The organism is Burkholderia sp. AU31652 (assembly GCF_002223155.1).
In the GTDB taxonomy this organism is placed as follows: domain Bacteria; phylum Pseudomonadota; class Gammaproteobacteria; order Burkholderiales; family Burkholderiaceae; genus Burkholderia.
On sequence record NZ_NKFG01000005.1, the window covers coordinates 2,618,531 to 2,674,279 of the forward strand.

The following is a 55,749-nucleotide window of genomic DNA, read 5'->3' on the forward strand; positions in this document are numbered from 1 at the left end:
ATACATCCGGTCGCCGAGACGCACGCCGCCCCATTTGATGCGCTCGAAATTCAGTACGTTCAAGTCCACCGCTTCATACTCCCGGGATCCATCGCAGACGCCGCAGCGATAGGTGGTATGCGTGATGACACCGTTCGTGTAGCCGTGTCCGCTCACCTTCGGTACGTATTCATGCGGCGGCGACAATCGTTGCGCGCACACGAAAGAAGCCAACGCCGAACGCCATTCCAGCCGCCGCGTCGAGAGGCTGCTTAAAAATGCCCTGGCTACGGCATCCTGCGTAACCTTCGGCAGAATTTCCTTGATTGCCGTAATGCTCTGGTCGTGCGTCAGCGTGACGGGGGCAAACATCACGCCTTGTTCCTTTGCATAGGCAAGATCGGCGTCGCTGATGTTCCTGTCCTTTTTGTCGACCCATCCCTTGCTGCTCCAGTAGGTTCTGACCAGGATGTTTCTTGCTTTCTTGTCCATAAGGCATCGCATAAGTGGACTGCATGGATCAGCAACAGCTTCCCAGGTTCCGATATCGCCGATATCGGCGGACGATGACGTTCGACACTCTCGTTATCGGGCCGACAATCTACGCGCTGATGTCGAGCGACTGATTGCCGCCCAACGCCGCACACTCAGTCGACGCGATCGATACGTGTCACATGGCGCGACCATAGCGTTTCGAAATCTTCCAGCGTGATCTCTCTTCCATCGAATTCAGGATCGGCGTTGATCTCGACCAGCGACGGCACGGGAACCGTTCCAAGCTCCGTTCCATGCGACGACCTCGCATCGTCGGCAAATCCCACCTGGCCGTCGCGAAAGAATTCGAGCTTGCGCACCTCATAGCGATCCCGATCCAGCACCGAAACGAGCCGGACCGGCTCTGTCTCGAAAGCGCGCTTCCACGCGACGTCGATTGCAATCATTTCGTTTCTCGTTGCGCTGTTGTCGAACGATGAATCCGGCCGAATGCCGACAGTCTGCCCCATGTCCGCGGAAATCCTCCCAGCACAGAAGCGGTCGACGCAGTCACCCGGCGGCAACCCGGGCGACAGCCACGCAACGCCTACTGCTCCAACCCCACCGCCAGCGGCCGCTGATCGCTGCGCCCGTGATCGTCAACCACCCGCACCGTATAACTGCCGGCCGTCCGCGGCTGCCAGAACAGCGCATCGCCCGGCACACCGCGCCCGACGAACACATCGTTGACGAACCAGTACAGCGCGTGCGCACTCGCATCGGCGGTCGCGTTGAATGCGATGCGCGTCTCCTCCGTACTCTTCACACGCATCGCATACGTACTCCCGCGCAGCGGCGACGTGATGCGCGGCGGATCACCCTCGACCTGCCCCGCGTCGCGACAGTCCGCATTCTGGGGCGGCCGTCGGCGCGGAATGCCTGCCTGCACGAACACCTGCTGCAGATCCGACGGCCAGAACTCGAAGATCTCCGCATGCGTGCGCTTGCCATCGTACGGCGGGCACGCGGCCTTCCCCGTCGCCTCGTCGATCACGACCGGCCGATGCACGGTGCTCACGCGAATCGGCGACGTGCCCGGAATGAACCACGTCCAGCCCTGCTGCGGGCACCACTCGTTCGGCAAGTCGCCGCTCGCGAGGCAGATCCGCACGCGCTTCAGCTTCGGCGGCATCGCACGCGGCGGCTCGACGAGCGTGCGCTCGGCATTCAGCGCATCGACAACCTGAAAGAACAGCGGCGCGGCCGCGTCGACGCCGACGAACGCCGTATTGGTCGAGTTGTCGAAGTTGCCGACCCACACGACCAGCACGTACGGGCCGAACACGCCGGCCGTCCACGCATCGCGGAACGACCATGACGTGCCGGTCTTCCAGTAGACAGGCACGCTCGACGGCTGCGCGCCGCTCGTCTCGTCAGGGCGCAGATGCTGGCGCAGCATGTCCATCGTCATGTAGCTCGCCTCGGCGCTCAGCAGGCGCTTGCCAGGCAGCGCCGGCTCGTCCGCGCGCAGCCGCAGCGGCCGGAACTCGCCGCGATTCGCGAGCATCGCGTAGAGCGCCGCGAGATCCTGCATCGTCACTTCGCCGCCGCCGAGCACCAGCGCGAGCCCGTAGTGCTGCGCGCTTGCGAGCCGGCGCACGCCGGCTTCCTGCAGGAACCGGTACAGATCGGGCGACTTGAGCTGCGACGCGACCCACACGGCCGGCACGTTGCGGCTGCGGTTCAGTGCATCGGTCGCGGTGATCGGCCCGAGGAAATGACCGTCGAAATTCTCCGGCGCATACGGGCCGAATGCGGTCGGCACGTCGCGCAGCACGGTCTGCGGATGCAGCACGCCCTGGTCGAAACCGAGCGCATAGATGAACGGCTTGAGCGTCGATCCCGGCGAGCGCCGCGCAAGCGTGCCGTTCACCTGCCCGTCGATCGTGCGGTCGAAGAAGTTCGCGGAACCGACGAGCGCCTTCACGCCCATGTCGCGCGTATCGACGAGGATCGCCGCCGCGTTGCGCACGCCGCGCGTGTCGTTGCGCGCGACATAGCGTGCGATCTGCCGTTCGAGTGTGCGTTGAAGGTCGAGATCGAGCGTCGTCACGAGCCGCGCGTCGGCGTCGCTGTCGTTCGCCGTCGCACTCGAGGACGTTCGCCACGCGCTGCGGGCGGCGAGTGCCTGGTCGACCGCATGCGGCGCATCGAACGGCAGCGCGGACAGCGGCCGCATCGCAAGCGGCAACGCGAACAGCGGCTTGAACGACGCATCGCCCGGATGCTTCGTCAGCCAGCGCGCATACAGCCGGTTGCGCGACACGGCCAGCGCGCGATTGATTTCATCCTGCCCTCCCCGCACCCGTCGCGCCGGGTCCTGCGGAATCACCGCGAGCGCGAGCGCCTCGGGCAGCGTCAGCGCGTCGGGCATCCGGTCGAAATAGACGACGCTCGCGGTGCCCGCGCCTTCGACGTTGCGGCCGTACGGCGCATCGTTCAGATACGCTTCGAGGATCTGCCGTTTCGAATAGAACAGTTCGAGCTGCACCGCGCGCGCCACCTGCTCGAGCTTGCCGGTCGGTGTGCGCGTGTTCAGCCGCCACAGCGAGCGCGCGAGCTGCATCGTCAGCGTCGAGCCGCCCTGCGGATTGCCGCCGCGCACATACGTGATCCACGCGCCGCGTGCGAGCCCGTACGGATTGAAGCCGGGATGCCACCAGAACCAGCGGTCCTCGTGCAGCATCACGGCTTCGACGAGCTGCGGCGACATCCGGTCGAGCGGCACCCACAGCCGGTAGCGATCGTCCTTCGCGAGCGTGAGCCGCAGCAAGTGGCCCTGTGCGTCGGTTACCGCGACCGACGACGGCTTCCAGTCGCGCAGCGGCGGATGCGGCCACAGCCGGCACGCGGCCAGCGCGCCGAACACGAGCAGCACGCCGGCGATCCAGTTCTGCCAGCGATGCAGCCAGCGGCCGGCGCCGTGCAGCACGCGCCGGCGCACCGAAACGTCGTCAGCCACGCGCGGGCGCTCCTCGCACCCGGCGCGGCCGGCAACGACGTTGCAGCTTCATCGTCATCGCACGCGCTCCACCGTCAGTGTCGACCCGCCGGGCGCCTGGGCCTGCAAGCGGCGGTCGTACATCGACTCGCCGTAGGCCGGCGGCGCGATGAAGCGACCCGCGTTGCTCGCCTTGATCCGGTAGACGAACTCGCGCACGTCGGTCGTCGCGGTGCCGTAGATCACCACACGATCCTCGCGCACGTCCGCAAACTGCGGCTGCCACGTGGAACCCTTCACGCCGATCGGCGACCGCCATGGTGCATCGGCCACCGGCGCCGACGCGCCGCCGTCGCCGTTGCTGTCGCCCTCCTGCGTGTCGGTGACGGGCGGCGGCGCGATGACCGGATCGAAGCCGCCCGGCAACAGGTCGACGATTGCAATGTTGCCGACGCTCGCCGAACCCGTCGCACGGATCTTCAGGTGCACGTCGATCTCCTGGCCGACCGTGATCTTGTCGAGCGGCTTGCCGTCCGTGTCGGTGTAGTCGCGCACGATCTCCAGCCCGTTCTTGATCGCCTTCGTCGACGTGCCGCGGTCGTAGCCCGACTGGCTCGTGATCCACCACGCGGGCAGCGAGCTGCCGTTCACGAAGTCGACGCGCGACGCACCGGCCGACCACGTGCCCGAGCGCACGAGGTTCGCCTGGATCGACGACACGTCCTTCGGCGCGGCGCCCGCGCGCACCTCGTCAATCGCGAGCTGGTCGAGCTGGCCTGCATTCGACGCCGCATACGCATCGAGCGCGAGGATCGTCATCGCCGACGACAGCGTGTTGTAGCGGTTGTCGACGAGCGGCGCGGCGAGGTTGTCCATCGCGCGCGGCGACAGCTTGCGCACGCGGTCCGGGAAGTGCTTCGCGATCAGGTACAGCACGCTCGCGTCGCGCGTCAGCGGATCGAGGTAGTAGCCCGTCACGTAGCCGCCGTCGGATGCGCGCTTGCGCTCGAGCAGCGCCTGCGGGCCCGCGATCAGCGCCGCGGCCTCCTTGTCCTGCTTCAGCAGCTGGTACGACGCGGCAAGCCATGCGGCTGCGAGATCGTTCTTCCAGTCGTTCGGATACGCATCCTGCAGCCGCTTCTGCACGGCCGCGAGGCTGTTGGTCGTCACGTTGCCCTGGCGCGTCAGCAGATACACCGCGTACGCGCGCTGCCGCAGCAGGTCGAGCGAGCCGAGCGAATCGTTCGCCGCGAGCTTCTGCAGATACTGATTGCCCGCGTCGAGCATGTCCTTCGGCACCGCGATGCCGCGCTCGCGCGCGTCGAGCAGCACGTGCATCGCGTACGCGGACACGAACGGATCGGCGTCGGGTGTCGCGCTCCACAGCCCGAACCCGCCCTGTGCGTTCTGCCGGCTGCGCAGCACCCCGAGGAACTGCGTGATCGCCGCCGCGTTCGTCGCGTCGGCACCGGCGTCGGTTGCGTGCATCGCGCTCGTCAGCGCCCGCACCGACAGCCACTTCGCCGCGAACACGCGCGGCACGGCCGCACTCACCAGCTGCTCGCTGCAGGTGTGCTCGAAGTTGACGAGATACGACGACAACCCTTCGGACAGCACGAGCGGCGCGGTCGAGATGCTCGCGTCGCGCGATGCATACGCGTCGTACATCGACCGCAGGTTCGGCACGCTCGCCTTCTTGCCCGGATCGAGGCGCGCGATGTCGAGCTGCGTGCGGAACGCGGCGGCCGGCCGCACCGACACGTCGACGCGCTGCTGCGCGCCCTTCGCGCCATAACGCGCGCCGAACGACAGCGAGCCCGAGCCGAGCGTGTCGGTCGCCTTCACGCGGAACATCGCGACACCCTCGTGCTGCGGTGCGAGCGCGACGTTCTGCGTGGCCGGCCCGATCACCTGCAACTGCGGCCCCGTCTTCAGCGTGACCGCAACCGGCACCGGCTGGTTGCCGACACCCGTCAGGTTGTTCGCGACACCAACGCTGACGTCGGCCTCGTCACCCGGCGCGAGTGTCGTCGGCGCGTTCGGCGACAGCACGAAATCGCCGCGCACCGTCGTCGCGCCTTCGAACGTGCCGACCAGGTCCGGCGACACCGACACGGCCATCACGCGCAGCTTGCCGTTGAAGTAGTCGGGCACGGTGTAGCTCAAGCGTGTGTCGCCGTTCACGTCGACGATCCCCGACCAGTAGACGACCGGCTTGTCGCGCTTGCGCTTGAACGGGTTCAACTGGCGGCCGATTGCATCGTCGGCGTCGCCGCCCGGCGCGGCCATCGCCATCAGCTTCTCGAAGTCCGGCAGGATCAGGTCGAGGATCTGCGACGTGCCGACTTCGAGCATCCGCTTGCGGAAGAAGAACTTCAGCGGATCGCCGAGCTTGTAGCGCGCGACCTGCAGGATGCCCTCGTCGACTGCGAACACCACGACCTTCGCCGGCTTCGCCGAATGCACGGTGAAGTTCACCGTGTCGCCGGGCTTCACGAGCGCCGGCGCATCGACCGACACCGCGTTGCGGCGCGCATCGAGGTTCACCGAGAACGGCACGACGCCGTAGCTCAGCGGGCTCATGAAGATCTCGTCCGACGACGGATCGCGAATGTACTGCACGTTGATGTAGCCGTTGCCCTCGAAGCCGGCCGGCACCGTGATGTGCTGGATCGAGCTCGTCGTGTCCGCATGGAACCACGCATGCGCATACACCTTGTCGCGCTCGATCGTGATCAGGCCGCTGCCCGCGTAAGGCGCGCGGATCGCGATCTCGACCTGCTCGCCCGGCTTGTAGTCGTGCTTCGCGAGCGTCACCTGCAGCTCCGCGTTGCGGTCGAGCGAACGCGTGACGTTCGCGTCGCCCGTGACCGAATACTCGATCCGGTTCACCGCCGCGCCGGCCGCGTTGCGGATCACGAGCGCATAGCTGCCCGGCTTGTCGGTGCGCAGCGTGAAGTCGAGCCCGGCCGCCGGAATCGCCAGCGGCTTGTCGTCGACCGGCACTTCCTTCAGCCGCGAGTCGTATTTATATGCGCCGGAATCCTGCTTGGTCAGCACCGACACGTAGCGCTCCTCGACGAGCTGCGCACGCAGGTCCTTCACGTCGATCGCCTTCGCGGTCGGATCGATCGCGACGAGCCGCACCGTGCGCGGGCTGCCGCGCTTCACGTAGCCGAGATCGTCGACCGACTTGTAGCCGACGAGCCAGTCGTTGTTCGACACGAGCGTCTGCGCGTTCGCGGCGACGTTGCGCCCGCCTTCCGCTTCATAGGCCTTCGCCTGGAAGTAGAGCTGGTAGGTCGCGTCCGCGTACTTGTCGAGATCGAGGTCGAACTCCGCATGGCCCTTGTCGTCGGTCGTGCCGTCCTGCAGCGTCGTCGTATAGCCCTCCTTCGCGCGGCGGGCGTCGAAGAAGTGATAGCCCTGCCAGCTGCGGAACGACGGCCACACCGGGCGCAGCGTCAGCGTCGCCGCGACGCGGCGCTTCTCCGCCGGCGTACCGAACAGGTTCTGCGCATCGACCACGCCCTTCAGCCCCTTCGGCTTCACCCACCCTTCGACCACCTGCTGCGACAGCTTCGCGTCGACCTTCATCCGGTCGGGCAGGAACTCCTTCACCTGCACCGTCGTGCTGCCGATCGGCTCCGCGCCGGGCTGGCCGTCCTTGACGATGTACAGGTTGACCGTCCACGTACCGGTCGGCGCCGTTTCGGCCGTCGTATAGCCGAGCTCGGTGAAGCCGGTCGCATCGACCGTCACCGGCTTGCGCTCGACGGTGATCCCGCGCGGGTCGACGATCTCCGCCTGCAGCGGCACGCCGGCCGGGCTGCGCGCCCAGCTCGCCGCGCGCACGATCAGGCCGATGTGGAACGGATCGCCAGGGCGATACAACCCGCGATCCGAGAACAGGTACGCGGACAGTTGCCCCTGGCCCGTCGCATTGCGCTCGCCGTCGACGTCGAAACGCGAGAAGTCGAGCTGGCGATCGCGGCCGGCCACCGGCAGGAACGACAGGTCGGCGTCCTTCTTCACGACGTACAGCTGCGGCCGCTTCTCGCGGTCGAGCCCCTTGAACGCGGGAAAATGCACGATGCCGTCGGCGCTCGTGGTCTGCGTGAACAGCACCTGGCCGTTCACGGCGAGCACCGATACCGTTGCGCCCGCAACCGGCTTGCCCGTGCGGATCGACTGGATGAATACGTCCTGGCTGCCGTCCAGCGCCTTCTTGACCAGCATCCCGAGATCGGTCACGACGATCAGGCGGGTGTCGCCGAGCGCGTTGTCGCTGTCGTCGCCGTTGCTGCTGCTGTCGCCCGAATCGGCGTTGTCCGACTGATCCTGGCTGCCGTCGCCGGACGATGCATCGCTGTCCTTCGCATCGTCGGCTTTCTTCTTCTCGGCCGCCGGGTCGTACTTCGTCAGGTGCAGCAGGAACAAGCCGCGCTTGCCGCCCTTCAGGTACTGGCCGAGATCGATGCCTTCGTAATGCGCCTTGCCGGGGTCGCCGGCCGGGAACGCACGCTTCTGCACGAAGCGCTCGACGATGTGATCCTCGCTGAACGAATACGACAGCTCGGGCCGTGCGTACGTGCCGTTGTTGAAGCTCACGAGATGCTGGAGCTGGTCGGGCAGCACACGGCCGATCTCGACCTTCATCCCCGGCAGGTTGCGCGACACGACCGACAGCCGCTTGCTGCCGCTCATCGAGAGCAGCGAGCCGTCAGCCATGAAGCGCAGCAGCTTCGGATAGTCGGGCACCGTGAACGCGGTCGTCACCGGCTCGGCGAGCAGGTAGCCGCCCGCCGATTTCAGGTCGCCCGCGAAACGCACGACGATGCGATCGCCCGGCGTCGCGTGGTACTTGAAGCTTTGCAGCGTCGCGTAGTCGTTCTCGGTCGGCACCGCGTCGAGCGGCAGCGGCTTCGACTGCTTCAGCACCGCGTCGCTGATGTCGGCCACGTTCCATTCGTACGGCGGATCGTCGTCCGACTGATCGACGCCGGGTTTGCGCTTCGGCAGCACCCACGCCTTGGCGCGCGCGGCCAGGTCGGCGCTGCGCACGCCGTCTGACGCTTCCGCGACGAGCACCTGCTCGGGCTCGTAGCGCTCGTTGTCGACGAGCGTCGGCGCGATGTTGGCGATCGACAGGCTGTAGAGCCCCGGCACGGCGACCGACGCATGCAGCACGTCCAGCGTGCCGTTGCCGCCGCGCGCACTCTTTACGCCCTTGTCGACGTCGAGCCGTGCCACCAGCGGATCGCGCGGGATCTCGAGCGACTGCGAGCGGACCCATGCGCTCGTCTTCATCTTGTCGTAACTGACGGTGTAGCGCAGCGGCGTCGAATTCTTGCCGTCGCGGCCGACCAGCACGAGGCCGATGCGCTTCTCGAACTCGGCCGGATCGACCGGGTAGTTGAAGCGCAGTTGCAGCAGCGCCTGCTTCTCCGCCGGATTGTCGGGATTCTGGTAGAACTCATTGTTGCCGACTGTCGCGGCGAACGCCGGCACATCGAAAGCGAAGCGATCGTCGTGCATTGCCACCTGCGGCGCGAACACCCGGTGCACCGCGAAACGCACCTCGACGTGCGCGCCGACCGGCCAGTCGGCCGCCGGCGTGAAGCGCAGCGTCTTGTCGTCGACCCACGCCCACGCGCCCTTCAGCGCGGGCGTCATCTCGATGCCGTCGCCGGCCGGCTTGCCGACCTGTTCGATCGGCGCCGCCGATTGCGCGAACACGACTTCGAGCGGATGCACGGTGATCTTCGGCTTGTCGGTGTCGTCCACCTCGTAGGTGGTGATCGCCGGCGCCTTCACGGTGAAGCTGACGGTCGCGGGCTCGGGCGGCTTCGGGCGATGCTTGAACCAGTAGCCGCCGTAGCCGAGCGCGGCCGCGAGCAGCACGAGGCCGCCGGCATGCCACGGGCGGCGGCGCACGGCCGCGGCGGTCACGCCCATCCACGCGGGCGCCGTCCACGACACGTCGCCCACCAGCGGCCGCAGCGCGCAGCCGAGCAGCCACCAGACGAAGCCCGCCACGCGAATCGGCAGGAGCAGCAGGAAGCGCAGCAAATCCATTGTTATTTCCTTGTCAAGGACATGCTGCCGGATGCGGCAACCTTCCCCGAATTGTTATGGGTCTGTGACGGCGCGGCCCGGTTGCGCCGTAATTGCTTGGTATGTTCGACCGGATGCTGGGCGCCATTATCGATCAGACCCGAAACGATGGAAATATCGGTGTGCCGGCGCGCAACGCCGCCGGATGACCGGCCGGTCGGGCGGATCTCGGTCGTCCAGGGCGCAACCTCTGCACACGGCGGCGCCGCGTTCGCTAGAATGCGCGGCTCGGCATGATTCGCATCGAAATGAAAGGAAACCGCTTGAAACTCCCGTTCGAATGGCAGATCGGGCTGCGCTATGCGCGCGGCGGCCGGCGCTCGGCCGGCGACGGCTTCGTGTCGTTCATTGCCGGCGCCGCGATGGCCGGCATCGCGCTCGGCGTCGCCGCGCTGATCGTCGTGCTGTCGGTGATGAACGGTTTCCGGACCGAAGTGCGCGACCGGATGCTGTCGGTGCTCGCCCACGTGGAAATCTTCTCGCCGACGGGCGCGATGCCCGACTGGCGGCTCACCGCGCACGAATCGCTGCAGAATCCGGCGGTGCGCGCCGTCGCACCCTATGTCGACGCGCAGGCGCTGCTGACGAACGCGGGCAGCGTGACGGGCGTCGCGCTGCGCGGCATCGATCCCGTGCTGGAGCCGCGGGTGTCCGAGATCGCGCGCAAGCTGAAGACCGGGCGGCTCGACGCGCTCGTGCCGGGCGAGATGGGCATCGTGCTCGGCTCGGCGCTGGCCGACGCGCTGCACGTGAAGATCGGCGACCGCGTCACGTTCTTCGCGCCCGGCAACACCGCGCGCATCGGCGACGCGCTGCCGCGGTTCCGGCAGTTCAACGTGGTCGGCACGTTCGAGTCGGGCCACTACCAGTACGACAGCGCGCTCGCCTACATCCACCTCCGCGACGCACAGACGCTGTTCAACGTGCGTGCGCCGACCGGCATCCGGCTGCGCCTCGACGATCTGCAGCGCGCGCCGGACGTCGCACTGGAACTGTCGCGCACGCTGTCGGGCGACCTCTATATCCGCGACTGGACACGGCAGAACCGCACGTGGTTCGAGGCCGAGCGGCTGCAAAAGCGCATGCTGTCGCTGATCCTGATGCTGATCGTCGCGGTCGCCGCGTTCAACCTCGTGTCGTCGCTCGTGATGACCGTCACCCAGAAGCAGGGCGACATCGCGATCCTGCGCACGCTCGGCGCGCCGCCCGGGTCGATCATGAAGATCTTCGCGATCCAGGGGATGACGATCGGCCTCGCCGGCACGCTCGCGGGCGTCGCGCTCGGCTGCGCGATCGCGGTGAGCATCCCGTGGGTGCTGCCCGCCATCGAGCAGTTGCTCGGCATCCGCTTCCTGACGCCGTCCGTGTACTTCCTCAGCTCGCTGCCGTCGAAGCTCGCGGCGACCGACGTGATCGAGATCGCCGCGGCCGCGTTCCTGATGTCGTGCGTCGCGACGCTCTACCCGAGCTGGCGCGCCGCGCGGGTGCGGCCGGCGGAAGCGCTGCGCGACGAATAGGCGTGCGGCGTGCGGCTCCCTGAGGCGCGCGTGGCTACGCGATCTCGTGAAAGCCGATGCTGTTGCGGCCGTTCAGGATGTCCTCGAACGCGGCGCCGAAGCCGACGTCGATCAGGCCGGCGCGCCGGCCGTAGGTCTTCTGCCCGGAATCGTCGACGAAGATCGCCGCACCCGACGACAACTGGCGGTCGGTATCCAGCAGCGCCAGCGTGCCGCGCGCGGTGCCGGCCGACTGATCGAACGTCAGCCGCGTGCCGTCCTGCGTAGTGAAATGCCCGCCGACTTCCTCGAACCTCTGGTTGCGCGCGACGGACGCGTTGATCTCCTTCATGAAGAGGAAGTCCGCGTCGGCGCGCTGGCTGGCCACCTTGCGATCGTCGTCCGTGAACGTCTCGCCTACGGCGGCCGCGCCCTGCTCCGCGAAATCGACGGCCTGCTGGTGAAACGCGCGCGTCGCGAGCACGAGGCCCGCGTTCGCGTTCAGCGTCGACTCCACCCACGCGCGATCGCTTTCCGTCATCGTCTTCGATACGACCTTGATCTGCCCGTTGTCGGTCATGAAGTCGAACTGCGCGTCGGCCAGGCCCGGACGCTTCGCGATGATCTCGTGCAGGCTCGTCGCGAGCTGGCTGGTGACGTCGCGCAGCTTCGTCGACAGGTTGCCCAGGATCGACATCTGCTTCATGCGCGCCGCGTGCATCGCGTCCTGGTCCAGCGCCCGGATGGTAATCGGCGTGTCCTGCGGCTGCCCGGTCGCCGCGTCCGTCTGCTGGCGCCCGTCGAGCGCAGCCTGCTGCGCCATCTGCACGAGCGAAAGGCCGCTCGCTGCCGTGACTGAAGTCGTCATGCCCTCTCTCTCCTTTCAATCTGTTTTTTACCGTTTACGGACAGATTTCCCGGAAATTTAGACCGATCGCAGGTCCATCGCCCCGCACACTTAAAACTTTGTTTGACTCAAACTAAAAAAGTTTGACACCGAGATTTCACTGAGATAAGTTTTGCGCAAGCTTCCGGAAAGCATTCCGGCCAGCCCTGCCGACTCGCGTCGCGCTTTCCTGCCGTTGCAGCACCGCCGTTCGCACCATCCCCGCCTTATCGCATCGTGCCGTTCCGTTTCATCTGAAACCTGAAGGAAGATCGGGCATGCCCGCATTTGATTCGCACTCCTGCATTCACTTCGTGCCGCCGGCCTCGCTTCGACCGGGCGATCCGAATCAGCCGCCGCGCTGACGCTTTGCGGTCGAGGCGATGCAATCGCCCCGACGCTCACCGGGTCGCGCGATGGGTGACGCGCGTCGACACCGGCCGTGACACCCGGGCATCGCGCCCGGCGCTTTCGAAGGTGCAGTTCCGTTTCATCCGATGCAGCACCCGGCCGGGCCGCAGGGGGCATATCGCGGGCCGTCCGGTTCCAGACAATCACAACAAGAGGTCGACAATGGACATTCATCGAACCGGATTACGTCGCGCGTGGCTTCCCGCGCTCGTTGCGGCCGCAACGCTCGCCGCGTGCGGCGGCGACGACGGCGGCAGCGTGGCGGGCGCCTCCGCGCTCGCGCAGGGCCAACAGGAGGGGGCCGCCGCCTCGGCAGCCGACAAGCAGTCGCTCGCGTCACGCATTTCGCCGTCGGGCGTGCCGTACGCCAACCCGGCCAGCGGCGGCCGCTACCGGCCCGTGATCGCGAACGGCCAGGTGCAGCCGTCGCTGTCGGGCGGCACGATCGAGGAGAACGCGTGGGTCGACACGCCGGTCGACTCCGACGGCGACGGCACGCGCGACCGGATCCACGTGCGCATCGTGCGCCCGACCGAAACCGCGAACGGCGCGCGCACGCCCGTCATCGTGCTCGCGAGCCCGTACTACGCGGGCCTCGCCGACAGCCCCGACCACAACGTCGACGTCGAACTCGACGGCACGCCGCATCCGGCCGCCACGGCGGCCGCGGCAGCGACCGGCGCCTCGGCGCGCATCATGGCCGCCGCGCCGCAGGTGCGGATGCTGCAGCAGGCCGAGGCGGCCGCCGCCGGGCGCTCGTGGATCGAGGGCTACTTCATCCCGCGCGGCTTCACGATCGTCTACGCGGATTCGCTCGGCACCGCCGGCTCGGACGGCTGCCCGACGATCCTCACTCGCGACGAATCGGTCGCGATGGCCTCGGTGATCCGCTGGCTCGGCCGCGACGCGACCGCGAAGGACGCGAACGGCAAGACGGTCGTCGCGAACTGGTCGACAGGCCACGTCGGCATGTACGGCGTGTCGTACGACGGCACGCTGCCGAAGATGGTCGCGAGCCTGCGCACGCGCGGGCTCGACGCGATCGTGCCGGTCGCCGGGCTGACGAACATGTACGGCTACTACCGCTCGGGCGGGCTCGTGCGTGCGCCGGAAGGCTATCAGGGCGAGGACGTCGACGTGTACATCAAGGCGCTGCTGACGAACGCGCATCCGGAGCGCTGCACGCACCTGATCGACGAAGCGCTGCAGCAGGAAGACCGCAAGACCGGCGACTATTCGCCGTTCTGGGCCGCGCGCGATATTCCCACCGCGTACGCGGTCGCGCCGGCGCTCGTCGCGCAGGGGCTCACCGACGACAACGTGCGGGTCGACCAGTCGACGCTGTGGCATCTCGCGATGCGGCGCCAGGGCGTGCCGACGCAGCTGTGGCTGCATCGCCTGAAGCACACCGACCCGACCCGCGTGCCGGCGATGGCCGACGCGTGGACCGCGGAAGTGAACCGCTGGTTTACGCGCTACCTGATCGGTTTCGACAACGGCGTCGAACGCGATCCGCGCGCGGTGATCGAGCAGGCGGACGGCACGCTGCTGAAGGAAGCGGACTGGGCCGCGCGCCACGCCACGCCGGTCACGTACTTCGCGGGCGGCGACGGCGCGGGCACCGGCACGCTGCTGCGGCTGCCGACCGGCGGCCCGCTCGCGCGTTTCACCGACGATGCGCGCATCACCGCGCTCACGCTGGCGAACGCGCCGACGGGCGAGAACCGCAGCCGCTTCGAAACCGCGCCGCTCACGGCCGCGACACGCCTGTCCGGTTCGGCGACCGCGCGCGTCAGGCTGACCTTCACGGCCGTGGCCAACGTGACGGCCCTGCTGGTCGATCGCGCGCCGGACGGCACGGCGACGATCGTCACGCGGGCGTGGACCGACCCGCGTAACCGCGTGTCGGAGTGGGTCTCGCAGCCGGTTCTGCCCGGCATGCCGTACGACCTGAAGCTGACGTTCATGCCGCGTGACTACAAGCTGGAAGCCGGCCACCGGCTGGGGCTCGTCGTGCTGTCGAGCGACAACGAGGCGACGCTGCGGCCGACGCCGGGCACCGGGCTGACGCTGGACCCGGCCGGTACGTCGGTGACGGTGCCGCTGGCTTCGTCCTGAGCAGGCGTGCGCCGCGCGGAACGCACTTCCGCCCGCGCGCGTCGCTGACACGGCAGAACGTCCGGCCAGCCTTCGATCGTCGCGGAATGCAAGGCTGGCCGGGCGGCCTGCCCGGCCGGTCGCCGCCGGGCATGGGTCAGGCCCGCCGGCCGTTCGGATCGCCCTGGCGACTCAAATAATCGATCAGCCACTGCGCGGCCGGACCGCTCGCGCGATCGGCACGCCGGATCAGCGATAGTCCGTAGCGGAACGTGCGCCGGTCGGCCAGTTGCACCGGCACGAGACGGCCCGACTGCAGATCGTCCTCGATCAGATGCATCGGCATCGATCCCCAGCCCAGCCCGGCGAGCAGCAACCGATGTTTCGCGCCGAGGTCGGCCACCTTCCAGGTGCGGGTCGCATGGATTCCGAACGATTGCCCGTCAGTGACCTTGCTGCGGTCGGTGAGCACGATCTGCGTATGCTCGCGCGCCTCCGAGAGCGGAATCGGCGCGTCACGCAACGCGAGCGGATGCATGGGCGCCGCAACGGTCAGCAACTCGATCGCCCCCATCGAGGTCGCGTCGATCGCATCCGGCCAGTTCGGAATCGGGCCACTGATGCCGAGCGCACAGCCGCCGTCGAGCACCAGCTTCATGACGCCGCCGAGCGCTTCGATCGCCAGGTTGAGTGCGACGGTCGGGAACGCCTCCGCAAACGCCTGCATGCCTTCGACCAGCTTCGGCAACGGAAACATCACGTCGACGGCCAGCGACAGCTCGGCTTCCACGCCGCCCCGCAAACCGGCCGTCTTCGCCTGCAACTGCCCCATCAGCATGTCGAGCCGACGCGCATCGGCGAGCACGACCTCGCCGGCGGCCGTCAGTTGCGGACGGCGTCTGCCGCGCTCGAACAACGGCATGCCCAGCTGTGCCTCAAGGCTGGCGACCGCATAACTCACCACCGATTGCGCCCTGCCGAGCCGACGCGCCGCCCCTGAAAAGCTGCCTGCCTCGACGACGGCGACGAACGCACGGAGCTGATCCAGATTGGGGCTGCGATCCACGATCTATCCAGAAAATTGATTTTAACGATCCATTCTAGCCAATTGTTTGGATCGAAACGATCCCCTACATTCCTGTCACGCCATGTCGATCGCGGCTTCCCCCGCGTCGACAGTCCCCCGTCAATGTCACAGGAACATGGAACCATGACGACCGACCGCTTGCTTTCACCGCCCCGGGCACCTGCGCGTCCGACGCTGTTCGACCCGATCGAACTCGGGCGCATCACGCTCAGGAATCGCATCGTAATGGCGCCGATGACGCGCAGCCGTGCCGGTGCCGGCGACGCGCCCGGCCCGATGAACGCGACCTACTACGCACAACGGGCCTCGGCCGGCCTGATCGTCACCGAGGGCGCGCAGATCTCGCCACAGGGCAAGGGCTATCCGTTCACGCCGGGCATCTACAGCGACGCGCAGATCGCGGGCTGGAAACAGGTGACCGACGCGGTGCACCGTGAAGGCGGCCGCATTTTCGTGCAACTGGCCCATGTCGGCCGCATCGGTCACCCGGACCTGCAGCCGGACGGCGCACGACCGGTCGCGCCGTCGCCGATCCGGCCCGACGGCGACGCGTATACGCCGACCGGCCCGCAGCCGTACCCGGTGCCGCGCGCGCTCGAAACCGCCGAATTGCCCGCCGTCGTCGACCAATACGTGCTGGCCGCTCGCGCCGCATTGCAGGCCGGGTTCGACGGCGTGGAGATTCACGCCGGCAACGGCTATCTGCTTGACCAGTTCCTGCGTGACGGCACGAACCGCCGGACCGACGACTACGGCGGCACGATCGACAACCGGCTTCGGCTGCCACTCGAGGTCGTGCGCGCAGTCGGCCTCGTTTCAGGCCCCGATCGATTAGGTATCCGTATCTCTCCGGTCACGCCGCATTTCGGTGGAATCGCGGATAGCGATCCGCAAACGCTGTTCGAGCGATTCGCCAACCGGCTGAGCGGCCTCGCGGTCTATCTCCATGTCGTCGAAGGCGTCCCTCAGGCCGCACCGGACGCGGTGCCCGCATTCGACTACGGCGCGCTCAGGCACGCGTTCGGCGGGCATTACATCGCGAACAACGGCTACACGAAAGCACGCGCGGAAACGGCACTTTCCGACGGCCACGCCGATCTCGTGTCGTTCGGCTACCCGTTCATCGCGAACCCAGATCTTGCCGAACGCCTCCGGCACGACCGGCCGCTCGCGCATGCAGACATGTCCATGGCCTATGGCGGCGGCGAAGCCGGCTATACCGACTACCCGCCGTTTCGCGCATGAGCGCGGCCCCGAACCCCAACCGCTGAACACGACGGCGGATCGCCGATCCGCCGCCCCTCGAACAAGGACTCACCATGATTCGATCGATCAACCGCGCCCTGTACCGAACCGCTGCGCAGACGCCCACCGTCAACGCCATCCTGTCCGTCCTGGTGCGCACCCTCATCGCCGGCGTCTACGTCGGCGCGGGCATCAGCAAGATCTTCAACTACGCAGGCACCGAGCAATACATGGCGCACATGGGTGTGCCGGGGGCGCTGCTGCCGCTCGTGATCTTCGTCGAGGTCGCCGGCGGCCTCGCGTTGATCGCCGGCTTCATGACGCGACTCGCCGCGCTCGGGCTCGCGATCTTTTCGGTCATCGCCGCGGTGATCTTCCATAGCGGCGGCGACCAGACGCAGCAGACCTTTTTCATGATGAACCTGTCGATGACGGGCGGCCTGCTCGCGCTCGTGCTGAATGGCGCGGGCCGCGCCTCGTTCGATCGCGGCGATCGGGCATCCCTGCCGGAGTGATCCGGCCGACGCCGCGTCCTGCCCGACACCTCACACATCCCGGGGGCAACGCCCCCGCATCCAGCGAGATTTCCCCGTGAACACCATGAATGCCATTCAGATCGATCATTTCGGCGCTCCGTCCGTACTCCGTCCGGTCGTGATCGAGCGCCCGACACCGGCTCCCGACGAAGTCCTCGTGCGCGTGACGCGCATCGGACTGAATTTCGCGGAAACGCTGCAACGCGCCGGTACCTATCCGGGGCCGGCGCCGACGTTGCCGGCGATATTGGGATCGGAAACGGTCGGCACCGTCGAAGCCCTCGGCGCGAACGTGCGGGACTTCCAGGTCGGCGATCGCGTGGCCGCGGCGCTGTTCGGCGCAACGAGCGGAACCGGCGGCTATGCCGAATATGTGACGGTACGCGCTCCGCTGATCGTCGCGATTCCCGACGCCGTTTCGGACGACGACGCCGTCGCGGTCATGCTGCAGGGGCTGGTCGCCCGCATGCTGCTGCGCGAGACGCCGGTGGCCGCGCGATCCGTCGCCATCACCGCCGCAGCCGGCGGCGTCGGTTCGATGCTCATCCAGCTGGCGAGACTCGACGGCGCCAGGACGATCGTCGGCCTGGCCGGTTCCACGGAGAAGCTATCGACGGTGCGGGCGCTCGGTGCCGATCAGGCCGTGAGCTATCGCGACGACGCGTGGGTCGATCGACTCGGCGCCGCAACCGGCGGCACGGGCCCCGACGTCGTGTTCGATTCGATCGGTGGCGCCGTGGCCCGCACGCTGGCGTCCAGCCTTGCGCCGCACGGTCGCTTCGTCGCCTATGGCGCGGCAAGCGGCCAGTTGCTCGCGGTCGATGACAGCCTGATGAACGCGCTCATCTTCGGCTGCCGCTCGCTGTCGGGTTTCGCGTTGCATGCGTTCCTCGCCGATCACGTCGTGCAGCAAACGCTCGGCGAGCTGTTCGGCTTGCTGGCCACCGGTGCACTGAAGCCGCTGATCGGGGGCAGCTATGCGCTCGACGCGATCGTCGACGCGCATGCGGCGCTCGAGTCGGGCGGCACGACCGGCAAGCTCGTGCTGCGTATCGATCGATAGCGCTGCGCACCCGCCCTCGACCGTCGCGGGACGCCTCTCAACGCCGACATCGATCCCGGACGAAACGGTGGGCGGCGAATCATCGTCCCGGCGCCGCTCACACCGGCGTCAACACCGGCCGCCCTGAAAAGTGCCGCTCGGCATTGTCGATGAACTGCCGCACCGACCGATCGAGCGCCTCGGGCGACCAGCCGCCCATGTGCGGCGTCAGCACGACGCTGTCGAGATCCGTCAGCGCGCGCGGCGGCTCGGGTTCGCCTTCGTACACGTCGAGCCCCGCGCCCGCGATGCGTCCTTCACGCAACGCGTCCGCCAAAGCAGCGGTATCGACAACACTGCCGCGCGACACGTTGACGACGAACCCGCCGGGGCCGAGCGCGTCGAGCACCGCGCGATCGATCAGGTGCCGCGTGCCCGCGCCGCCCGGCGTCGCGACGATCAGTAAATCGGCCCACTGCGCGAGCGCGTCGACGCGATCGAAATAGCGGTAAGGGACGTTCTTCTCCGACCGGTTGTGATAACCGATCTCGATGTCGAAGCCGGCCGCGCGGCGTGCGCACTTCTCGCCGATCTTGCCGAGCCCGACGATGCCGAGCTTCTTGCCCGACACGTTCGGCGGCATCGCCAGGCCGTCGCGCCACACGCCCGCGCGGGTTTTCGCATCGAGCTGCACGACGTTGCGCACGGCCGCGAGCAGCAGCGCGAACGCATGATCGGCCACGCAATCGTCGTTGGTGCCGGCGCCCGTGACCACGGTCACGCCGCGCGTCTTCGCATGGGCGACATCGATGTGCTCGTAGCCGGCGCCGAGCGCGCTGACGAACGTGAGTTGCGGAAGACGATCGATTTCGGCGGCGGTGAGCCCCGTGCTGCCGTTGGTCAGCACCGCGCGTATCGTGCCGCCGTGTTCGGCGATCGCACGTTCGCGTTCGTCGGATGTCGGGGCGTAGCGCACGTCGAACGACGCGGCGATCTCGCGATGCGCGTCGCCGCGCAATGCGATGAGAACCAGCAACTCGGGCTTCATGTCAGGAAGTGTCGGCAAGGCGGGAACGGATTCAGTGTAACAAGCCTGCCACACGGATGCGGGTAATCCCCACACGGGCTGTGGGCACGCCGCCGCACGTGGTTTGCCAAAGCCGGCTCAGTCAAGTAACTTTCGGCGTACGCCCTCGTCCTGGAGATTGGCCCGTATGAAGCTCGCCCTGCCCGCCCGGATCCTGGGCCTCGCGCTCGCCGCCGCGATCGTCGCGCCCGGCGCGCATGCCGACACGCCCGTCGTGGTGTCGTCGAAGATCGACACCGAAGGCAACCTGCTCGGCAACCTCATCGCGCAGGTGCTGAAGGCCCACGGCATTCCCGTCACCGAAAAGATCGCGCTCGGCACCACGCCGATCGTGCGCAAGGCGCTCACGAGCGGCGAGATCGACGTCTACCCCGAATACACCGGCAACGCCGCGTTCTTCTTCAACAAGGCGGACGATCCGCTGTGGAAGAACGCGAGCCAGGGCTACGACACCGCGAAGCAACTCGACTACGCGGCGAACCATCTCGTCTGGCTCACCCCGGCGCCCGCGAACAACACGTGGGGCGTCGCCCTGCTCGCACCGGTGGCGCAGTCGCAGCACCTGAAGACCTTCTCCGATTTCGGCAAGTGGGTGGCCGGCGGCGGCAAGGTGAAGCTCGCGGCGTCGGCCGAATTCGTGAACAGCGCGTCGGCGCTGCCGTCGTTCGAGAAGGCGTACGGCTTCAAGCTGAAGCCCGACCAGCTCGTCGTGCTTTCCGGCGGCGACACGGCCGCGACCATCAAGGCCGCAGCGAACCAGACCGACGGCGTGAATGCCGCGATGGTCTACGGCACCGACGGCGGCATCTCGTCGAGCGGCCTCGCGGTGCTCGACGACGACAAGCACGTGCAGCCCGTCTACGCGCCTGCGCCGGTGATCCGCGAAGCCGTGCTGAAAGCGCACCCGCAGATCGCCGACTACCTGAAGCCCGTGTTCGCGAGCCTCGACCTGAAGACGCTGCAGACGCTGAACGCGCGCATCCAGATCAACGGCGAACCGGCCGCCGGCGTCGCGAAAAGCTACCTGAAAGCGAAGGGCTTCGTTAAATGACCGATCGCGCGGCAGCGTCCGCGCGGCGCATCACGGCGGACAAGGTCGGCATCCTGATCGGGGTCCTGACGATCGTCGCCGTGCTCGGCCTGCCGTTCGCGGTGCTGCGGCCGAACCGCATCGCGGCCGGCACCGACCTGTCGGTGTTCGCCGCGCTGCCGGCCCTGCAGGGCGCCGGGTTCGCCGCGCTGTGGATCGTCGGCGCGCTGTGGGCGATGACGGCCAGCCGCCCCGCGTGGCGCCTCATGGCCGGCTGCGCGTGGCTCGCCACGCTCGCGTACGCGGTCGGCGCGGCCGCGACGCACCTCGTCGCGCCTGACGACACGCTCGCCCGCGTATCGCCCTCCTCCGGCGTCTGGCTGCTGCTGTTCGCGTGGGCCGTGCTCGTCGCGGATGCGCTCGCGCGGCTCGCATTCGGCCCGTGGCGGCGCCTCGCCGCGCTCGTCGTCGCGATAGCAGCGATTTCGGTGCCGCTCGCGAGCGGCTGGTGGGACGGCCTTTCCGTGATGCGCGAATACGCGGTGCGCAGCGACGACTTCTGGATCGAGGCGATCCGGCACGTGTCGCTCACCGGCGGCTCGGTGGCGGCCGCGCTCGTCGCGGGCGTGCCGCTCGGCATCGCCTGCGCGCGCATCGCGGCGGTGCGTACCGTCGCGATGCCCGTGCTCAATATCGTGCAGACGATCCCCAGCATCGCGATGTACGGACTGATGATGGCGCCGCTCGGCTTGCTCGCCGCGCACGTGCCGCTCGCGGCCGCGCTCGGCATCCGCGGCATCGGCGTCGCTCCTGCCGTGCTTGCGCTGTTCCTGTATTCGCTGCTGCCGATCGCGTCGAGCGTCGTGGTCGGGCTCGGCCAGGTGCCGCCGCACGTGACCGAAGCGGCGCGCGCGATGGGGATGACGCGCGCGCAGCGGTTGCTGCGCGTCGATCTCGTGCTTGCGCTGCCGGTGATCCTGAGCGGCGTGCGCATCGTGCTCGTGCAGAACATCGGGCTGACCGCGGTCGCCGCGCTGATCGGCGGCGGCGGCTTCGGCACCTTCATCTTCCAGGGGATCGGGCAATCGGCCGCCGATCTCGTGCTGCTCGGCGCGATCCCGACGATCGCGCTCGCGCTGGTGGCGGCCGTCATATTCGAAGCCGCGACCACGCTCGCGAAGGGGCGTGCAGGATGATCGAGATCGAACGTGCGGGCAAACGCTTCGGCGATATCGTCGCCGTCGACGACGTCTCGCTGACGATCGAGCGCGGCACGATCACCGCGCTCGTCGGCGCATCGGGCAGCGGCAAGTCGACGCTGCTGCGCATGATCAACCGGCTGATCGCGCCCACCAGCGGCACGATCCGCATCGACGGCGTCGATACGGCCACCGTTGCGCCCGAGCAGCTTCGTCGCGGCATCGGCTATGCGATCCAGGGGCACGGGCTGTTTCCGCACTGGAGCGTCGCGCGCAACATCGCGACCGTGCCGCGCCTGCTCGGCTGGACGGCCGATCGCATCGACGCGCGCGTAAACGAATTGCTCGACCTGTTTCATCTCGCGCCGGCCGAGTTCGCGGACAAGCTGCCGCACGAACTGTCGGGCGGGCAGCAACAGCGCGTCGGCGTGGCGCGTGCGCTCGCGGCCGAGCCCGCGATGCTGCTGATGGACGAGCCGTTCGGCGCGCTCGATCCGATCATCCGCAACAAGGCGCAGGACGACCTGTTTGCCTTGCAGCGCCGCCTCGGCATCACCGTCGTGATCGTCACGCACGATATCGAGGAAGCGCTGAAGCTCGGCGACACGATCGCGGTGATGGACGGCGGCCGGCTGCTGCAGGTCGCTGCGCCGGCCGAGATTCTCGGCAAGCCGGCAGCCGGCGTCGTCGAACAGCTGGTCGCCGGCGTCGACCGGCCGCTGCGCCTGCTCGCGCTGACGCCGATCGACGCGGTGGCCGAACCCGGTCATGCCGACGGCGAACCGATCGCCGCGACGCGCACGCTGCGCGATGCGGTGTCGGAGCTGCTGTGGCGCGGTGTCGATGTGCTTCCGGTGGAAGATGGCGACGGCCGCAACACGCGCCGCATCACGCTCGATGCGATCCGTGCGCACGCAAGGAAGCCCGCATGACGACGCACGGCAGCACGCGGCCCGGGCGGTCGGCACTTCCCGCCTACCTCGCACGCGCGGCCGCGCTCGCGCTGCTGCTCGTGCTGCTGTTGCGACCCGCCTGGCTGCAAGGCTTGTTCGCGCCGTTCGCCGACAACGGCGCGCCGGTCATCTACGATCGCGCGAGCCTGCTCGACCTCACGCTGGCGCATCTCGGCACGGTCGCGTTGTCGAGCGTGATCGGCACGATCGTCGCGGTCGCGGCCGGCATCGCGGTCACTCGGCCGTGGGGCGCGGATTTCCTGCCGGTCGCGCGCAGCGTCGTCGACATCGGCCAGACCTTCCCGCCCGTCGCGGTGCTCGCGCTCGCGGTGCCGGCCGTCGGCTTCGGCCTGAAGCCCGTGCTGATCGCGCTCGTGCTGTATGGGCTGCTGCCCGTGTTCGAAAGCACGATCGCGGGGCTCGAGGACGTGCCGCGCGACGTCGTCGACGCCGCGCGCGGGATGGGGATGAGCGGCTGGCAGCAACTGGTGTCGGTCGAGCTGCCGCTCGCGTTTCCGGTGATCGTCAACGGCGTGCGGCTCGCGGTCGTGATCAATCTCGGCACCGCGACGATCGGCTCGACGGTCGCCGCGCGCGGGCTCGGCGACGTGATCATCGCGGGGCTGCAGACGTCGAACACCGCGTTCGTGCTGCAGGGCGGCGTGATCGTCGGGCTGCTCGCGGTGCTCGTCAGCGATGCGATCGGCGCGATTGCACGGGTGGCGGCCGCACGGCGCGCGTAGAAGCCGTTGCGCGACTTTTGGAAGGAGAAACCATGACCGTTTCGGACACCGGCCCGTTTTTTCATGGCACGAAAGCGGATTTGCGGATCGGCGATTTGCTGACGGCAGGCTTCCGATCGAATTATCGCGACGACGTCGTGATGAATCACATCTACTTCACGGCCCTGCCCAAAGGCGCTGGCCTCGCTGCGGAAATGGCCAAAGGCGACGGCCGACCGCGGGTCTACATCGTCGAACCCACCGGCGAATTCGAAAACGACCCGAACGTCACGGACAAGAAATTCCCGGGCAATCCGACGCGATCGTACCGGAGCACATCGCCTTTGAAGATCGTCGGCGAACTCGAAAGCTGGGAACCCTACGATCCGGCGTTCATCCAGCAGCTCAGAATCCGCATCGAAACCGGCATCGGCGAGATCATCAACTAGCGTTCGTCCGGACTCCGATGCGTGTCCGCGCAACGATCGGTTCCTCGATCGGCTCGCCGCGACACAAGCCTACATGCCGCTTTCATTCGAACCGGCACTCGACCACCGGCGGCAATTGGCCGATATACTAGGCGCCTTCCCATTCCCCGCACTCCACCATGCGACGGTTTCTCTGGCTGATCGTGCTTTCGCTCGGCATCGCGCAACAAGCGTCGGCGCAGCAAGCGCCCGCACTGCCTGCGTCCGCGCCCGAAGCAGCCGCATCGGCGCCGTCCGTCGCCTCCGCGCCGCTCGCCGACGCCAACGATCAGCCGAACGAAGCAAACCGCCGCATCACGTCCTACCTGACGAAGAAGTTCGGCGTCGCGAAGGAACGGGCCGCGAAGCTCGCCGATATCGTGAGCGTCACTGCGACGAAATATTCGCTGCCTCCCGCACTCGTTTACGCCATTATTTCGATCGAATCGCGCTTCCAGGAAAAGGCGCGCGGCCAGCATGGCGCGACCGGGCTGATGCAGGTCGTGCCGACCGCGCACCGCGGCCTGGTGCGCAACGTGAAGGACCTGACCGACCCGAACGCGAACGTCGAAGTCGGCTCCGCGATCCTGTCGGGCTACGTGAGGGCGGCCGGTGGCGACGTGCGGGCCGGACTGAGGAGCTACAGCGGCGGTTCGAACGCGTATGCGGCGAAGGTGATGCAGCGCGTCGATTCGTTCCGCTTCGTGCTTGAACCTGACGACGACGTGAAAGCCTCGAATCCCGTGAATCCCGCAAACAATGCGAAGGCCCGCATGGTGCCGGTCAGCGAAAGGACGAGCCCGACGTCGGCCCGCGCCAACTAGTCTCCCCCTTCGATCGACGCGCATGCGCCACGCCACCCGCTTCCTTGCCGTCGCCGCGCTGGCGATCGGCCACACCACCGCGTTTGCCGCCGTCGATTGCGAGAAACACGCGCTGACGATGAACGACGTGCGGACCTGCGTACTCGGTCAGAACGATCAGGCCGTCGAGCGCGCGTACCGGTCGCTCGAGCACAAGCTCAAGCAGCGCAACCCCGATGCCGCCAGCGCGCTCGCGAAGTCGCAGGCAAGCTGGACCCGCTTCGCCGACGACACCTGCGACTACGTGAAAGCCGCCAATCCGCAGCAGATGATCCCGGAAGACGCGCGGATGAACTGCTGGGTCGATTTCAGCCAGGCACGCGTGCGCATCCTGAAGAAATGGGAAGCGCAGCTGGACGCACCGCCGCCACCAGTCCAGAACTGAACGACGAACGGCTACCCGCCCGTCACGCCTGCGCGAAGCGCTCCCGCAAGAACTCGATGAAATGCTGCGTCTTCGCGGGCAGCAGCCGCGTTTCCGTCATCGCGTAGACCGGAATCGGCTCGCCCTCCCATGCGGGCATCACGCGGCGCAGCCGGCCGGCGGCCAGGTCGTCCGCGACGATCGCCTCGGACAGCACGATGATGCCCGCATCGAGCGTGGCCAGGCGCCGCAGCATGCCGACGCTGTTTCCCGCGAAACGACTGCTCACTGGCACCGCGACGGATTGCGTGCCGTCATGCAGCGTCCACGTGCCGGCCCTCGCCAGGCTGAGGCACGCGTGCCGTGCCAGGTCGTCCGGCGTGCGCGGCTCGCCCTCGCGCGCGAGATAGCCGGGCGACGCATACAGGTAGTTCCCGAGCGTGGCCAGCCGCCGCGCGATCAGTTGAGAATCGTCGGATTCGCCCAAGCGGATCGCCACGTCGAACGGTTCGCTCACCAGATCGACCCGCCGCGACGTCAGCTCGAAATCGAATGTCAGCTTCGGGTAATGCGTCGAGAACTCGACGATCAGCGGCGCCAGGTAGGTCACCGCGAAATCGACCGGAAACGACGCGCGCAATACGCCGGTCGGCTCCGCCAGCAACCCGCCGAGCTGCTCGTGCGCGAGCCGCGCCTCGTCGACGATGCGCTTGCAGCGCTCGAAGTAGAGCTGGCCGGCCTCGGTCAGCTCGATCCGGCGCGTCGTGCGATGCAGCAGCCGCAGCCCGATCGCCTTCTCCAGCGCGCTGATGCGCCGTGACAGCGTCGAGTTCGGCATCCCTAGCGTCTCGGCCGCACTGCGAAAACCCTTCGCCTTCACGACTTCGACGAACAACGCCATGTCGTTCAGCAGTTCCATGCCAACTGCTCCAGCAATGGATCAATATTATCCATATTACCGGGTTTATCCCGAAAAGGAAGCAATGGATGATGGGTGTGTGGAGGCGAGGTCGGCACACCCGTGCGCGGCCGGCGCCCGAGGCGGCACCGACCCGGCGCCGCTATCCCGAATCTCGAGGAGCTGACGCATCATGAGCCAACTGTTCACCCCGGTCCGCGTGGGCCGATATACGCTGGAAAACCGCCTGGTCATGGCGCCGATGACCCGCAGCCGCGCCGCCTTCGACGGCACGCCCGGCGAATGGGCCGCCGAGTATTACGCGCAGCGATCGAGCGTCGGCCTGATCGTCAGCGAAGGCACGCAGCCGTCGGACGACGGGCAAGGCTACCTGACGACGCCCGGCATCTATACCGACGCGCACGTCGCCGGCTGGAAGGCGATCAGCGACCGCGTGCATGCACATGGAGGCCGGTTGTTCATCCAGTTGATGCACGTCGGGCGCATGTCGCATCCCGACAATACGCCGCATCACCGGCAGGCCGTCGCGCCGTCGGCGATCGCGCCGAATGCGCAGATGTTCACGATGAAGGGGATGCTGGACATCCCCGCGCCGCGCGCGCTGACGCTCGACGAAGTGCGCGAGACCGTGAACGACTTCCGCATCGCCGCGCGCCGCGCGATCGAGGCGGGCGCGGACGGTGTCGAGATTCACGGTGCGAACGGCTACCTGATCCAGCAGTTCTTCGCGCCGAATGCCAACACGCGCTCCGACGCGTACGGCGGCTCGATCGAGAACCGCGCGCGCTTCGCGATCGAGGTCGCCACGGCGATCGCCGACGAGATCGGCGCGGATCGCACGGCCATCCGCGTATCGCCCGGCAATACGCTGGGCGGCCTCGACGAAGGGGCGGAAGGGCCGGACCTGTATCGCCACCTCGCGACGGAACTCGACCGGCTCGGCCTCGCCTACCTGCACGTGATGCATCAGGGCAACGAAGCGCTGCTGGCCGACCTGCGTGCGCGCTGGAACGGCACGCTGATCCTGAACCGTCCGGGCCGCACGCGCGACGCGATCGGCACCGACGTGACGTCGGGGCTGGCCGACCTCGAAGCGTACGGGCAGATGGTGCTGGCGAATCCGGATTTCGTGACGCGGGTGAAGACCGGCGCGCCGATGAACGACGCGCGGCGCGAGACGTTCTTCGGCGGCGATGCGCGCGGGTATGTCGACTATCCGGCGCTGGATGGGGCGGCTGCGGCTTGATGCTGTCGCACGGAGCGATAGCTGCGATACGCCTGAAACGTCTCGCAGCTATCGCAGGTGGTCCGCTCGATATCCGTCAAAAACCAAACGTTTCATTGCTCCCCACCTATCACTTTGAACGGGGCAGGAGAATGGTGAAGCGGAGGCAACTGGTCAATCGGCATTTCGCATGGCATCCGGTATCCGGTATGTGCCATCGCGATAGTCGAGTGTAATGTTGCGACGTTGAGCGGGTGACGTGTGACCCGAGCATTTATCGACCTCGAGCCGGTTCACGTGCTCGACGTACTTTTCGCTGACCCGCAAAACGGCATAGCCTTGCGTGTCTGGCGGGCCGAGTGCGAGTGTGCGTGACGTTTCTGAAATGCTGGTACAAGGACCATCGCGGTCGCCCGTCCAATCGCTCACGATCAGGCGGTCCAACACCGTGCGCAAATGCTGCCCATCGATCAAATAGAGACTCAGCGTAGCGATGCCCGACATATCCGCGGGCGGGCCGCCAGACGACTTCAGGCGCACGCCGAAGGCACGTTGAGTGGAGGTCAGCTGATAGCGCGCCGTGTCGAGGTCGATGCCCTCAAAATAGTGATCCTCGGCATAGCGAATCGCCGATCGCTGAAACCGATGCGCGATAATCGCACCCGTAGCCGTATCGGCAACCACTACTTCGATGTCGACGACGTTCGGCCCGTCGGCGCTGCCTTTCTGCATCAGCGGTAACGCCCCGATCGTCAGCGCCGCGTTCGCAGGCCAGACCTTGCAAACCGCGTGCGTAGCATCCAGTGTATGGTCGGGATGGAGTCGCGCCGACCAGTTCTGAAGGTTATCACTGCACCCGGCATGTGCGATGAGCGGCGCCAAAGCGGCAACAACGAAAATCACAGCGCGTTTCATTATCGCCATCCCGATGGACTTCATGAATATTTCCCAATAGCGAATAGTACGTGGGAAACATCGCACTGCGATCAGAGGAAGTTCGACGGTGATTGGAACAGGTCGTGCCGGGGCGGCACAACACAATCTTGAAAAGATCGCCGTTGACGGTTGCCGCGACGATCGACGCGCGCACGCAAAGCACGGCCGAACCCGCGATGGCATTGCCGCTGGCATGGCTCGTAAAGGACGGCACCGCGAACACTGGCCTGCAAGGCCAGCGCAAGCTGCTGGAGCGGGGCCGAAGCGGGTCGCCCAAGAGCGCTCGCGTTATACGTGACGGCGAGTGAACGTCTCATTGTTCCGATATTTCAGGAACAAAGAGAAACGCACGGCAAGCCAGATGCACCGGCTTGCCGTGTCATCACGCCTCAAAACTGCCCCGCCGCCCCCGTCCACCGCAAATAATCCCCGCGCGTCCAGTCGAGCGACACGCCGACCCGCTTCGTGCCGGGCCGGATCTTCGGCTTGTACACCGACAGCGTCAGCGACTCCAGCGCCGGCCATTCACGGAACGACAGCACCGCGATATCGGCGACGAGTGTCTCGAGCAACCGCGTATGCGGCTTGTGCGACAGGAACGCGGCAAGGCGCGCGCAATAGCCGTCGTAATCGATCCACTCGCCCTGCTCGCTCGGCTCGCACCGGTAGCCAAGCCGTGCATCGATCACGATCGGCTGCGGCGCTTCATGCTCGTGCGCATGAATGCCGATCCGCGCGGGCACCTTCAGTTCGTCGACGAACACGCTCCAGCCGCGCCCGCGCAGGCGCGGCGCGTCGATCGCCACGAACGGTTCGTCGAACGGCTTCATGATGCGAGCGGCGCGGCCGCGTCGAGCATGATGCGCACGAAGTAGTCGGCGAAGCTGCGGCGCACGACGATCTCGAACGCATCGTCACCGGTCGGGATCAGCACGATCGACGACTTGAAGTAATGCGACTGCGCGCACTGGCCCGGCTTGAACGCACGCGGATGGAGATCGAGCGGACAGCCGCGCGCGAGCACGTCGCGCACGCGTTCGCCGCTGATCTCGACGACCGTATAGCCGCTGCCGACGTCGACGGCCGCCGAATACGTGCCCTGCACGGCTTCCGCGAGCTTCGCTTCGAGCACGCCGGCCGGCACGGGCCCGTTCGAGCGCACGAGCCACTCGTCGGGGCCGAGCCACAGCACGTCGTACTCGGCGCCGCGCGCGACCGTGTTCGGCGCCGCCGGCGGCCGGCAGCCGACCACGCGCTCGAACGCGCTCACGAACGCCGGATCGCTCAATTCGCCGCGCACGTTGACGAGATCGAGGAACGGCCGCTCGCGCAGCGTGAACTTCTTCGAGGCGCGCGCCTGGTGCGGCTTCAGCACGTCGGCCGCGCCGACGAACGGCGATTCAAGCGTCACGCCGCCCGCGCCCGCCACCTGCGTCTGGTTTCTGGTTTCATTCCACATGCTGGCGCACCCCTTCGGTATCGTAGAAAACCGGGCTCGAGATCGTCGCGGTGATGCGGCGGCCGTTGGCCAGCGGAATCACGACGCTCTCGCCCATCTTGTTCAGGCCGCCCTTCACCACCGCGAGCGCGATCGAGCGCTTCAGGATCGGGCTGTAGTAACTCGACGTCACGTGGCCGAGCATCGGCGTCGGATCGACCGCCGACACCTGCGTGTCCTTCGCGATGATCTGCGCGCCTTCCGGCAGCACGAACTGTTCGTCCTCGGTCAGCAGGCCGACGAACTGCTTGCGGCCTTCCTTCGCGGTGTCCGAACGCGACAGCGAGCGCTTGCCGAGGAAGTCCTTCGACTTCGCGACGACGCCGCCCATCCCGAGGTCGTACGGCGTGATCGAGCCGTCGGTATCCTGGCCGACGATGATGTAGCCCTTCTCCGCGCGCAGCACGTGCATCGTCTCGGTGCCGTACGGCGTGATGTCGAACTCGGCACCGGCCGCCATCAGCGCTTCCCACACCGCGCGGCCCGCATTCGCCGGCACGTTCACTTCATAGGCGAGCTCGCCCGAGAAGCTGATCCGCATCACGCGCGCCTTCGCGCCCGCGACGGTGCCGTTCCGGTAGCTCATGAACGGGAACGCCTCGTTGCCGAAGTCGATGTCCTGGCACACCTTCTGCACGACCTTGCGGCTCTTCGGGCCGACCACCGCGAACGTCGCCCAGTGATCGGTGACCGACGACAGCCGCACCTTCATGTCGGGCCATTCGGTCTGCAGCCAGCGCTCGAGCCACGTGAGCACGCGCGCCGCGCCGCCCGTCGTGGTCGTCATCATGAAATGCTGGTCGGCGAGGCGCACCGTCACGCCGTCGTCGAACACCATCCCGTTCTCGTCGAGCATCAGCCCGTAGCGGCACTTGCCCACTTCGAGCTTGTTCCACGGGTTCGTGTACATCCAGTTCAGCAGCTTCACCGCGTCCGGACCCTGGATGTCGATCTTGCCGAGCGTCGACGCGTCGAGGATGCCGACGCTGTTGCGCACCGCGAGGCATTCGCGCTTCACGGCCGCATGGAGATCCTCGCCGTTCTTCGGGAAGTACCACGGCCGCTTCCAGTTGCCGACGTCCTCGAACAGCGCACCGTGCTCGACGTGCCATTCGTGCACGCAGGTCTTGCGGATCGGGTCGAGGAAATCGCCGAGCTCGCGGCCCGCGAACGTGCCGAACGACACCGGTGTGTAGTTCGGGCGGAACGTCGTCGTGCCCGTTTCCGGAATCGTCTTGCCGAGCGCCCCCGCGAGGATCGCCATCCCGTTGATGTTGCCGAGCTTGCCCTGATCGGTGCCGAAGCCCATCGCCGTGTAGCGCTTCACGTGCTCGACCGACTCGAAGCCTTCGCGGGCGGCCAGCAGGATGTCCGCGGCCGACACGTCGTTCTGGAAGTCGACGAACTGCTTCGGCCCGCGTGCCGCGGCTTCGCGGCTGCCGACCAGCCACAGCGGCTGCAGTGCGCCTTCGACGGTTTCCGCGACCTGCGGCGCGACCGCGCGCTGCGCAGCGGTGAAACCCGCTGCCTTCGCGGCTTCCACGCCTGCATCGACCGCGAGCCGCAGCGCGCGCGCCAGGCCGAATTCGCCGGCTGCTGCGCCGATGCTCGCTTCCGCCTGCACGGGCTTGCCCGGCAGGAAGCAGGCCTTCTCGTCGTTCCAGCAGGCCTTGCCGCCCGACTGCGCGAACAGGTGCAGCACCGGGCTGAAGCCACCCGACATCGCGACGAGGTCACACGGCAGCGTCTGCAGCTTGCCGCCGGTCTGGCCGTTCGAGTAGGACGCGACGTCGACCGACGATACGCGCCACTTGCCCGATGCACCCGTCACGACCGCGCCGCTCATCACCGTCACGCCCTGCCGCTTCGCGGCGGCCGGCAGCGCACCGTTCGACGACGCGCGCGAATCGACGACCGTCACCTTCGCGCCGCACGCCTTCAGGTCGAGCGCGGTCTGGTACGCGCGATCGTTGTTCGTGAACACGACCGCGTTGCGGCCCGGCAGCACGCCGAAGCGGTGCACGTAGGTGGACACGGCGCCTGCGAGCATCACGCCCGGCAGGTCGTTGTTGCCGAACACGATCGGACGCTCGTGCGCGCCGGTCGCGAGGATCACGCGCTTCGCGCGGACCTTCCACAGCAGCTCACGCGTGCCCTTGCGCATCGACACCGGCAGGTGATCGGTCAAACGCTGCGTGACCGTCACGAGGTTGTGGTCCTGGTAGCCGAACGCGGTGCTGCGCGACAGGATCGTCACGTCGGGCAGCTTGCGCAGCTCGGCCTCGATCTTCTCGACCCACTGCAGCGCGGGCTTCGCGTCGATCTCGGCGCGGCACGACAGCAGGCTGCCGCCGAGCTCGCGCTGGTCGTCGACGAGGATCACGCGCGCGCCGGCCGTGGCCGCCGCATGCGCGGCCGCGAGACCCGACGGGCCACCGCCGACCACGAGCACGTCGCAGTGCGCGTAGCACTTGTCGTAGCGATCGGCGTCGAGCGCTTCCGGCGCCTTGCCGAGGCCGGCGGCTTCACGGATCTTCTCTTCGTACTTCGGCCACATGTTGCGCGGCCACATGAAGGTCTTGTAATAGAAGCCGGCCGGCAGGAAGCGCGACAGCTTCTGGTTGATCGCGTACTTGTCGTTCTCGAGCGACGGCTCCGCGTTCACGCTCGTTGCGACGAGCCCCTGGTACAGCTCGATCTCGGTCGCGCGTGCGTTCGGCACCGTGTACGGGCCCGATTCGAGCTGCACGACGGCGTTCGGTTCCGCGACGTCGGCCGTCACGATCCCGCGCGGGCGGTGGTACTTGAAGCTGCGCGCGACGAAGTGCACGCCGTTCGCGAGCAGCGCGGACGCGAGCGTGTCTCCCTGGAAGCCCTGATACGTGCGGCCGTTGAACGTGAAGGTCAACGGAATCGCGCGATTGATGCGGCCACCGGTGCCGAGGCGGTCTTTCTGGCTCATTTGCTGGTGCCCTCTTCGTGTGCGTTTCCGGCAGCTTCGCCACCGAACTTTTCGTAGCCCTTGATATCGTAGGTCACCGTGTCGCGCGTGGCCTTGAACCAGCGGCGGCAGCCCTGCGTGTGCAGCCACTGCTCCTTGTGCAGCCCGCGCTTGTTCTCGCGCATGAACACGTACTCGCCCCATTCGCGGTCGGTCATGTTCTCGTTGTTCACGGGGCGCACGATGTCGGCTTCACCACCGCACGAGAACTCGGATTCGGCGCGCGGCCCGCACCACGGACATTCGATCAGCAACATGTTTCTTTCTCCTGTGTCTGTGCGGTAGCGGTCAGTGCGCGACGGCGGCAGCGCCGTGCTCGTCGATCAGGTGGCCCGTGTAGAAACGGTCGAGCGCGAACGGCGCGTTCAGCGGGTGCGGTTCGTCGCGGGCGATCGTGTGCGCGAACACCCAGCCCGAGCCGGGCGTCGCCTTGAAGCCGCCGGTACCCCAGCCGCAGTTGAAATAGAGGCCCTTCACGTCGGTCTTGGTGATGATCGGGCACGCGTCCGGCGACACGTCGACGATGCCGCCCCACTGGCGGTTCATCCGCACGCGCGAGAACACCGGGAACATCTCGACGATCGCCTGCAGCGTGCTTTCGATGATGTGGAAGCTGCCGCGCTGGCCGAAGCCCGTGTACTGGTCGATGCCGGCGCCGATCACGAGGTCGCCCTTGTCGGACTGGCTGATGTACGCGTGCACCGCGTTCGACATGATCACCGAGTTGACGACCGGCTTGATCGGCTCGGACACCAGCGCCTGCAGCGGGTGGCTCTCGATCGGCAGGCGCACGCCGGCCATGTCGGCGAGCGTCGTCGTGTTGCCGGCCGCGACCACCGCAACCTTCTTCGCCTTGATGAAGCCCTTCACCGTGTCGACGCCGACCACCGCGCCGCCTTCGCGGCGAATGCCCGTCACCTGGCAGTTCTGGATGATGTCGACACCCGCGCGATCCGCGCCGCGCGCGAAGCCCCAGGCCACCGCGTCGTGGCGCGCCACGCCCGCGCGGCGCTGGATCGACGCGCCGAGCACCGGGTAGCGGCTGTTCAGGTTGATGGTCGGCTCGATTTCCTTGATCTGCGCGGGCGTCAGGAATTCGGCGTCGACGCCGTTCAGCCGGTTCGCGTTCACGCGGCGCTCGGTGTCACGCACGTCCTGCAGCGTGTGGGCCAGATTCATCACGCCGCGCTGGCTGAACATCACGTTGTAGTTCAGGTCCTGCGACAGCCCTTCCCACAGCTTCATCGCCTTCTCGTACAGCGCGGCCGATTCGTCCCACAGATAATTCGAACGGACGATCGTCGTGTTGCGCGCGGTGTTGCCGCCGCCGATCCAGCCCTTCTCGAGGATCGCGACGTTCGTGATCCCGTGCTCCTTCGCGAGGTAATACGCGGTCGCGAGGCCGTGGCCGCCGCCGCCGACGATCACGACGTCGTATTCCTTCTTCGGTTCCGGGCTCTTCCACTGCTTTTCCCAGTTCTCGTGATACGAGAGGCCGTTGCGGAACAGGCTGAATATCGAGTAGCGGCTCATGTGAGTGATCCTTCGTTTAGCATTCGATGACGTTCACGGCCAGACCGCCGCGCGACGTTTCCTTGTATTTCGTCTTCATGTCGGCGCCCGTCTCGCGCATCGTCTTGATGACCGAATCGAGCGACACGTAGTGCTGGCCGTTACCCTTGAGCGCCATGCGCGACGCGTTCAGCGCCTTGATTGCGCCCATCGCGTTGCGCTCGATGCACGGGATCTGCACGAGCCCGCCGACCGGGTCGCAGGTCATCCCGAGGTTGTGCTCCATGCCGATCTCGGCCGCGTTCTCGACCTGGTCGGGCGTGCCGCCCATCACCGCGGCGAGCGCGGCCGCGGCCATCGAGCACGCGACGCCCACTTCGCCCTGGCAACCGACTTCCGCGCCGGAGATCGACGCGGTTTCCTTGTAGATGATCCCGATCGCCGCGGCCGTCATCAGGAATTCGACGATGCCGGCTTCGTTCGAGCCCGGCACGAACTTCACGTAGTAGTGCAGCACCGCGGGAATCACGCCGGCCGCGCCGTTGGTCGGCGCGGTGACGACCCGGCCGCCCGCCGCGTTCTCCTCGTTGACGGCCATCGCATACAGGTTGACCCAGTCGAGCATCGACAGCGGGTCGCGCAGCGACTCTTCCGAACGCGCGCGCAGGCGATTGTTCAGCTCGGCCGCGCGGCGCTTCACGCGCATCGGGCCGGGCAGGTCGCCCTCGACCTTGCAGCCGCGCTCGACGCAGGCGGCCATCGTGCGCCAGATCGCGAGCAGCCCGGCGCGCACTTCGTCGGCGGGACGCAGCGCGCATTCGTTGCGCATCATCAGCTCGGCGATCGACAGCCCGTGCTCGCGGCACTGGCGCATCAGGTCGTCGCCGGTGCGGAACGGATACGGCACCTCGACCGCCGCGCGCACGCCGTTCACGCGATCGCCGTCGCGGTTCACGACGAAGCCGCCGCCGACCGAGTAATACTCTTTCTCGACGAGCAGCTGGCCGTGCTCGTCGAAGGCCTGGAAGCGCATCCCGTTCGGGTGCACGATGCTCGTGCCGCTCATCAGCTTGCGATAGAAGCCGATGTGCTCCTTCTCCTCGAAGCGGACGGTCTGCTTGCCGAGCAGCGACAGCGATTTCTCCGCGCGGATCGCGGCGAGCCGCGGCTCGATCAGGTCCGGATCGATCGTGTCGGGCAGGTGGCCCTCGAGACCGAGCAGCACGGCCTTGTCGGTGCCGTGGCCCTTGCCGGTCGCGCCGAGCGAGCCGTATAGTTCGACCCGCACGCGGCGCACGAAACCGAGCAGGTTCGCGTCCTCCACGTGCGACGCGAAGCGGCACGCGGCGATCATCGGGCCGACCGTATGCGAACTGGACGGGCCGATGCCGATCTTGAACAGGTCGAAGACGCTGACGTTCATTGGCTTCCTCTGGGTGGCACACACGTGAAATGACGTTGGCGCCAGTACATCAAAGCGTAAAATCGGCCGATAGAACAAAAACGGCATCGGCGTGGGATACCGCCGCCAAGCGCCCTGCCGGCAGGCCCGAAAGTGCGTTTTGGCGATGGTTCGCGACGGAAAACCACAAGTCGTGCCGGAACCGATCAGCGACGCTGGCTACATCCGCCCCGCCCGGCCGCCGTACCCGCATGACCCGTATCAACAGACTGAGTGAGACCGCCCGCCCGGCGTGAAGAGACTGGCCGCGATGACAACCGACGTACCCGCTTCCCCCCTCGCAGAACCCACGCCGCGGCGTATCCGCTTCGGCATCGTGCTGCTGCCGAACTTCACGCTGACGGCCTTCTCCGGCTTCGTCGACATGCTGCGGCTGTCGGCGGACGACGGCGACTACAGCAAGCCCGTGCGCTGCGCGTGGAGCGTGATCGGCGAGACCCTCGCGCCGGTGCGCGCGAGCTGCGGGATCCAGATCACGCCGTGGGAAACGTTCGACGCGGCCGAGCCGTTCGACTATGTGGTGGTGGTCGGCGGGCTGCTGCATTCGGGGCCGCAGGCGGGCCCCGAGACACTCGACTTCATCCGCCGCGCGGCGGCGGGCGGCGCGACGGTCGTCGGCATCTGCACCGGCGTGTTCACGCTGATGCGCGCCGGCGTGCTCGACGGCTACCGCACCTGCGTGAGCTGGTTCCACTATTGGGATTTCATCGAGCGCTTTCCGGCTGCCGATCCCGACCTGCTGATCGCCGACCGGCTGTTCGTGATCGACCGGCGCCGCATCACCTGCTCGGGTGGCCGCGCGTCGATCGACGTCGCCGCCGCGATCCTGCTGCGCCACTTCGATCACGCGACCGTGCAGAAGGCGCTGCGCATCCTGCTGGTCGGCGAGATGCAGAAAGGCAACGCGCCGCAGCCGCATCCGCCGGGCCTCGAGCCGGCGACGCACCCGAAGGTCAAGCGCGCGATTCTCCTGATGGAACAGCATGTCGGGCGGGCGCTGTCGCTCGACGAACTCGCGAGCAAGCTCGATTTGTCGACGCGGCAGCTCGAGCGGCTGTTCAAGGCGGAGACGGGCAAGAGCCCGCAGGCGTTCGCGAAGCAGGTGCGGCTGCGCACGGCCGCGTGGCTGCTGACGAGCTCGGACCGCACGGTGGCCGATATCGCGTCGAGCTGCGGATTCGCGGATGCATCGCACCTCGGGCGCGAATTTCGCAAGCAGTTCGGCGTGCCGCCGGCGACGTATCGGGAGCGTGGCGGGGAAGTGGCGGAAGCCGGCGCGGTAATCGCGGCGGATCCCATCGAGGACATCGCCGACTGACGGCGACGGGCCCCCGCTCCTTTACCAACCGATTGCGACACGACACTCGAACGCAGCGGTTTCGACTCAATTGGAACCGGTTCCAGTTAATTTAACCGACGTTGCGCCCCGTTAACCGAGGGTTATCCCGGATGCTGCCATTCATTCAAATTTGTATGATGACCACATAACCTTACAAGCCAGAGCACCATGTTCGAGAAAATTCCCGCCCGTGCGATGAGCGACCATGTCGCGCAGCAACTGCTCAAGCAGATCGAAGTCGGCAGTTTCTCCGCCACCGGCAAGCTGCCCACGGAGGCCGTGCTCGCGCAGGAATTCGGCGTGAGCCGCACGGTGATTCGCGAGGCGATCTCGCGGCTGAAGAACGAAGGCGTGGTCGAGCCGCGCCAGGGCAGCGGCGTGTACGTGAACCAGCACGGCGCGATCCGGCCGCTGCGGATCGACTACGCGGAGGCCGTCGAAGCCACGTCGCTGCCGCACCTGCTCGCGGTGCGCCGCGCGATCGAGGCCGAGGTCGCCGCCGAAGCCGCGCTGAACCACACCGACGAAGACATGGCCGACATCGACGATGCGCTGCGCAAGATCGACGATGCGGTCGCCGAAGGGCGCGACGGCGTCGCGGAAGACGTCGCGTTCCACCGCACGATCGCGGCCGTCACCGGCAACCCGTATTTCCTGAAGACGCTGCAGTTCCTGAACCAGTACCTCGAAGCCGGCGTGAAGGTCACGCGGCGCAACGAAGCGACGCGCGAGGACTTCTCGCGCCAGGTGCGCGAGGAACACGCGGCGATCGCCGACGCGATCCGCGCGCGCGACCCGATGGCCGCCCGCAACGCGGCACGCACGCACATGTACAACGCCGCCCGCCGCCTCGCGGAAGCCGGTATCTGCTGAACCCGGCGGCCGCCGCGCCGCCCCTCTCCCGAATCGATCAAGGTTGACCATGTCACGAAATGTTGGAGTCATCGGCCTGGGCGCGATGGGCCTCGGCGTCGCCCGCTCGCTGCTGCGCGCCGGCCTGCGCGTGCACGCATGCGACGTGCGCGACACCGTGCTGCAGGCGTTCGCCGCCGAAGGCGGCATCGCCTGCGCGACGCCGGCCGAACTCGGCGCGCAGTGCGACGTCGTCGTCACGCTCGTCGTCAATGCCGCGCAGACCGAAACGGTGCTGTTCGGCGAGCACGGCGCGGTCGCGGCGATGAAGCCGGGCGGCGTCGTGATCGCCAGCGCGACCGTCGCGCCCGAATTCGCGGTCTCGCTCGGCGCGCGGATCGAGGCGGCCGGCCTGCAGATGCTCGATGCGCCGGTATCCGGCGGCGCCGCGCGCGCGGCCTCTGGCGAGATGACGATGATGACGTCGGGCCCGGCCGCCGCCTATGCGGGCTGCGAGGACGTGCTCGCGGCGATCGCCGGCAAGGTCTATCGCCTCGGCGACGCGCACGGCATCGGCTCGAAAGTGAAGATCATCAACCAGTTGCTGGCCGGCGTGCACATCGCGGCGGCGGCCGAGGCGATGGCGCTCGGCCTGCGCGAAGGCGTCGATGCCGACGCGCTGTACGACGTGATCACGCACAGCGCCGGCAACTCGTGGATGTTCGAGAACCGCGTGCCACACATCCTGAACGGCGACTACACACCGCTGTCGGCCGTCGACATCTTCGTGAAGGATCTCGGCCTCGTGCTCGATACGGCCCGCCGCAGCAAGTTCCCGCTGCCGCTGTCGGCCACCGCGCACCAGATGTTCATGAGCGCGTCGAGCGCCGGCCACGGCGGCGAGGACGATTCCGCCGTGATCAAGACTTTCCCCGGCATCACGCTGCCGCCCGCCCGCTGATTCGACCGACGCTTCTGCCATGACCGCTTCCGCTTCCCGTCCCCTGCTCGGCTGCATCGCCGACGATTTCACCGGCGCGACCGATCTCGCGAACATGCTCGTGAAGAGCGGCATGCGCACCGTGCAGACGATCGGCGTGCCCGCCGACGGCGCCGCAGACACCCCGCTCGACGCCGACGCGATCGTCGTCGCGCTGAAGTCACGCACGATCCCCGCCGCCGACGCCGTCGCGCAATCGCTCGCCGCGTACGAATGGCTGCGCGCGCAAGGCTGCCGGCAGTTCTTCTTCAAGTACTGCTCGACATTCGATTCGACCGACGCGGGCAACATCGGCCCCGTCGCCGATGCGCTGCTCGATGCGGCCGGCGGCGGCTTCACGATCGCCTGCCCGGCGTTCCCCGAGAACGGCCGCACGATCTATCGCGGCCACCTGTTCGTCGGCGACGTGCTGCTGAACGAATCGGGGATGGAGAATCACCCGCTCACGCCGATGAAGGACGCGAACCTCGTACGCGTGCTGCAACGGCAGACGAAGTCGCCGGTCGGCCTGATCCGCTACGACACGATCGCGCTCGGCGCGGCCGCCGTGCGCACGCGGATCGAGCAACTGCGCGCGGAAGGCGTGCGCTTCGCGATCGCCGACGCGCTGTCGGACCGCGACCTCTACGTGCTCGGCGAAGCGTGCGCGGGCCTGCCGCTCGTCACCGGCGGCTCCGGCATCGCGCTCGGCCTGCCCGCGAATTTCCGTCGCGCGGAGCAACTGCCCGAACGCGACAACGCGGCGTCGCTGCCGCGCATCGAAGGGCTCTCGACGGTGCTCGCCGGCAGCGCGTCGAAGGCCACCAACGCGCAGGTCGCCGCATGGCGCGCCACGCGGCCGAGCTTCCGCATCGATCCGCTCGCGGCATCGCGCGGCGAACCCGTCGTCGAGCAAGCACTCACCTTTGCGCGCTCGCACCTGCCGCAGCCCGTGCTGATCTATGCGACCGCGACGCCCGACGAAGTGAAGGCCGTGCAGCAGGCGCTCGGCGTCGACGCGGCCGGCCATCTCGTCGAAGCCACGCTCGCGGCGATCGCGCGCGGCCTGCGTGATCTCGGCGTGCGCAAGTTCGTGGTCGCCGGCGGCGAAACGTCCGGCGCGGTCGTGCAGGCGCTCGACGTGAAGTCGCTGCAGATCGGCGCGCAGATCGATCCGGGCGTGCCGGCGACGGCCACCATCGACGCGCAGCCGCTCGGCCTCGCGCTGAAGTCCGGCAACTTCGGCACCACGGACTTTTTCGACAAGGCGCTGCGCGCGCTGGATGGAGCCGCACGATGAGCGACGAAGCGAAACTGCGCGAAGAGATCTGCGTGGTCGGCGCGAGCCTGTATGCGCGCGGCCACGCGGTCGGCAGCGCGGGCAACATCAGCGCGCGCCTCGCCGACGGCTGGCTGATCACGCCGACCGACGCATGCCTGGGCCGGCTCGACCCGAACGACATCGCGAAGGTCGGCCTCGACGGCCAGCCCGTATCGGGCGGCAAGCCGTCGAAGACGCTCGCACTGCATCGCGGCATCTACGCGCGCAACGCCGAAGCGAATGGCATCGTCCACACGCATTCGACACACCTCGTCGCGCTGACGCTCGCGGGCGTGTGGCGCGACACCGACGTGCTGCCGCCGATCACGCCGTACTACGTGATGAAGGTCGGCCACATCCCGCTGATCCGTTACCGCCGCCCTGGCGACCCGGCCGTCGCGGCCGAAGTCGCGGCGCTCGCCGACCAGGTGCGCGGCGTGCTGCTCGATCGCCTCGGCCCCGTGATGTGGGGGCCGTCGGTGTCGCACGCGTCGTATGCGCTCGAGGAACTCGAGGAAACGGCGCGGCTGTGGCTGATGACGCACCCGAAACCCGAGCCGCTCGACGACGCCGCGCTCGACGAATTGCGCATCAGCTTCGGCGCGCGCTGGTAACAACGCACCACCCAACGATTCCCATGCCCGCCGTGTGCGCGGGCCCTTCCGTCAGCACACACACGACCGGCGACGTACGCGCCGCCGGCACACGACATCATTGGAGACGACGATGACTGCTCTCGACGCGGCCGCAGGCCGCTCGCCCGCCGCGCCCGCCCATGCCGCGGAACTCGACCGCACCTACAAGAAAGTGTTCTGGCGCATCGTGCCGTTCCTGATGCTCTGCTACGTGGTCGCGTATCTCGACCGCGTGAACGTCGGCTTCGCGAAGCTGCAGATGTCGCAGGATCTCGCGTTCAGCGAAACGGTGTTCGGGCTCGGCGCCGGCATTTTCTTTCTGGGCTATTTTCTGTTCGAACTGCCAAGCAACCTGCTGATGCATCGCATCGGTGCACGCATCTGGATCGCACGGATCATGATCACATGGGGCCTGCTTTCCGCGCTGTTCGCGTTCGTGAAGACGCCGACGCAGTTCTACGTGCTGCGCTTCCTGCTCGGCCTCGCGGAAGCCGGCTTCTATCCGGGCGTGATCCTGTACCTGACGTACTGGTTCCCGTCGCATCGCCGCGCGAAGATCATCGCGGTGTTCATGTCCGCGATTCCCGTGTCGGGCATCTTCGGCAACCCGCTGTCGGGCTGGATCATGGAGCGCTTCCACGGCGGCTCGGGCTTCCACGGCTGGCAATGGATGTTCATGATCGAAGCCGTGCCGGCCGTGCTGGTCGGCATCGCGACGATCCTGTATCTCGACAACAGCATCCGCAGCGCGAAGTGGCTCGACGAGCGCGAGAAGCAGCTGCTGGAGGACGAGATCGCCGCGCAGCCGCAGGAACAGCAGAAGCACGGCCATTCGCTGAAGGCCGTGTTCTCCGACCCGCGCATGTGGTGGATGTCGCTGATCTACTTCGCGTTCGTCACGGGCCAGTACGGCCTCACGTTCTGGATGCCGACGCTCGTCAAGTCGACCGGCATCACCGATACGCTGCAGATCGGCCTGCTGTCGGCCATTCCGTTCGTCGTCGCGATCGTCGTGATGAACCTGTTCGGCCACAGCGCGGACAAGCGCCGCGAACGCCGCTGGCACCTGATCGTACCGGCGCTGATGGGCGCAATCGGGTTTGCGGTCGCCGCGTCGTCCTCGCACAATACGGCGGTGTCGATCGTGTTCCTGTCGCTCGCGGCCGGCGGCGTGCTGACCTGCGCCCCGCTGTTCTGGTCGCTGCCGACCGCGTTCCTCGCGGGCTCCGCAGCCGCGGCCGGGATCGCGATCATCAACTCGGTCGGCAACCTCGCCGGGTTCGCGAGCCCGTACGTGATCGGCTACCTGAAGGACGTCACGCACAGCACCGCGTCCGGCATGTACGTGCTCGCCGCGATGCTCGTGATCGGTGCGATCGCGGTGTGGCTCACGCCCGCGAAACTCGTGAACCGCTGATTCGCCCCACGAACGATCCGGCCGCCATTCGACGCGGGGCGCCGTGCGCCCCGCCCCATTCATTCACAGGACCCGCTGCCATGCCACGCTTCGCCGCCAACCTCTCGATGATGTACACCGAGCACGCGTTCCTCGAACGCTTCGCCGCTGCCGCCTACGACGGCTTCAAGGCCGTCGAGTACCTGTTCCCGTACGACTTCGCCGCCGAGGACATCCGCGCGCGCCTCGACGCGCACCACCTCGAGCAGGCGCTGTTCAACGCGCCGCCCGGCGACTGGGCCGCGGGCGAACGCGGCACCGCGTCGCTGCCGGGCCGCGAGGACGAGTTCCGGCGCGGCATCGACCAGGCGCTCGACTATGCGCGCGTGCTCGGCAACAAGAAGCTGCACGTGATGGCCGGCATGGTGCCGCCGGGCGCCGATCGTGCCCGCCATCGCGACACCTACCTCGCGAACCTGCGGCATGCAACGCAGGCCGCCGCCGCGCACGGCATCACGATCCTGATCGAGCCGATCAACCAGCGCGACATGCCCGGCTATTTCCTGAGCCGCCAGGACGACGCGCAGGCGATCTGCGCGGAAGTCGGCGCGCCGAACCTGAAGGTGCAGTTCGACTGCTACCACTGCCAGATCGTCGAAGGCGATCTCGCGATGAAGCTCAAGCGCGATTTCGCGGGCATCGGCCATATCCAGATCGCGGGCGTGCCCGAACGCCACGAGCCGGATATCGGCGAACTCAACTACCCGTATCTGTTCGCGCTGATCGACGCGCTCGGCTACGACGGCTGGATCGGCTGCGAGTACCGCCCGAAGGCCGGCACGTCCGAAGGCCTCGGCTGGCTCAGGCCGTACCTGTAATTCCAGCATTCCTCTGAGGGTAAACAACATGAAAGTACTGATCACCGGCGGCGCCGGCTTTCTCGGCCAGCGTCTCGCACGCAAGCTGCTCGAGCGCGGCGAACTCACCGGCCCCGATGGCCGCAGCGAGAAGATCGACGAGCTGGTGCTGCTCGACGTCGTCGCAGGCAGCGATTTCGGCGACGCACGCGTGACGTCGATCGTCGGCGACATCGCCGAGCGCGCGGTGCTCGACCGCGCGATCGACACGCAAACCGGCGCGATCTTCCACCTCGCGGCAATCGTCAGCGGGCAGGCCGAAGCCGATTTCGATCTCGGCATGCGGATCAACCTCGACGCGTCGCGCACGCTGCTCGAAGTGTGCCGCGCGCGTGGCCATCGGCCGCGCGTCGTGTTCACGAGCTCCGTTGCGGTCTATGGCGGCACGCTGCCCGACGTCGTGCAGGACGACACCGCGCTGAACCCGCAATCGTCGTACGGCGCCGAGAAGGCGATCGCCGAGCTGCTGCTGTGCGACTACGCGCGGCGCGGCTTCGTCGACGGCCGCGTGCTGCGGCTGCCGACGATCAGCGTGCGGCCGGGCCGCCCGAACGCGGCTGCGTCGTCGTTCGCGAGCGGCATCATCCGCGAGCCGCTGAACGGCGAGGAAAGCGTGTGCCCGGTGCCGGGTTCGACGCGGCTGTGGCTGCTGTCGCCGCGCGGCGCGATCGAAGCGCTCGTCGCGGGCTGCGAGATCGACAGCGCGAAGCTCGGCAACAAACGGGTGATCAATCTGCCCGGCCTGTCGGTGTCGGTCGACGAAATGATCGCGGCGCTGCGCGAAGTCGCGGGCGACGACGTCGTGAAGCTGATCCGCCATGTGCCAGACGAGCGCGTCGAGAAGATCGTCGGCAGCTGGCCGGGCCGTTGGGATACGTCGCGCGCGGAAGCCCTCGGCTTGAAGGGCGATACGTCGTTCGCGGACGTGATCCGCAGCCATCTCGCCGACGAACGGCGCTGAGTCCCGCGCGGCCCGCCGCGCGGGCGTGGGCTCCCCGGTCGCATCAACGCGGCCGGGCCGATTCCCCGATGGGCAACGACGGGTTTTGCGTCGCGCCTGGCCGCTTCGCCGAACCGGCCGCCCACTGCCATGCCAGCAGGCCCGGCAGATAGAACAGCAGGTCGCGCACGCGGCGGGCGCCGGCCAGTGCGAGACAGGTCGGCGGGTCGAACCCGAGCAGCCCGCCGATCAGCACGAACCCGCCCTCCTGCACGCCGAGCCCGCCCGGCATCAGGAACGCGATGCTGCTCACGAGCTGGATCAGCGCCTCGATCGCGAGCGCCTGCGCGAACGTCGGCTCCGCGCCGAGAAAATACAGCGCGAGCCAGATTTCCAGCGCATAGCCGACGAACTGCAGCGTCTGCCAGATCACGAGATAACGCACGACGATGCCGGTCTTTCTCCAGATCATCCGGATCGACTGGTCGGTGCGCGCCGATTCGCCGACCAGCGCCACCACCTTGCCGCTCGTGACGCGGTTGAGCACGCGCATCGCGCGCTCGAACGGCCGCGCATGCTGCACCAGCGCGAACAGTAGCAGCACCGGCACCAGCGCGGCCATGCCGATCGCGAGGTTGCCGGCCACCCGCGCGGCGTCGGACGACACGTGCTCGAGCACGTAGCCGATCGCGACCAGCGCGAACACGAGCTGGCTGATCAGCGTCAGCTGCATGTCGGCGACGAGGCTGGCGACGGCGGTGGCCGGCCGCACGCCCGCCTGCCGCAGCAGGCCGAACGACACGATCTCGCCGCCGATCCGCGCGACCGGCAACAACCCGTTGATCGATTCACGGATCCACACGAGTTTCAGCATCGTCGCGAACGACGGCCGGCGCGGGCCGCGGATCAGCATCCGCCAGTCCCACGCATTCGCGAGCATCGGCAGGATGTGCGCCAGCGCCGCGAGCAACAGCCCGGCCCCGGCGATCTGCAGGCGATGCAGGATGTCCAGCGGATGCTCGCGCCAGATCAGCCACACGGCGAGCGCCAGCCCGCCCAGCGCCGCCACCCGCCCCACGTGGCGCAGCCGTGCGTCGCCCCGCGCGGCGTTGCGCTCCGTGGCATCGGCAGCGGGGTTCGTTGGGGTCGTCATGATTCGCTCGCGGGCGACAGCAGGCCTTCCCGGTCGACGCGAAAACGCGTGCCGCGCCACACGACATGCGACGAGAAGAAGCTCGACACGAACACGACGAACTGCAGGAGGTCGACGAACGGCAGCCACAGCGCGCCGCGCAGGCCGGCGCCGGTCGCCCGGCTCGTGTTCAGCATCAGCAGCGCCCGCGCGGCAAGCGCCGCGACCGCCAGCCCGCATGCGACGGCCGTACCGCCGGAGAACAGCAGCGCCAGCAGCGCGAGCGGCACCGGGTGCATCAGCACCGAGCCGGCGTGACCGAGCCGGTCCGCCGCGCGGATCGTGCAGCTCCAGCGCAATTCGTGTGCGTACAGCTTCGCGAAGGTCTCCTCGACGCACGCATGCCCGACGACGAACGGCGGAATGACGACCTGCGCGCCCACCTGCCGCACCGCCTCGCCCAGCGCATGATCCTCGGCCAGGTGATGCGCGAAACGCGTGAGGCCGCCGATGCGTTCGAGCGTCGCGCGCGTGATCGCAATCGTCTGGCCAAAGCATGGCCGTGCGCGCCCGAGGAAGAGCCCGGTGATCACGCCCGGCAGGAAATGGTAGTTCGTCATCGCGACGGCGACACCGGGCCAGAAGCCCGGCGATGCGATGCCGCGATACACGCTCGTCACGATGCCGACCTCCGGCTGCTGCAGCGCGCCGACGACGGCGCGCAGATAATCGCGCTCGACCCGCACGTCGCTGTCGGCGAGACAGAGCACCGAATACTCCGCGTGTTCGAGCATGTTCACGAGATTGGCGATCTTGCGGTTCGGCCCATAGAGCCGCGCATCGGCGACGACCTTGATGTTCGCGTCGGGGTAGCGCGCCCGCAGCGCCTCGACGGCCACGAGCGCCTTGTCGTTCGCGTCGTGCACGCCGAACAGGTGCTGGACCGGCCCCGGATAATTCTGCACGAAGAAGCTTTCGAGATGCTGTACGAGTTGCCACTCGTCGCCGTGCAGCGGCTTCGCGACGGTGACGCCCGGATAGTCGCGCGGCTCGGCCGCCGCCCGGGAAAAGAACCGGCCGACCAGCACGCTGGCCGTGATCGTGTAGGCAATGCCCAGTAACACGCCCAGCCCGCAGACGATCGACATTGCCCCGGCCAGCGCGCGCAGCACATGCAGCAAAACCATGCTTCTCCCCAGTGGTGACCCGTGCGACCACGACACCCGGGAGCCGCCGCGCGCACGCAGGGTCACCCGTGCACGCCGCCGTATCGATTCCCGTGGAGCCGGATATGAAGGACGACCAAGCGACGATACGCGCAATCAGATGACACAACTACCGTGCGACGATCGATTCCTGTCACGCGCACGTAGCCGCAGGCGAGCGCGGCGCGGAACGCGACGTCGGCAAGCTTGCGGGCCGAAAGGATCGCGGTGGCTAACGCGATGGCGACCCAGATACGAAACGTCATCGTGGTGAAAAATGCTTCGGGTACGTGCCATGCAAGCAACGACACCAGCATGAAACCCTGGATGAACATGCCGGCCAGCGCGGCGATCAGCAGGTGGGCACGCCATCGCTCGATCGTCGAAGGTGCCATGGTGAAAGAGTCTCCCTGTGCGGACGACCACTATCGATCTGAAAGATTCGAAAGGTCGCGTAGGTCAGGATGAAGAAAGGCGAAAGTCCAGCTGAGAACGATTGTGGCGACGCCTGCTTAACGTTTCGTTAAGAAAGCGAACGTAGAATCCGCTCGACCGATATCGTCCCCGTCGTCCGCAGGAGTCTCCATGTCCACGCCCGCCCGATATGACACCGTCGCGCGCTTGCTTCACTGGCTGATCGTCGCGCTGGTCATCGCGCAATATGCGATCGGCTGGACGATGCCCGACGTGCATCGCGACACGCAGCCCATCGGCCTGATCGCCGCGCACCTCCTCGTGGGCACCGCGCTGCTCGCGGCGATGGCTTGCCGCGTGCTATGGCGCGTGACGCATCGCCCGCCCGCGAGTGACCTGCCGCCCGCGATGCGCGCACTGTCGGGCGCGACGCATTTCGCGCTCTACGCGCTGCTGATCGCGGTGCCGCTGCTCGGCTGGATCAACGCGTCGTCGCGCGCATGGAGCGTGACGTTGCTCGGGATCGTGCCGTTGCCCGCGCTGTCGGCGGCCGGCTCCGCGTTCGGCCACGCGATGGGCGACGTGCACGGCATCCTCGCGTGGGCACTGTTCGTCGGCATCTGCCTGCACGTGGCGGCCGCGCTCGCGCACCGCTTCGTGCTGCGCGATCAGGTCATGCAGCGCATGATGCCCTGGTGATCGCCATGCTGGCGGCACCGCATGCCATCGTGCGCATGTGCCGGATTGCCACCGATACCGCTACCGTCTTCGTTCCGGTTGGTCGCACGCCCGACCGGCCGCTCATCGCGCGCGGCCGATGAGATGATCGCGCCGCCGCGCGAAGCGGCGCGCGATGACCGGCAGCGTGGCCGGCGCCCTTCTGCCGCGTCGAGCGGCACGAAGGGCTGCCGTACTGCCATGTCGCGAACACGCCGGCCTGAAGTCGCACAAGACCATGTCGACACCTAGTTGCTGGTCTGCGCCGGCATACCGGCGGCCGGCGCGTGCGCGGCGGCCGCCGCCATCCGGGCCCGGTCCTGCTCGGCAAGCTTCGCTTCCGCGGCCTGGATGTCCGCCGGATACTCGCCGTCGTCCCCCTTTGCCGGGTCGTACCCGGCCGCTTCCAGGCGGATCAATTCGTCGCGAACCTGGGTACGCGTGAGCGGCGCGGCCGATTGCGCGAAGGCCGACTGACCGACGATCGCGCCGATCATCGTCAGGACTGCGATATATGTCTTCATCATGAACTCCTTCAATGTTCCGTATCGATCAACCGTGTTGAATGCCTTGAATGCCTGACCTGCGAACGCAGGCGGCTGCGTCAGCTTCCGAAATAGACCGCGCAGAAGCTCGCGGGGCCGACGCATGCGGTGGAACCCTGGCGCGGCGACATCGTCGCCGGCCTGCCCGCTTCGGATGACGCGGCCGGATCGCTGCCGACCGCCGTGCTGGCCTGATGCGCCGGCATCTGTTCGACCTGCCGCTGGAACAGCGGGCTCACGTCCGGATACGACGTGTCGGTCACGAAGCGCAGCCCGTTGTTTTCGGCGTCGATCAGTTCCTGCCTGACCTGCGCGCGCGTCAGTGCCTGTGCCGACGCTTGCGTCGCGATACCCGCGAGAGAAATCGCCGCCACCGCGGCGGCCACCAGCCAATGCGTGTTCATGTTCCACTCCTTGAGAAGTCAACGAGACGACGTGCTACACCCGTATGACGACGGAACGCGTGCGTTTATTCCCGCGCGTCGCGCAACCCGGATCACGCGGCTTCTCGAGCGCCGGCGCGCCCGGGACGGACGTTCATGCAACTGTCATTCTTTCGTCAGCCGGCGTAACCTGACGTAACGCAGCGCCCGCCGCGCTTCGGGCAGACTGACGTCACCCCTTACGGATCGCCCTTCGATCGATCATGTCCGTCGCCTACGACTATGCAGCCGGCCTGCTGCGCACGCTGTTCGACCGCCATATCGACGGCGGCGCGGTGCTCGACACGGCCGTGTTTCCCGACACCGAGCGTTTCGTCCGTGCATGGACCGACATCCAGGCAGAGGCATTCGCCGTGGCGCTCGACATGCCGCGCATCCCGCGCTTTCACGAGATCATGCGCGAGCAGTACGACATCTCGGCCAACGATGCACGCGACTGGCGGATGTTCATCATGCAGGCATACGGCCAGCCGTTCCCGCGCAACCTGTCGCGCTGCCCGACCGTCGCGTCGATCGTCGCGGCATCGCCGGACGTGCTGTCCGCATCGCTGTCGTTCCTCGCGCCCGGCAAGCACATTCCCCCGCATCGCGGGCCGTTTCGCGGCATCCTGCGCGGCTATCTGGTGCTGTCGATGCCGAAGCGCGCGGACGGCACGCCGGCCGCCGTGCTGAAAGTCGACGGCCACGAATACCGGCTCGAGGAAGGGCGTTTCCTGCTGTGGGACGACACGTTCATGCACGAGGTGTGGAACGACAGCGACGCGGTGCGGATCGTGCTGCTGCTCGATATCCGCCGGCGCGGGATGCCGCGCCTGCTCACGTGGCTGTCGAATGCGGTGATCGGTGTCGTGCGAATCGGGATCAGGATGCGCGGGCGATCGATTCCGGTTTAGCGCGTGTGAGCGGCGTGGCTTCCCGTCACGCCATGCGCGGCGAATCGTCCTGTGCCAGTTCCGTCAGGATCGACGTCAGCGCGCGAATCTTGGGCTGCATCGCACGCGGCGACGGGTACACGAGGAAATAGCCGAGACCGTTGTCCGCGACGTCGCCAAACGGGGCAACCAGCGACCCGGCGGCAAGCCGGTCCCGGGCCATGCGCGGGTCACCGATCGCCACGCCGTGCCCCTGCTCGGCGGCGGTGAGCGTCAGCTCGAGCGTGTCCAGTACGAGCCCGGCTTCCGGGTCGACCTGCGTCGCGCCGACGGCCGCGAGCCAGCAGCGCCACTCGTCGTGCCCGGGGGCGGGATGAAGCAACGTGGCCTGCGCAAGATCGGCGATCGATCTCAATGAAGCGGCCAGCGTGCCGGTACACATCGGTGTCAGCCGCTCTGCAAAGAGCGGAACCGACACCATGCCGGCCCAGTGCCCGGCGCCTCGTACGACGATCGCGTCGACGTCGGTTCCGGCGAAATCCGGCGTGTCGTCCGCCGACGTCTGGATCCGCAGCTCGGTCTGCGGGAGTGCGCGATTGATCGCCGGGAGACGGGGCAGCAGCCAGCGGATCGCGAAGGTCGACGGCAACCGCAGCGTGAGAACCGGCGCGACGTCGCCATGCGCCTCCGCGTGGCGTGCCAGTTGCGTCAGGACGTCGACGGCCACCGTCAGCAACGCGCCGCCTTCCGCAGTCAGTGTCAGCCCCGACGCATGACGCACGAACAGCGCACACCCGTAATGCACTTCCAGTTGCTGCACCTGACGGCTCACCGCACCCTGGGTCCGGCACAGATGATCGGCGGCCCGGCTGAAGCTGCCGAGTTCGGCCGCGGCAACGAAGGCCTGGAACGCCGTCAATGGCGGCAGGGTTCGCGTGAGTTCGGCCAGCGGGTATGCACGGGCCGCATGCCCGGGTTGCGGATTTTTCGATTGTTCGGACATCTGTGCATCGCTATCGTGGTTGCGCCGGGTCCGCCTCACCTGTCGCGGCCCGGCTCGTCAACAACCAGCGGAGAAAGAGAATGGACCCATCGTCGAATGCACTATACACGCGGCAGGTCGACACCTACCTGAAGGCGCTCGAGCGCGGCGACGTCGCCGCGATCTGCGCATTGTTCACGCCGGATGCGCGGATTTTTTCGCCGTTTCTCGGCTGGATGCAGCCGACACCGTTCTTCGACAAGGTCGTTTCGGCATCCGGACAAAGCCGCATCACGGCGATCGACATCTGTGTCAGCGCGACCGGTGCACGACGAGCAACCGGTTACTTCGTGTATGACTGGGGGCTGAAGGACGGCTCGGCGGTGCAGTTCGAATGTGTCGATGTGTTCGAATTCGACGAAAGCGGACGCGTCGAGCGCATGATCATCGTCTATGACACGCATCCGGTCAGGGCGGCGGTGGGTGACAAGTACGCGTGACCGAAGCGCCCGACGGGGCGACCCCGCAAGACCAAACCGATGCGGGATCCAGCCCCGTCGTGCCCGCTGGATCGCCTAAACTACAGACCGTCCCCTCCGCGAGGCTCCTGCCAGCCACCGCCATGGCGCACCTCTTCTTCGCCGCCTCGATCCAGCGGCATATCGAAACGCCCGAGCGCGAAATCGACGCCCACTCGGTCGGCGAAGCATTCGACACCGTTTTCGGCGAGCAGCCGCGGCTGCGCGGCTACATCCTCGACGACCAGGGTGCGCTGCGCAAACACCTGTCGGTATTCATCGACGGCCAGCCGATCCGCGACCGGCAACACCTGTCCGATGTGCTCGGCAACGCCAGCCGGGTCTATGTCGTGCAGGCGTTGACGGGCGGATAAGGGGACATATGCACAAGCGCCGGCCGCGCACCCCAACGTCAAGCCGGGCATCCGGAGGCATCGCAAATGAACGATCGACTGCTCGTTGCCACCCGCAAGGGCCTGTTCGTCCTGCAGGCCGACGGCCACGGCGGCTGGACGCTCGGTGAGCCGCACTTCGCCGGCGAGCCGGTCAGCATGGCGCTCGCCGACCCGCGCGACGGCACGCTGTACGCCGCGCTGAACCTCGGCCATTTCGGCGTCAAGCTGCACCGCCAGCGCGCAGGCGCCGCCGACTGGGAGGAATGCGCGGTTCCCGTCTATCCGCCACAGCCCGCCGACGCCCCACCCGCCAGCGCCAGCGTGAATGCCGGCACCGGCGACGACGACGCGCCACCCGGCCCGCCGCAACCGCCATGGACGCTCCAGCAGATCTGGTCGCTCGAAGCCGGCGGCGCCGACGAGCCGGGCGTCCTGTGGGCCGGCACGATTCCCGGCGGCCTGTTCCGCTCCGACGACGGCGGCAGTTCCTGGGTGCTCAACCGGGCACTGTGGGATCGCCCGGAGCGCGCCGAATGGGGCGGCGGCGGATACGATGCGCCGGGCATCCATTCGGTGATGGTCGATCCGCGCGACAGCCGGCACGTGATGGTCGGCATCTCGTGCGGCGGCGTCTGGCAGACAGCCGACGGCGGCGCAACGTGGCGCGTGACCGCCGACGGCATGGAAGCCGATTACATGCCGCCCGAGCGGCGCGGTGAGCCCAACGCGCAGGACCCGCACCGCGTCGTGCAGTGCGCGGCCAACCCGGACGTGCTGTGGACGCAGCATCACTGCGCGATCTTCCGCTCGACCGACGGCGCCGAGCACTGGCGGCGCATCGAGGCGCAGCCTTCGAGCTTCGGCTTCGCGGTAGCCGTGCACCCGCATGAGCCGGACACCGCGTGGTTCGTGCCGGCCGTGAAGGACGCGTGCCGGATTCCGGTGAACGGCCGGTTCGTCGTCACGCGCACGCGCGACGGCGGGCGCAGTTTCGAGCAATTCTCGAACGGGCTGCCGAGTGCGCCGGCGTACGACCTCGTGTATCGGCACGGGCTCGCGATCGATGACACGGGCACGCACCTCGCAATGGGATCGACCACCGGCGGGTTATGGACGTCCGGCGACGGCGGCGAAAACTGGCAACTGGTGTCTGCGCATTTGCCACCGGTTTATTGCGTCAGGTTCGGGTGATGGTAGGTGTGCGGGCGGGTCGGTTCGCATCGGGCCTGCACGGCCCGCTTTACCGCTCAACGCCCGCCCCCATCCGCCCCACCGCCTCCCGCGTCTGCGCAATTTCCGCCTCGAGCCAGTCGAGAAACGACCTGACCTGCGGCTCGCGCTCCCGCCCGGGCCGGCACAGCGCGACAAAACGCGCGCCCTCGATCCGCACCGCCGGCTCGATCGGCGTCAGCGCCCCATGCGCGACATGCTCGGCAGCCAGAACTGAACTGAGCAACGCGATGCCCTGCCCGTGCAGCACCGCCTGCAACGCGTAATGCTCGTCGTCGTAGTGACGGAACACCGCGCGCTCGAGCCACGCATCGCGGCCGGCCGCGCGACACCACGACGCCCAGTCGACCGACACCGGCAGCGGCGTATCCCACACGGTCTCGATCAGGTCGAGCGGCTCGTCCGTGCGATGCGCGTCGAACCCGACGGCCGCATACGCGCCAAAATACTCGTCGATCAGCGCAATCTCGTGCAGCGCCGGAAACGTGCGCGACGTCGCGCGAATCGCGAGATCGATCCGCGCATCGCGTTCGAGATCCGCAAGCGTGTTGCCGGTTTCAACCTTGATGTGCAGTTGCGGATCGACCTGACGAAACCGGCCAAGGCGCGGAATCAGCCACATCGCGGCAAACGCGGGCGTGGTGGTCAGCACGAGCGTGCGCTCGCCGGCCGCCTCGGGCCGCACCGCGTCGAGCCCGCGGCTCAACGCAAGCAGTGCATCGTGACTCGCGTGAAACAGGCGTTCGCCTTCGTCCGTGAGCCGCACGCCGCTCGCACCGCGCTCGAACAGCAGCACGCCGAGCCGGCTTTCGAGCGACTTGATCTGGTGCGACACGGCGGCCGGCGTCACGGACAGTTCGTCCGCGGCGGCCTTGAATGCGCCGAGCCGTGCCGACGACTCGAATACACGCAATGCAGTCAGGGGGATTTTCGAGAACACGGGGCCTCGCGGGCCGGATCGGGCCGGGTTGAATTCAATTGAATCCGGGTGAGATTAGGTGAATTGAAGCGGGCGTGCAACGCGGATAGCCTTGCGGGACGTCGCGGTACGGTGCCGCGGCGAGTGACGTCCCACCGGAGCAACAACGTGCAAGGCCTACCGCGCAGGATCACGCAGGCGGTGCTCTACGAAGCAATCGCGATTTCCTGCATCTCGCCCGTGATCGCGGCGATCTTCAAGCAGGACCTCGTCTATTCGGGCGCGCTGTCGGCAACGATGTCGGCGATCGCGATGCTGTGGAACATGATCTTCAACGCGCTGTTCGAGCGCTGGGAAGCGTCGCGTCGCCAGCCGACACGCACGCTCGGGCGGCGGATCCTGCATGCCACCGGATTCGAAGGCGGGCTGATCTTCATCCTGGTGCCGGTCGTGGCGGGGTGGCTCGACATCTCGTGGCTCGACGCGTTCGTCGTCGACATCGGGCTGTTCGCGTTCTTCTTCTGCTACGCGTTCGTGTTCCAGTGGGCGTTCGATCGGGTGTTCGACGTGCCGGCGACGACGAAGGGGTCGTGAGTGACGCTGCTGCTATTGCAAGACGACGGCCGGGATACACTCCGATCGGCGTCACGAGGCGCATTACTGATTGACGCAACAGTTGTCGGGGCAGCCAGGGAGCAATGTTATCTCAGCGCGTTTCGCATTTTCATCGTCCTGAACGCTCATGCGCTTATAAACGTAACTATGAACAGCGTATCGCTCCTGTTTCAGCCCGAGATGCACCAACAACTGCCGGGCGGACTCGGCGCGTCTGGCAGACAGCTCTTCGGGACCGGTTTCCACTGGCTCGGCTACGCCGCTCACCGCTACGCCTTCGCGAATCGGAAACTGCGACAACATTTTCGATACCCAGTCTTCCAGCTTCTTCGCCTGCTCTTCGCTCACCGTTGCAGAGTTCTGCTCAAACATCAGGTCAAAATTTTGCCCCGGCAAATTCTCCGACCCAACACAAGCATACGAGTTTGCCCCCACAAAGAGTAAGACTGCGGCGCTAATCCAGCCAGATAACATATGCCGAAATACTGTCTGCATTCTTTATCGCCATCTCCGGGTTGCTTTGCCCCCACTCAGGGAGAAATCGCGTGATTCCGTACTTTGGATCGCTCGCCCCAAACGTATCCTCGAAGTGAGTACACTCGTGGATAATAGTCGACAACTTCGAGGTAGCCGCACGGCTTCGGTCGCGAATCGTACAAAATTCCTCGTGGATGCTTATTGTGTGTGTTTCAGTGTCGGGACCACATACGTGCGCTACAGTGCCGACGTTCTTGTTGGTCGGCAAGCATCCAAGAGATCGATCCAGATCGGGATGGGCCCTCAGAAAATTCCCAGGGCCAAGTGATCGCATGACGGCAAGAGTAGCCGTCAATCCAGTGATAAGACTATGACGAATCTCGTGGTCATTCGCGCCAAACCACGTCCAGACACGCCTACGTTCCTCAGGTGCCCATTCGGCCAATCTATCGAGCCGCTCCTTCACCAGATCGGCTCCTTCATCACGAAGTTGCATCATCAGCTTTCTAAATTCTGCGTCGGTCATGGCCGGGCAGATTGGCGGGCCGTTGAGCGTAAGAAAAACTTTCAACTTCGAGCCCGGTGTGGTGTTCGTCACCGCGGAATCGTGGACGCAAACGTATTCGTTACAGGACATCGCTATTGCCCTCCACGACCTCGAGCCTAAGTTTCTCGGCGTGACGCGTTGTTACTCGTTGGGTATTTCCCTCGGAATCCGTGACGCCACTGACGATCTGACCTGATGCCGTGTATATGCGGTACCGAACACGCGCGAGCGGTCGACCGCTCTGCTCATCGCACAAGACATACTGCTCACCATGCTCAGCGTCGGTTATCCGTTCAGAATCCGTGTGGTTTCGGATCTGCCCGGTCAACGCCGCCGCTTGTTCGGCCGTAAATCGCATCATCATGCCGCGCTGGGCATAGAACACCGGCGGTGGATTGCAACCACAGACGTTGACGTCGCCGCTCAGCGCCCAAGGTTTGCCGTTCGGCCCTGTTCCCGGCCACCGCGGCCCTTTCGGAGCAATAAAGCCCTTCCGTCCGCACGCCGTGCAGTAGGTCTGCATATCCAGTGTCGCGATATGCACGCGCGGGGGCGGATTGGAACACGTGACGGTCGGCAGGCCTTCCGTGATTGTCGCGCTGCCACCTCGATCACCTTGAGCAAGAAAATAGCGGATCATGCGCCATCCCCCCGCGCGCCGCGTGTGACGGCAAGCTCCGCGACCGTCCATTCTCTATTGGTAGCGTCACCGCGCCAGTTGCTCTCGAGATGCGAGTCGACAACGGCAAA

54 protein-coding genes (1 of these 54 running past the window's edge) are annotated in these 55,749 nt (G+C 67.2%); 29 read left to right on the forward strand and 25 right to left on the reverse strand.

Translation table 11 applies throughout. The annotated features are described in order from the left end of the window. The 4 genes from CFB40_RS29295 to CFB40_RS29310 form a co-directional block, all read right to left on the reverse strand. Window positions 1-471, reverse strand: partial view of a hypothetical protein gene (locus CFB40_RS29295; protein WP_089433148.1) — the 5' portion only. Its footprint begins 339 nt before the window's first position; the window shows 471 of its 810 coding nt (coding positions 1-471); it begins with the start codon at window positions 469-471; its stop codon lies beyond the left edge, outside the window. Between the two features lie 155 nt (window positions 472-626). Beyond that, window positions 627-983: a DUF6881 domain-containing protein gene (locus CFB40_RS29300; RefSeq protein ID WP_256976918.1), complete on the reverse strand. Its 357-nt coding sequence runs from the start codon at window positions 981-983 to the stop codon at window positions 627-629. A 77-nt stretch (window positions 984-1,060) separates the two neighbouring features. Next, window positions 1,061-3,475: a penicillin-binding protein 1C gene (gene pbpC / locus CFB40_RS29305; RefSeq protein WP_089433150.1), complete on the reverse strand. Its 2,415-nt coding sequence runs from the start codon at window positions 3,473-3,475 to the stop codon at window positions 1,061-1,063. Between the two features lie 54 nt (window positions 3,476-3,529). Then, window positions 3,530-9,532 carry an MG2 domain-containing protein gene (locus tag CFB40_RS29310; RefSeq protein WP_089433151.1) on the reverse strand — a complete coding sequence of 2,001 codons (6,003 nt, stop codon included), beginning with the start codon at window positions 9,530-9,532 and terminating at the stop codon, window positions 3,530-3,532. Window positions 9,533-9,819: 287 nt separating this feature from the next. Here CFB40_RS29310 and CFB40_RS29315 point away from each other — a divergent pair, with 287 nt between their 5' ends. Continuing rightward, entirely contained in the window at window positions 9,820-11,088 is a 1,269-nt protein-coding gene (locus CFB40_RS29315) for a lipoprotein-releasing ABC transporter permease subunit (RefSeq protein ID WP_089426798.1), read from the forward strand. A 34-nt stretch (window positions 11,089-11,122) separates the two neighbouring features. Here the strand turns inward: CFB40_RS29315 and CFB40_RS29320 are convergent, their stop codons facing one another. After that, the gene (locus CFB40_RS29320) at window positions 11,123-11,935 is read right to left on the reverse strand and encodes a hypothetical protein (protein WP_089426797.1); all 813 of its coding nucleotides are present in this window, start codon (window positions 11,933-11,935) and stop codon (window positions 11,123-11,125) included. Window positions 11,936-12,526: 591 nt separating this feature from the next. Between CFB40_RS29320 and CFB40_RS29325 the strand changes: the two genes are divergently transcribed. Further along, window positions 12,527-14,482, forward strand: coding sequence for a Xaa-Pro dipeptidyl-peptidase (locus CFB40_RS29325; protein WP_089433152.1), 1,956 nt, complete (start codon window positions 12,527-12,529; stop codon window positions 14,480-14,482). Between the two features lie 136 nt (window positions 14,483-14,618). Here the strand turns inward: CFB40_RS29325 and CFB40_RS29330 are convergent, their stop codons facing one another. Then, the gene (locus CFB40_RS29330; RefSeq protein WP_089426795.1) at window positions 14,619-15,527 is read right to left on the reverse strand and encodes a LysR family transcriptional regulator; all 909 of its coding nucleotides are present in this window, start codon (window positions 15,525-15,527) and stop codon (window positions 14,619-14,621) included. Between the two features lie 144 nt (window positions 15,528-15,671). On the opposite strand from CFB40_RS29330, the gene CFB40_RS29335 reads away from it, so the two are divergent. From CFB40_RS29335 to CFB40_RS29345, 3 genes are all read left to right on the forward strand, one after another. Beyond that, window positions 15,672-16,793 (forward strand): alkene reductase, encoded by a 1,122-nt coding sequence (locus CFB40_RS29335; protein WP_089433153.1) that lies wholly within the window; start codon window positions 15,672-15,674, stop codon window positions 16,791-16,793. 74 nt (window positions 16,794-16,867) lie between these two features. Beyond that, the gene (locus tag CFB40_RS29340; RefSeq protein WP_089426793.1) at window positions 16,868-17,308 is read left to right on the forward strand and encodes a DoxX family protein; all 441 of its coding nucleotides are present in this window, start codon (window positions 16,868-16,870) and stop codon (window positions 17,306-17,308) included. 76 nt (window positions 17,309-17,384) lie between these two features. Next, entirely contained in the window at window positions 17,385-18,392 is a 1,008-nt protein-coding gene (locus CFB40_RS29345; RefSeq protein ID WP_089433154.1) for a quinone oxidoreductase family protein, read from the forward strand. 97 nt (window positions 18,393-18,489) lie between these two features. On the opposite strand, the gene CFB40_RS29350 is transcribed toward CFB40_RS29345, so the two are convergent. Then, a complete protein-coding gene (locus tag CFB40_RS29350; RefSeq protein WP_089433155.1) occupies window positions 18,490-19,419 on the reverse strand; it encodes a 2-hydroxyacid dehydrogenase in 930 nt (309 codons plus the stop codon). A 166-nt stretch (window positions 19,420-19,585) separates the two neighbouring features. Here CFB40_RS29350 and osmF point away from each other — a divergent pair, with 166 nt between their 5' ends. The 7 genes from osmF to CFB40_RS29385 all read left to right on the forward strand — a co-directional run bounded on the left by osmF (window position 19,586) and on the right by CFB40_RS29385 (window position 25,077). Then, window positions 19,586-20,509 carry a glycine betaine ABC transporter substrate-binding protein OsmF gene (gene osmF / locus CFB40_RS29355; RefSeq protein WP_089426790.1) on the forward strand — a complete coding sequence of 308 codons (924 nt, stop codon included), beginning with the start codon at window positions 19,586-19,588 and terminating at the stop codon, window positions 20,507-20,509. After that, entirely contained in the window at window positions 20,506-21,684 is a 1,179-nt protein-coding gene (locus tag CFB40_RS29360) for an ABC transporter permease (RefSeq protein ID WP_089433156.1), read from the forward strand. Before osmF ends, CFB40_RS29360 begins: the two co-directional genes overlap by 4 nt. Beyond that, the gene (locus CFB40_RS29365) at window positions 21,681-22,619 is read left to right on the forward strand and encodes an ABC transporter ATP-binding protein (protein ID WP_089426788.1); all 939 of its coding nucleotides are present in this window, start codon (window positions 21,681-21,683) and stop codon (window positions 22,617-22,619) included. The genes CFB40_RS29360 and CFB40_RS29365 overlap by 4 nt, the downstream gene beginning before the upstream one ends. Further along, a complete protein-coding gene (locus CFB40_RS29370) occupies window positions 22,616-23,383 on the forward strand; it encodes an ABC transporter permease (protein WP_089433157.1) in 768 nt (255 codons plus the stop codon). The genes CFB40_RS29365 and CFB40_RS29370 overlap by 4 nt, the downstream gene beginning before the upstream one ends. Before the next feature lie 32 nt (window positions 23,384-23,415). Further along, window positions 23,416-23,811 (forward strand): NAD(+)--rifampin ADP-ribosyltransferase, encoded by a 396-nt coding sequence (gene arr / locus CFB40_RS29375; RefSeq protein WP_089426786.1) that lies wholly within the window; start codon window positions 23,416-23,418, stop codon window positions 23,809-23,811. Window positions 23,812-23,969: 158 nt separating this feature from the next. Beyond that, window positions 23,970-24,653: a lytic transglycosylase domain-containing protein gene (locus CFB40_RS29380; RefSeq protein WP_089433158.1), complete on the forward strand. Its 684-nt coding sequence runs from the start codon at window positions 23,970-23,972 to the stop codon at window positions 24,651-24,653. A gap of 22 nt (window positions 24,654-24,675) precedes the next feature. Further along, window positions 24,676-25,077 (forward strand): lysozyme inhibitor LprI family protein, encoded by a 402-nt coding sequence (locus CFB40_RS29385; RefSeq protein ID WP_089433159.1) that lies wholly within the window; start codon window positions 24,676-24,678, stop codon window positions 25,075-25,077. Between the two features lie 22 nt (window positions 25,078-25,099). Here the strand turns inward: CFB40_RS29385 and CFB40_RS29390 are convergent, their stop codons facing one another. Continuing rightward, the gene (locus tag CFB40_RS29390) at window positions 25,100-25,975 is read right to left on the reverse strand and encodes a LysR family transcriptional regulator (RefSeq protein ID WP_089433160.1); all 876 of its coding nucleotides are present in this window, start codon (window positions 25,973-25,975) and stop codon (window positions 25,100-25,102) included. Between the two features lie 172 nt (window positions 25,976-26,147). Between CFB40_RS29390 and CFB40_RS29395 the strand changes: the two genes are divergently transcribed. Then, window positions 26,148-27,221, forward strand: a complete 1,074-nt coding sequence (locus CFB40_RS29395) for an alkene reductase (protein WP_089426782.1) — start codon at window positions 26,148-26,150, stop codon at window positions 27,219-27,221. Window positions 27,222-27,374: 153 nt separating this feature from the next. On the opposite strand, the gene CFB40_RS29400 is transcribed toward CFB40_RS29395, so the two are convergent. Further along, window positions 27,375-28,139: a hypothetical protein gene (locus CFB40_RS29400; RefSeq protein ID WP_089433161.1), complete on the reverse strand. Its 765-nt coding sequence runs from the start codon at window positions 28,137-28,139 to the stop codon at window positions 27,375-27,377. 68 nt (window positions 28,140-28,207) lie between these two features. On the opposite strand from CFB40_RS29400, the gene CFB40_RS29405 reads away from it, so the two are divergent. After that, on the forward strand, window positions 28,208-28,444 hold the full coding sequence (locus CFB40_RS29405) for a hypothetical protein (RefSeq protein WP_089433162.1): 237 nt from the start codon (window positions 28,208-28,210) through the stop codon (window positions 28,442-28,444). 81 nt (window positions 28,445-28,525) lie between these two features. Here CFB40_RS29405 and CFB40_RS29410 read toward each other — a convergent pair whose 3' ends face one another. Genes CFB40_RS29410 through CFB40_RS29435 form a run of 6 tightly spaced genes read right to left on the reverse strand, consistent with a single transcriptional unit; the run spans window position 28,526 to window position 35,570 of the window. Continuing rightward, the gene (locus CFB40_RS29410; protein WP_011354099.1) at window positions 28,526-28,966 is read right to left on the reverse strand and encodes a dihydroneopterin aldolase; all 441 of its coding nucleotides are present in this window, start codon (window positions 28,964-28,966) and stop codon (window positions 28,526-28,528) included. Continuing rightward, on the reverse strand, window positions 28,963-29,595 hold the full coding sequence (locus tag CFB40_RS29415; RefSeq protein WP_089426779.1) for a sarcosine oxidase subunit gamma: 633 nt from the start codon (window positions 29,593-29,595) through the stop codon (window positions 28,963-28,965). The genes CFB40_RS29410 and CFB40_RS29415 overlap by 4 nt, the downstream gene beginning before the upstream one ends. After that, window positions 29,585-32,596, reverse strand: a complete 3,012-nt coding sequence (locus CFB40_RS29420; protein ID WP_089433163.1) for a sarcosine oxidase subunit alpha family protein — start codon at window positions 32,594-32,596, stop codon at window positions 29,585-29,587. The genes CFB40_RS29415 and CFB40_RS29420 overlap by 11 nt, the downstream gene beginning before the upstream one ends. After that, a complete protein-coding gene (locus CFB40_RS29425) occupies window positions 32,593-32,892 on the reverse strand; it encodes a sarcosine oxidase subunit delta (protein ID WP_089433164.1) in 300 nt (99 codons plus the stop codon). Before CFB40_RS29425 ends, CFB40_RS29420 begins: the two co-directional genes overlap by 4 nt. A gap of 31 nt (window positions 32,893-32,923) precedes the next feature. Then, window positions 32,924-34,168 (reverse strand): sarcosine oxidase subunit beta family protein, encoded by a 1,245-nt coding sequence (locus CFB40_RS29430; protein WP_006480591.1) that lies wholly within the window; start codon window positions 34,166-34,168, stop codon window positions 32,924-32,926. Between the two features lie 16 nt (window positions 34,169-34,184). Beyond that, complete coding sequence (locus CFB40_RS29435) at window positions 34,185-35,570, reverse strand: L-serine ammonia-lyase (protein WP_089426777.1); 1,386 nt, start codon at window positions 35,568-35,570, stop codon at window positions 34,185-34,187. Window positions 35,571-35,859: 289 nt separating this feature from the next. On the opposite strand from CFB40_RS29435, the gene CFB40_RS29440 reads away from it, so the two are divergent. The 8 genes from CFB40_RS29440 (at window position 35,860) to denD (ending at window position 44,009) form a co-directional block, all read left to right on the forward strand. Further along, complete coding sequence (locus tag CFB40_RS29440) at window positions 35,860-36,927, forward strand: GlxA family transcriptional regulator (RefSeq protein WP_089433349.1); 1,068 nt, start codon at window positions 35,860-35,862, stop codon at window positions 36,925-36,927. Between the two features lie 189 nt (window positions 36,928-37,116). Further along, complete coding sequence (locus CFB40_RS29445) at window positions 37,117-37,821, forward strand: FadR/GntR family transcriptional regulator (RefSeq protein WP_011354089.1); 705 nt, start codon at window positions 37,117-37,119, stop codon at window positions 37,819-37,821. A gap of 49 nt (window positions 37,822-37,870) precedes the next feature. Then, a complete protein-coding gene (ltnD, locus tag CFB40_RS29450) occupies window positions 37,871-38,761 on the forward strand; it encodes an L-threonate dehydrogenase (protein ID WP_089426776.1) in 891 nt (296 codons plus the stop codon). A gap of 19 nt (window positions 38,762-38,780) precedes the next feature. After that, the gene (gene otnK / locus CFB40_RS29455; protein ID WP_089426775.1) at window positions 38,781-40,079 is read left to right on the forward strand and encodes a 3-oxo-tetronate kinase; all 1,299 of its coding nucleotides are present in this window, start codon (window positions 38,781-38,783) and stop codon (window positions 40,077-40,079) included. Further along, the gene (gene otnC, locus CFB40_RS29460) at window positions 40,076-40,714 is read left to right on the forward strand and encodes a 3-oxo-tetronate 4-phosphate decarboxylase (RefSeq protein WP_089426774.1); all 639 of its coding nucleotides are present in this window, start codon (window positions 40,076-40,078) and stop codon (window positions 40,712-40,714) included. The genes otnK and otnC overlap by 4 nt, the downstream gene beginning before the upstream one ends. 112 nt (window positions 40,715-40,826) lie before the next feature. Then, window positions 40,827-42,152: an MFS transporter gene (locus CFB40_RS29465; protein WP_089433165.1), complete on the forward strand. Its 1,326-nt coding sequence runs from the start codon at window positions 40,827-40,829 to the stop codon at window positions 42,150-42,152. Window positions 42,153-42,232: 80 nt separating this feature from the next. After that, entirely contained in the window at window positions 42,233-43,009 is a 777-nt protein-coding gene (gene otnI / locus CFB40_RS29470; RefSeq protein ID WP_089426772.1) for a 2-oxo-tetronate isomerase, read from the forward strand. A gap of 28 nt (window positions 43,010-43,037) precedes the next feature. Further along, a complete protein-coding gene (gene denD / locus CFB40_RS29475; protein ID WP_089433166.1) occupies window positions 43,038-44,009 on the forward strand; it encodes a D-erythronate dehydrogenase in 972 nt (323 codons plus the stop codon). Between the two features lie 43 nt (window positions 44,010-44,052). Here the strand turns inward: denD and CFB40_RS29480 are convergent, their stop codons facing one another. The 3 genes from CFB40_RS29480 to CFB40_RS29490 form a co-directional block, all read right to left on the reverse strand. After that, window positions 44,053-45,141, reverse strand: coding sequence for a lysylphosphatidylglycerol synthase domain-containing protein (locus tag CFB40_RS29480; protein WP_089426770.1), 1,089 nt, complete (start codon window positions 45,139-45,141; stop codon window positions 44,053-44,055). Next, a complete protein-coding gene (gene hpnI / locus CFB40_RS29485; RefSeq protein ID WP_089433167.1) occupies window positions 45,138-46,307 on the reverse strand; it encodes a bacteriohopanetetrol glucosamine biosynthesis glycosyltransferase HpnI in 1,170 nt (389 codons plus the stop codon). The genes CFB40_RS29480 and hpnI overlap by 4 nt, the downstream gene beginning before the upstream one ends. A 62-nt stretch (window positions 46,308-46,369) precedes the next feature. After that, on the reverse strand, window positions 46,370-46,720 hold the full coding sequence (locus tag CFB40_RS29490) for a hypothetical protein (RefSeq protein WP_089426768.1): 351 nt from the start codon (window positions 46,718-46,720) through the stop codon (window positions 46,370-46,372). 190 nt (window positions 46,721-46,910) lie between these two features. On the opposite strand from CFB40_RS29490, the gene CFB40_RS29495 reads away from it, so the two are divergent. Continuing rightward, the gene (locus tag CFB40_RS29495) at window positions 46,911-47,438 is read left to right on the forward strand and encodes a cytochrome b (RefSeq protein ID WP_089426767.1); all 528 of its coding nucleotides are present in this window, start codon (window positions 46,911-46,913) and stop codon (window positions 47,436-47,438) included. Then, on the forward strand, window positions 47,435-47,560 hold the full coding sequence (locus CFB40_RS39270; protein WP_256976919.1) for a hypothetical protein: 126 nt from the start codon (window positions 47,435-47,437) through the stop codon (window positions 47,558-47,560). Before CFB40_RS29495 ends, CFB40_RS39270 begins: the two co-directional genes overlap by 4 nt. A 144-nt stretch (window positions 47,561-47,704) precedes the next feature. Here CFB40_RS39270 and CFB40_RS29500 read toward each other — a convergent pair whose 3' ends face one another. Together CFB40_RS29500 and CFB40_RS29505 are read right to left on the reverse strand one after the other, a co-directional pair. After that, a complete protein-coding gene (locus CFB40_RS29500; RefSeq protein WP_089433350.1) occupies window positions 47,705-47,980 on the reverse strand; it encodes a DUF4148 domain-containing protein in 276 nt (91 codons plus the stop codon). An 80-nt stretch (window positions 47,981-48,060) separates the two neighbouring features. Then, on the reverse strand, window positions 48,061-48,405 hold the full coding sequence (locus tag CFB40_RS29505; protein ID WP_089433168.1) for a DUF4148 domain-containing protein: 345 nt from the start codon (window positions 48,403-48,405) through the stop codon (window positions 48,061-48,063). 242 nt (window positions 48,406-48,647) lie between these two features. Between CFB40_RS29505 and CFB40_RS29510 the strand changes: the two genes are divergently transcribed. Continuing rightward, window positions 48,648-49,337: an aspartyl/asparaginyl beta-hydroxylase domain-containing protein gene (locus CFB40_RS29510; RefSeq protein WP_089426764.1), complete on the forward strand. Its 690-nt coding sequence runs from the start codon at window positions 48,648-48,650 to the stop codon at window positions 49,335-49,337. Window positions 49,338-49,362: 25 nt separating this feature from the next. On the opposite strand, the gene CFB40_RS29515 is transcribed toward CFB40_RS29510, so the two are convergent. Then, window positions 49,363-50,319 carry a LysR substrate-binding domain-containing protein gene (locus CFB40_RS29515; RefSeq protein ID WP_089426763.1) on the reverse strand — a complete coding sequence of 319 codons (957 nt, stop codon included), beginning with the start codon at window positions 50,317-50,319 and terminating at the stop codon, window positions 49,363-49,365. An 80-nt stretch (window positions 50,320-50,399) separates the two neighbouring features. Between CFB40_RS29515 and CFB40_RS29520 the strand changes: the two genes are divergently transcribed. The 3 genes from CFB40_RS29520 (at window position 50,400) to CFB40_RS29530 (ending at window position 52,402) form a co-directional block, all read left to right on the forward strand. Continuing rightward, the gene (locus tag CFB40_RS29520) at window positions 50,400-50,798 is read left to right on the forward strand and encodes a nuclear transport factor 2 family protein (protein WP_089433169.1); all 399 of its coding nucleotides are present in this window, start codon (window positions 50,400-50,402) and stop codon (window positions 50,796-50,798) included. Between the two features lie 122 nt (window positions 50,799-50,920). After that, window positions 50,921-51,190 (forward strand): MoaD/ThiS family protein, encoded by a 270-nt coding sequence (locus CFB40_RS29525; RefSeq protein ID WP_089426761.1) that lies wholly within the window; start codon window positions 50,921-50,923, stop codon window positions 51,188-51,190. A gap of 66 nt (window positions 51,191-51,256) precedes the next feature. Then, the gene (locus CFB40_RS29530) at window positions 51,257-52,402 is read left to right on the forward strand and encodes a WD40/YVTN/BNR-like repeat-containing protein (RefSeq protein ID WP_089433170.1); all 1,146 of its coding nucleotides are present in this window, start codon (window positions 51,257-51,259) and stop codon (window positions 52,400-52,402) included. Window positions 52,403-52,451: 49 nt separating this feature from the next. On the opposite strand, the gene CFB40_RS29535 is transcribed toward CFB40_RS29530, so the two are convergent. Next, window positions 52,452-53,381, reverse strand: a complete 930-nt coding sequence (locus CFB40_RS29535; protein WP_089433171.1) for a LysR substrate-binding domain-containing protein — start codon at window positions 53,379-53,381, stop codon at window positions 52,452-52,454. Window positions 53,382-53,528: 147 nt separating this feature from the next. On the opposite strand from CFB40_RS29535, the gene CFB40_RS29540 reads away from it, so the two are divergent. Beyond that, entirely contained in the window at window positions 53,529-53,954 is a 426-nt protein-coding gene (locus tag CFB40_RS29540; RefSeq protein WP_089433351.1) for a PACE efflux transporter, read from the forward strand. Window positions 53,955-54,017: 63 nt separating this feature from the next. On the opposite strand, the gene CFB40_RS29545 is transcribed toward CFB40_RS29540, so the two are convergent. Genes CFB40_RS29545 through CFB40_RS29555 form a run of 3 tightly spaced genes read right to left on the reverse strand, consistent with a single transcriptional unit; the run spans window position 54,018 to window position 55,639 of the window. Beyond that, window positions 54,018-54,470 (reverse strand): OmpA family protein, encoded by a 453-nt coding sequence (locus tag CFB40_RS29545; RefSeq protein WP_089433172.1) that lies wholly within the window; start codon window positions 54,468-54,470, stop codon window positions 54,018-54,020. Further along, on the reverse strand, window positions 54,430-55,050 hold the full coding sequence (locus tag CFB40_RS29550; protein ID WP_256976920.1) for a M35 family metallo-endopeptidase: 621 nt from the start codon (window positions 55,048-55,050) through the stop codon (window positions 54,430-54,432). Before CFB40_RS29550 ends, CFB40_RS29545 begins: the two co-directional genes overlap by 41 nt. Before the next feature lie 28 nt (window positions 55,051-55,078). Continuing rightward, entirely contained in the window at window positions 55,079-55,639 is a 561-nt protein-coding gene (locus tag CFB40_RS29555) for a hypothetical protein (protein ID WP_089433174.1), read from the reverse strand. Between the last annotated feature and the right edge of the window lie 110 nt (window positions 55,640-55,749).

What these genes read in the sequence shown, in the direction of transcription:
- CFB40_RS29390 (WP_089433160.1), bottom strand. Translation starts at nt 25,975, where the DNA reads ATGGAACTGCTGAACGACATGGCGTTGTTCGTCGAAGTCGTGAAGGCG.
- osmF (WP_089426790.1), top strand. Translation starts at nt 19,586, where the DNA reads ATGAAGCTCGCCCTGCCCGCCCGGATCCTGGGCCTCGCGCTCGCCGCC.
- hpnI (WP_089433167.1), bottom strand. Translation starts at nt 46,307, where the DNA reads ATGGTTTTGCTGCATGTGCTGCGCGCGCTGGCCGGGGCAATGTCGATC.
- otnK (WP_089426775.1), top strand. Translation starts at nt 38,781, where the DNA reads ATGACCGCTTCCGCTTCCCGTCCCCTGCTCGGCTGCATCGCCGACGAT.
- CFB40_RS29525 (WP_089426761.1), top strand. Translation starts at nt 50,921, where the DNA reads ATGGCGCACCTCTTCTTCGCCGCCTCGATCCAGCGGCATATCGAAACG.
- CFB40_RS29400 (WP_089433161.1), bottom strand. Translation starts at nt 28,139, where the DNA reads ATGAAGTCCATCGGGATGGCGATAATGAAACGCGCTGTGATTTTCGTT.
- otnC (WP_089426774.1), top strand. Translation starts at nt 40,076, where the DNA reads ATGAGCGACGAAGCGAAACTGCGCGAAGAGATCTGCGTGGTCGGCGCG.
- arr (WP_089426786.1), top strand. Translation starts at nt 23,416, where the DNA reads ATGACCGTTTCGGACACCGGCCCGTTTTTTCATGGCACGAAAGCGGAT.
- CFB40_RS29515 (WP_089426763.1), bottom strand. Translation starts at nt 50,319, where the DNA reads ATGTCCGAACAATCGAAAAATCCGCAACCCGGGCATGCGGCCCGTGCA.
- CFB40_RS29445 (WP_011354089.1), top strand. Translation starts at nt 37,117, where the DNA reads ATGTTCGAGAAAATTCCCGCCCGTGCGATGAGCGACCATGTCGCGCAG.
- CFB40_RS29530 (WP_089433170.1), top strand. Translation starts at nt 51,257, where the DNA reads ATGAACGATCGACTGCTCGTTGCCACCCGCAAGGGCCTGTTCGTCCTG.
- CFB40_RS29420 (WP_089433163.1), bottom strand. Translation starts at nt 32,596, where the DNA reads ATGAGCCAGAAAGACCGCCTCGGCACCGGTGGCCGCATCAATCGCGCG.
- CFB40_RS29435 (WP_089426777.1), bottom strand. Translation starts at nt 35,570, where the DNA reads ATGAACGTCAGCGTCTTCGACCTGTTCAAGATCGGCATCGGCCCGTCC.
- CFB40_RS29415 (WP_089426779.1), bottom strand. Translation starts at nt 29,595, where the DNA reads ATGTGGAATGAAACCAGAAACCAGACGCAGGTGGCGGGCGCGGGCGGC.
- otnI (WP_089426772.1), top strand. Translation starts at nt 42,233, where the DNA reads ATGCCACGCTTCGCCGCCAACCTCTCGATGATGTACACCGAGCACGCG.
- CFB40_RS29505 (WP_089433168.1), bottom strand. Translation starts at nt 48,405, where the DNA reads ATGAACACGCATTGGCTGGTGGCCGCCGCGGTGGCGGCGATTTCTCTC.
- CFB40_RS29325 (WP_089433152.1), top strand. Translation starts at nt 12,527, where the DNA reads ATGGACATTCATCGAACCGGATTACGTCGCGCGTGGCTTCCCGCGCTC.
- CFB40_RS29490 (WP_089426768.1), bottom strand. Translation starts at nt 46,720, where the DNA reads ATGGCACCTTCGACGATCGAGCGATGGCGTGCCCACCTGCTGATCGCC.
- CFB40_RS29340 (WP_089426793.1), top strand. Translation starts at nt 16,868, where the DNA reads ATGATTCGATCGATCAACCGCGCCCTGTACCGAACCGCTGCGCAGACG.
- CFB40_RS29555 (WP_089433174.1), bottom strand. Translation starts at nt 55,639, where the DNA reads ATGATCCGCTATTTTCTTGCTCAAGGTGATCGAGGTGGCAGCGCGACA.
- CFB40_RS29495 (WP_089426767.1), top strand. Translation starts at nt 46,911, where the DNA reads ATGTCCACGCCCGCCCGATATGACACCGTCGCGCGCTTGCTTCACTGG.
- CFB40_RS29410 (WP_011354099.1), bottom strand. Translation starts at nt 28,966, where the DNA reads ATGAAGCCGTTCGACGAACCGTTCGTGGCGATCGACGCGCCGCGCCTG.
- CFB40_RS29500 (WP_089433350.1), bottom strand. Translation starts at nt 47,980, where the DNA reads ATGAAGACATATATCGCAGTCCTGACGATGATCGGCGCGATCGTCGGT.
- CFB40_RS29350 (WP_089433155.1), bottom strand. Translation starts at nt 19,419, where the DNA reads ATGAAGCCCGAGTTGCTGGTTCTCATCGCATTGCGCGGCGACGCGCAT.
- CFB40_RS29320 (WP_089426797.1), bottom strand. Translation starts at nt 11,935, where the DNA reads ATGACGACTTCAGTCACGGCAGCGAGCGGCCTTTCGCTCGTGCAGATG.
- CFB40_RS29365 (WP_089426788.1), top strand. Translation starts at nt 21,681, where the DNA reads ATGATCGAGATCGAACGTGCGGGCAAACGCTTCGGCGATATCGTCGCC.
- CFB40_RS29310 (WP_089433151.1), bottom strand. Translation starts at nt 9,532, where the DNA reads ATGGATTTGCTGCGCTTCCTGCTGCTCCTGCCGATTCGCGTGGCGGGC.
- CFB40_RS29385 (WP_089433159.1), top strand. Translation starts at nt 24,676, where the DNA reads ATGCGCCACGCCACCCGCTTCCTTGCCGTCGCCGCGCTGGCGATCGGC.
- CFB40_RS29315 (WP_089426798.1), top strand. Translation starts at nt 9,820, where the DNA reads ATGAAAGGAAACCGCTTGAAACTCCCGTTCGAATGGCAGATCGGGCTG.
- CFB40_RS29510 (WP_089426764.1), top strand. Translation starts at nt 48,648, where the DNA reads ATGTCCGTCGCCTACGACTATGCAGCCGGCCTGCTGCGCACGCTGTTC.
- CFB40_RS29335 (WP_089433153.1), top strand. Translation starts at nt 15,672, where the DNA reads ATGACGACCGACCGCTTGCTTTCACCGCCCCGGGCACCTGCGCGTCCG.
- CFB40_RS29430 (WP_006480591.1), bottom strand. Translation starts at nt 34,168, where the DNA reads ATGAGCCGCTACTCGATATTCAGCCTGTTCCGCAACGGCCTCTCGTAT.
- CFB40_RS29360 (WP_089433156.1), top strand. Translation starts at nt 20,506, where the DNA reads ATGACCGATCGCGCGGCAGCGTCCGCGCGGCGCATCACGGCGGACAAG.
- CFB40_RS29425 (WP_089433164.1), bottom strand. Translation starts at nt 32,892, where the DNA reads ATGTTGCTGATCGAATGTCCGTGGTGCGGGCCGCGCGCCGAATCCGAG.
- CFB40_RS29520 (WP_089433169.1), top strand. Translation starts at nt 50,400, where the DNA reads ATGGACCCATCGTCGAATGCACTATACACGCGGCAGGTCGACACCTAC.
- CFB40_RS29300 (WP_256976918.1), bottom strand. Translation starts at nt 983, where the DNA reads ATGGGGCAGACTGTCGGCATTCGGCCGGATTCATCGTTCGACAACAGC.
- CFB40_RS29545 (WP_089433172.1), bottom strand. Translation starts at nt 54,470, where the DNA reads ATGCAGACAGTATTTCGGCATATGTTATCTGGCTGGATTAGCGCCGCA.
- CFB40_RS29465 (WP_089433165.1), top strand. Translation starts at nt 40,827, where the DNA reads ATGACTGCTCTCGACGCGGCCGCAGGCCGCTCGCCCGCCGCGCCCGCC.
- ltnD (WP_089426776.1), top strand. Translation starts at nt 37,871, where the DNA reads ATGTCACGAAATGTTGGAGTCATCGGCCTGGGCGCGATGGGCCTCGGC.
- CFB40_RS29380 (WP_089433158.1), top strand. Translation starts at nt 23,970, where the DNA reads ATGCGACGGTTTCTCTGGCTGATCGTGCTTTCGCTCGGCATCGCGCAA.
- denD (WP_089433166.1), top strand. Translation starts at nt 43,038, where the DNA reads ATGAAAGTACTGATCACCGGCGGCGCCGGCTTTCTCGGCCAGCGTCTC.
- CFB40_RS29370 (WP_089433157.1), top strand. Translation starts at nt 22,616, where the DNA reads ATGACGACGCACGGCAGCACGCGGCCCGGGCGGTCGGCACTTCCCGCC.
- CFB40_RS29440 (WP_089433349.1), top strand. Translation starts at nt 35,860, where the DNA reads ATGACAACCGACGTACCCGCTTCCCCCCTCGCAGAACCCACGCCGCGG.
- CFB40_RS29395 (WP_089426782.1), top strand. Translation starts at nt 26,148, where the DNA reads ATGAGCCAACTGTTCACCCCGGTCCGCGTGGGCCGATATACGCTGGAA.
- CFB40_RS29480 (WP_089426770.1), bottom strand. Translation starts at nt 45,141, where the DNA reads ATGACGACCCCAACGAACCCCGCTGCCGATGCCACGGAGCGCAACGCC.